This window comes from Mesorhizobium sp. LMG17149 (assembly GCF_024518695.1).
GTDB lineage: Bacteria > Pseudomonadota > Alphaproteobacteria > Rhizobiales > Rhizobiaceae > Mesorhizobium.
Map to the genome: position 1 here is coordinate 1 of NZ_JANIFL010000001.1, position 57,477 is coordinate 57,477.

Annotated in this window: 49 protein-coding genes, 1 tRNA gene and 2 pseudogenes; 29 read left to right on the forward strand and 23 right to left on the reverse strand. The window is 63.5% G+C overall.

Going from position 1 to position 57,477, the window contains the following annotated elements; all coding sequences use genetic code 11:
* From NP945_RS00005 to NP945_RS00015, 3 genes and pseudogenes are all read right to left on the reverse strand, one after another.
* Positions 1-158 (reverse strand): annotated as a pseudogene (locus tag NP945_RS00005) (IS5/IS1182 family transposase); the annotation flags it as partial.
* 124 nt (positions 159-282) lie between these two features.
* Positions 283-3,366, reverse strand: a complete 3,084-nt coding sequence (locus NP945_RS00010; RefSeq protein ID WP_127272041.1) for an efflux RND transporter permease subunit — start codon at positions 3,364-3,366, stop codon at positions 283-285.
* On the reverse strand, positions 3,363-4,691 hold the full coding sequence (locus tag NP945_RS00015; RefSeq protein WP_127382765.1) for an efflux RND transporter periplasmic adaptor subunit: 1,329 nt from the start codon (positions 4,689-4,691) through the stop codon (positions 3,363-3,365). The genes NP945_RS00010 and NP945_RS00015 overlap by 4 nt, the downstream gene beginning before the upstream one ends.
* A gap of 145 nt (positions 4,692-4,836) precedes the next feature.
* Between NP945_RS00015 and NP945_RS00020 the strand changes: the two genes are divergently transcribed.
* On the forward strand, positions 4,837-5,370 hold the full coding sequence (locus NP945_RS00020) for a TetR/AcrR family transcriptional regulator (protein ID WP_023811021.1): 534 nt from the start codon (positions 4,837-4,839) through the stop codon (positions 5,368-5,370).
* Between the two features lie 7 nt (positions 5,371-5,377).
* Positions 5,378-5,604, forward strand: a pseudogene (locus NP945_RS00025) (SDR family oxidoreductase); the annotation flags it as partial.
* Between the two features lie 15 nt (positions 5,605-5,619).
* Here the strand turns inward: NP945_RS00025 and NP945_RS00030 are convergent.
* From NP945_RS00030 to NP945_RS00055, 6 genes are all read right to left on the reverse strand, one after another.
* Positions 5,620-7,299, reverse strand: coding sequence for an ABC transporter ATP-binding protein (locus NP945_RS00030; RefSeq protein WP_256745239.1), 1,680 nt, complete (start codon positions 7,297-7,299; stop codon positions 5,620-5,622).
* Position 7,300: 1 nt separating this feature from the next.
* Positions 7,301-8,152 carry an ABC transporter permease gene (locus NP945_RS00035; protein WP_256745240.1) on the reverse strand — a complete coding sequence of 284 codons (852 nt, stop codon included), beginning with the start codon at positions 8,150-8,152 and terminating at the stop codon, positions 7,301-7,303.
* A complete protein-coding gene (locus NP945_RS00040) occupies positions 8,149-9,087 on the reverse strand; it encodes an ABC transporter permease (protein ID WP_256745241.1) in 939 nt (312 codons plus the stop codon). Before NP945_RS00040 ends, NP945_RS00035 begins: the two co-directional genes overlap by 4 nt.
* A 73-nt stretch (positions 9,088-9,160) precedes the next feature.
* The gene (locus NP945_RS00045) at positions 9,161-10,693 is read right to left on the reverse strand and encodes an ABC transporter substrate-binding protein (protein ID WP_256745242.1); all 1,533 of its coding nucleotides are present in this window, start codon (positions 10,691-10,693) and stop codon (positions 9,161-9,163) included.
* Positions 10,694-10,767: 74 nt separating this feature from the next.
* Entirely contained in the window at positions 10,768-12,210 is a 1,443-nt protein-coding gene (locus NP945_RS00050; RefSeq protein WP_256745243.1) for an amidase, read from the reverse strand.
* A 46-nt stretch (positions 12,211-12,256) separates the two neighbouring features.
* On the reverse strand, positions 12,257-13,159 hold the full coding sequence (locus NP945_RS00055; RefSeq protein WP_256745244.1) for a MurR/RpiR family transcriptional regulator: 903 nt from the start codon (positions 13,157-13,159) through the stop codon (positions 12,257-12,259).
* A 428-nt stretch (positions 13,160-13,587) separates the two neighbouring features.
* Here NP945_RS00055 and NP945_RS00060 point away from each other — a divergent pair, with 428 nt between their 5' ends.
* From NP945_RS00060 to NP945_RS00080, 5 genes are all read left to right on the forward strand, one after another.
* The gene (locus NP945_RS00060) at positions 13,588-14,916 is read left to right on the forward strand and encodes an NAD(P)H-dependent oxidoreductase (RefSeq protein ID WP_127267166.1); all 1,329 of its coding nucleotides are present in this window, start codon (positions 13,588-13,590) and stop codon (positions 14,914-14,916) included.
* Positions 14,917-14,918: 2 nt separating this feature from the next.
* Positions 14,919-15,947 carry a thiamine pyrophosphate-dependent dehydrogenase E1 component subunit alpha gene (locus tag NP945_RS00065; protein ID WP_127267165.1) on the forward strand — a complete coding sequence of 343 codons (1,029 nt, stop codon included), beginning with the start codon at positions 14,919-14,921 and terminating at the stop codon, positions 15,945-15,947.
* Entirely contained in the window at positions 15,947-16,945 is a 999-nt protein-coding gene (locus tag NP945_RS00070; RefSeq protein WP_256745245.1) for an alpha-ketoacid dehydrogenase subunit beta, read from the forward strand. The genes NP945_RS00065 and NP945_RS00070 overlap by 1 nt, the downstream gene beginning before the upstream one ends.
* 3 nt (positions 16,946-16,948) lie before the next feature.
* Positions 16,949-18,358 (forward strand): pyruvate dehydrogenase complex dihydrolipoamide acetyltransferase, encoded by a 1,410-nt coding sequence (locus NP945_RS00075; protein WP_127321724.1) that lies wholly within the window; start codon positions 16,949-16,951, stop codon positions 18,356-18,358.
* Positions 18,359-18,473: 115 nt separating this feature from the next.
* Positions 18,474-18,842 (forward strand): hypothetical protein, encoded by a 369-nt coding sequence (locus NP945_RS00080; RefSeq protein WP_127271283.1) that lies wholly within the window; start codon positions 18,474-18,476, stop codon positions 18,840-18,842.
* Between the two features lie 29 nt (positions 18,843-18,871).
* Here NP945_RS00080 and NP945_RS00085 read toward each other — a convergent pair whose 3' ends face one another.
* Positions 18,872-19,843, reverse strand: coding sequence for a sugar-binding transcriptional regulator (locus NP945_RS00085; RefSeq protein WP_256745246.1), 972 nt, complete (start codon positions 19,841-19,843; stop codon positions 18,872-18,874).
* A gap of 256 nt (positions 19,844-20,099) precedes the next feature.
* Between NP945_RS00085 and NP945_RS00090 the strand changes: the two genes are divergently transcribed.
* The 6 genes from NP945_RS00090 to NP945_RS00115 all read left to right on the forward strand — a co-directional run bounded on the left by NP945_RS00090 (position 20,100) and on the right by NP945_RS00115 (position 27,154).
* Entirely contained in the window at positions 20,100-21,086 is a 987-nt protein-coding gene (locus tag NP945_RS00090) for an ABC transporter substrate-binding protein (protein WP_256745247.1), read from the forward strand.
* A 92-nt stretch (positions 21,087-21,178) separates the two neighbouring features.
* Entirely contained in the window at positions 21,179-22,882 is a 1,704-nt protein-coding gene (locus tag NP945_RS00095) for an iron ABC transporter permease (RefSeq protein WP_256745248.1), read from the forward strand.
* On the forward strand, positions 22,870-23,949 hold the full coding sequence (locus NP945_RS00100; RefSeq protein WP_256745249.1) for an ABC transporter ATP-binding protein: 1,080 nt from the start codon (positions 22,870-22,872) through the stop codon (positions 23,947-23,949). The genes NP945_RS00095 and NP945_RS00100 overlap by 13 nt, the downstream gene beginning before the upstream one ends.
* Positions 23,949-25,115 carry an MBL fold metallo-hydrolase gene (locus NP945_RS00105; RefSeq protein ID WP_256745560.1) on the forward strand — a complete coding sequence of 389 codons (1,167 nt, stop codon included), beginning with the start codon at positions 23,949-23,951 and terminating at the stop codon, positions 25,113-25,115. Before NP945_RS00100 ends, NP945_RS00105 begins: the two co-directional genes overlap by 1 nt.
* The gene (locus tag NP945_RS00110) at positions 25,112-25,870 is read left to right on the forward strand and encodes a 5'/3'-nucleotidase SurE (RefSeq protein WP_256745250.1); all 759 of its coding nucleotides are present in this window, start codon (positions 25,112-25,114) and stop codon (positions 25,868-25,870) included. Before NP945_RS00105 ends, NP945_RS00110 begins: the two co-directional genes overlap by 4 nt.
* Before the next feature lie 108 nt (positions 25,871-25,978).
* A complete protein-coding gene (locus NP945_RS00115; protein WP_256745251.1) occupies positions 25,979-27,154 on the forward strand; it encodes a DUF930 domain-containing protein in 1,176 nt (391 codons plus the stop codon).
* Here the strand turns inward: NP945_RS00115 and NP945_RS00120 are convergent.
* Positions 27,151-27,825 carry an HAD family phosphatase gene (locus tag NP945_RS00120; protein ID WP_256745252.1) on the reverse strand — a complete coding sequence of 225 codons (675 nt, stop codon included), beginning with the start codon at positions 27,823-27,825 and terminating at the stop codon, positions 27,151-27,153. The two genes, NP945_RS00115 and NP945_RS00120, sit on opposite strands and share 4 nt — an antisense overlap.
* 94 nt (positions 27,826-27,919) lie before the next feature.
* Positions 27,920-28,561: a hypothetical protein gene (locus tag NP945_RS00125; protein WP_128309425.1), complete on the reverse strand. Its 642-nt coding sequence runs from the start codon at positions 28,559-28,561 to the stop codon at positions 27,920-27,922.
* Between the two features lie 194 nt (positions 28,562-28,755).
* Between NP945_RS00125 and NP945_RS00130 the strand changes: the two genes are divergently transcribed.
* From NP945_RS00130 to ptsP, 5 genes are all read left to right on the forward strand, one after another.
* Positions 28,756-29,193, forward strand: a complete 438-nt coding sequence (locus NP945_RS00130) for a transcriptional regulator GutM (RefSeq protein ID WP_127269447.1) — start codon at positions 28,756-28,758, stop codon at positions 29,191-29,193.
* 88 nt (positions 29,194-29,281) lie between these two features.
* Positions 29,282-30,043, forward strand: a complete 762-nt coding sequence (locus NP945_RS00135) for a PTS glucitol/sorbitol transporter subunit IIC (protein ID WP_013529328.1) — start codon at positions 29,282-29,284, stop codon at positions 30,041-30,043.
* A gap of 16 nt (positions 30,044-30,059) precedes the next feature.
* Positions 30,060-31,061: a PTS glucitol/sorbitol transporter subunit IIB gene (locus NP945_RS00140; RefSeq protein WP_127295941.1), complete on the forward strand. Its 1,002-nt coding sequence runs from the start codon at positions 30,060-30,062 to the stop codon at positions 31,059-31,061.
* A gap of 109 nt (positions 31,062-31,170) precedes the next feature.
* Positions 31,171-31,551, forward strand: a complete 381-nt coding sequence (locus tag NP945_RS00145; RefSeq protein WP_013529330.1) for a PTS glucitol/sorbitol transporter subunit IIA — start codon at positions 31,171-31,173, stop codon at positions 31,549-31,551.
* A 55-nt stretch (positions 31,552-31,606) separates the two neighbouring features.
* Positions 31,607-33,586, forward strand: coding sequence for a phosphoenolpyruvate--protein phosphotransferase (gene ptsP, locus NP945_RS00150; RefSeq protein WP_256745253.1), 1,980 nt, complete (start codon positions 31,607-31,609; stop codon positions 33,584-33,586).
* Positions 33,587-33,600: 14 nt separating this feature from the next.
* On the opposite strand, the gene NP945_RS00155 is transcribed toward ptsP, so the two are convergent.
* A complete protein-coding gene (locus NP945_RS00155; protein ID WP_256745254.1) occupies positions 33,601-34,404 on the reverse strand; it encodes a hypothetical protein in 804 nt (267 codons plus the stop codon).
* Between the two features lie 155 nt (positions 34,405-34,559).
* Between NP945_RS00155 and NP945_RS00160 the strand changes: the two genes are divergently transcribed.
* On the forward strand, positions 34,560-35,570 hold the full coding sequence (locus NP945_RS00160; RefSeq protein WP_023811047.1) for a sugar-binding transcriptional regulator: 1,011 nt from the start codon (positions 34,560-34,562) through the stop codon (positions 35,568-35,570).
* Here the strand turns inward: NP945_RS00160 and NP945_RS00165 are convergent.
* Genes NP945_RS00165 through NP945_RS00175 form a run of 3 tightly spaced genes read right to left on the reverse strand, consistent with a single transcriptional unit; the run spans position 35,557 to position 38,730 of the window.
* Positions 35,557-36,408, reverse strand: a complete 852-nt coding sequence (locus tag NP945_RS00165; RefSeq protein WP_256745255.1) for a TIGR01459 family HAD-type hydrolase — start codon at positions 36,406-36,408, stop codon at positions 35,557-35,559. The genes NP945_RS00160 and NP945_RS00165 overlap by 14 nt on opposite strands.
* Entirely contained in the window at positions 36,405-37,679 is a 1,275-nt protein-coding gene (locus NP945_RS00170) for an FGGY-family carbohydrate kinase (RefSeq protein WP_256745561.1), read from the reverse strand. Before NP945_RS00170 ends, NP945_RS00165 begins: the two co-directional genes overlap by 4 nt.
* 7 nt (positions 37,680-37,686) lie before the next feature.
* Positions 37,687-38,730 carry a class II aldolase/adducin family protein gene (locus NP945_RS00175; RefSeq protein WP_256745256.1) on the reverse strand — a complete coding sequence of 348 codons (1,044 nt, stop codon included), beginning with the start codon at positions 38,728-38,730 and terminating at the stop codon, positions 37,687-37,689.
* A 193-nt stretch (positions 38,731-38,923) separates the two neighbouring features.
* Between NP945_RS00175 and NP945_RS00180 the strand changes: the two genes are divergently transcribed.
* From NP945_RS00180 to NP945_RS00215, 8 genes are all read left to right on the forward strand, one after another.
* Complete coding sequence (locus NP945_RS00180; protein ID WP_127397171.1) at positions 38,924-39,700, forward strand: DeoR/GlpR family DNA-binding transcription regulator; 777 nt, start codon at positions 38,924-38,926, stop codon at positions 39,698-39,700.
* Positions 39,697-41,076, forward strand: coding sequence for a carbohydrate kinase (locus tag NP945_RS00185; protein ID WP_256745257.1), 1,380 nt, complete (start codon positions 39,697-39,699; stop codon positions 41,074-41,076). Before NP945_RS00180 ends, NP945_RS00185 begins: the two co-directional genes overlap by 4 nt.
* A complete protein-coding gene (locus NP945_RS00190) occupies positions 41,073-42,617 on the forward strand; it encodes a sugar ABC transporter ATP-binding protein (RefSeq protein WP_256745258.1) in 1,545 nt (514 codons plus the stop codon). Before NP945_RS00185 ends, NP945_RS00190 begins: the two co-directional genes overlap by 4 nt.
* Positions 42,614-43,612, forward strand: coding sequence for a ribose ABC transporter permease (locus NP945_RS00195; protein WP_127266680.1), 999 nt, complete (start codon positions 42,614-42,616; stop codon positions 43,610-43,612). The genes NP945_RS00190 and NP945_RS00195 overlap by 4 nt, the downstream gene beginning before the upstream one ends.
* Positions 43,613-43,688: 76 nt before the next feature.
* Positions 43,689-44,627, forward strand: a complete 939-nt coding sequence (locus tag NP945_RS00200; protein WP_027038073.1) for an ABC transporter substrate-binding protein — start codon at positions 43,689-43,691, stop codon at positions 44,625-44,627.
* Between the two features lie 98 nt (positions 44,628-44,725).
* On the forward strand, positions 44,726-45,619 hold the full coding sequence (locus NP945_RS00205) for a sugar phosphate isomerase/epimerase (protein WP_256745259.1): 894 nt from the start codon (positions 44,726-44,728) through the stop codon (positions 45,617-45,619).
* A 338-nt stretch (positions 45,620-45,957) separates the two neighbouring features.
* Complete coding sequence (locus tag NP945_RS00210) at positions 45,958-46,311, forward strand: cupin domain-containing protein (RefSeq protein WP_127266678.1); 354 nt, start codon at positions 45,958-45,960, stop codon at positions 46,309-46,311.
* A 332-nt stretch (positions 46,312-46,643) separates the two neighbouring features.
* Positions 46,644-47,297 (forward strand): hypothetical protein, encoded by a 654-nt coding sequence (locus tag NP945_RS00215; RefSeq protein ID WP_164762689.1) that lies wholly within the window; start codon positions 46,644-46,646, stop codon positions 47,295-47,297.
* A gap of 149 nt (positions 47,298-47,446) precedes the next feature.
* Here the strand turns inward: NP945_RS00215 and NP945_RS00220 are convergent, their stop codons facing one another.
* From NP945_RS00220 to NP945_RS00230, 3 genes are all read right to left on the reverse strand, one after another.
* Positions 47,447-49,369, reverse strand: coding sequence for a hypothetical protein (locus NP945_RS00220; protein WP_256745260.1), 1,923 nt, complete (start codon positions 49,367-49,369; stop codon positions 47,447-47,449).
* A gap of 527 nt (positions 49,370-49,896) precedes the next feature.
* Positions 49,897-49,973: transfer RNA gene (locus NP945_RS00225), tRNA-Arg, on the reverse strand.
* An 83-nt stretch (positions 49,974-50,056) separates the two neighbouring features.
* A complete protein-coding gene (locus tag NP945_RS00230) occupies positions 50,057-51,220 on the reverse strand; it encodes a M20 aminoacylase family protein (RefSeq protein WP_256745261.1) in 1,164 nt (387 codons plus the stop codon).
* 216 nt (positions 51,221-51,436) lie between these two features.
* On the opposite strand from NP945_RS00230, the gene NP945_RS00235 reads away from it, so the two are divergent.
* Positions 51,437-52,600 (forward strand): D-alanyl-D-alanine carboxypeptidase family protein, encoded by a 1,164-nt coding sequence (locus NP945_RS00235; protein WP_256745262.1) that lies wholly within the window; start codon positions 51,437-51,439, stop codon positions 52,598-52,600.
* Between the two features lie 3 nt (positions 52,601-52,603).
* On the forward strand, positions 52,604-53,728 hold the full coding sequence (locus NP945_RS00240) for a GTP-binding protein (RefSeq protein WP_127266675.1): 1,125 nt from the start codon (positions 52,604-52,606) through the stop codon (positions 53,726-53,728).
* Positions 53,729-53,737: 9 nt separating this feature from the next.
* Here NP945_RS00240 and NP945_RS00245 read toward each other — a convergent pair whose 3' ends face one another.
* From NP945_RS00245 to NP945_RS00260, 4 genes are all read right to left on the reverse strand, one after another.
* Positions 53,738-53,974 carry a sulfurtransferase TusA family protein gene (locus NP945_RS00245; protein WP_164761850.1) on the reverse strand — a complete coding sequence of 79 codons (237 nt, stop codon included), beginning with the start codon at positions 53,972-53,974 and terminating at the stop codon, positions 53,738-53,740.
* An 8-nt stretch (positions 53,975-53,982) separates the two neighbouring features.
* Positions 53,983-55,281 (reverse strand): murein L,D-transpeptidase family protein, encoded by a 1,299-nt coding sequence (locus NP945_RS00250; RefSeq protein ID WP_127380034.1) that lies wholly within the window; start codon positions 55,279-55,281, stop codon positions 53,983-53,985.
* A gap of 217 nt (positions 55,282-55,498) precedes the next feature.
* Positions 55,499-56,449, reverse strand: a complete 951-nt coding sequence (locus NP945_RS00255) for an acetyl-CoA carboxylase carboxyltransferase subunit alpha (protein WP_256745263.1) — start codon at positions 56,447-56,449, stop codon at positions 55,499-55,501.
* A gap of 99 nt (positions 56,450-56,548) precedes the next feature.
* Complete coding sequence (locus tag NP945_RS00260) at positions 56,549-57,466, reverse strand: site-specific tyrosine recombinase XerD (RefSeq protein ID WP_256745264.1); 918 nt, start codon at positions 57,464-57,466, stop codon at positions 56,549-56,551.
* Between the last annotated feature and the right edge of the window lie 11 nt (positions 57,467-57,477).

The window sequence follows — 57,477 nt, forward strand, 5'->3', positions numbered from 1 at the left end:
CGGCCATTGTCGGGGCAATACAGCGGCGCGGTCAGATCGTGGATGAAGGTGAAATCGATCACACGGTCGATCTTGCGCAAAAGGTGATCGGCAGGAACCAACTGATCCAGCATCACCATCTCGAGCGCGGTCTGTTCAGGGGCGGGTCGCTTCAACATGACCCAGTGAATCAAAAACCCCCAGCAAATGCCAGGGGTTTGTCAGCAGTCTGAGAGGCCGGAAAGTTTCCGGCCTCTTTTCTTTTGCATTTGTCCTGCGCATTTCCGGGCAGGAAGCCCCACCCTAGCTCGGCAGTGCCGGCATCAGCTTGGGATCCGGCTTCTCCGCCAAATGAGGCAGGTCCTTGCTGGCGATGAAGGTGTAGAACATGGGCACGACGAAGAGCGTGAACAGGGTTCCGACCAGGATGCCGGTGAAGATGACCAGGCCCATCGAATAGCGGGCCGCGGCACCAGCGCCGCTGGACGTGATCAGCGGCACCACGCCGAGCGCCATCGCCGCTGTCGTCATCAGGATCGGCCGCAGGCGCACCTTGGCCGAGGCGATGATCGCGTCGCGCCGCCGCATGCCATGCTTTTCACGCTGCTGGTTGGCGAACTCGACCAGCAGGATGCCGTGCTTGGTGATCAGACCGATCAGTGTGATCAGGCCGACCTGCGTGTAGATGTTGAGCGTGCCGAGGCCCAGATTGAGCGGCACGATCGCGCCGAAGATCGACAGCGGCACCGCCATCATGATGATCAGGGGGTCGCGAAAGCTTTCAAACTGCGCCGCCAGCACCAGATAGATGACGACAACGGCCGCCGCGAAAGCGATCAGGATGGTGTTGCCCTGTTCCTTTTCCTGCCGCGATTGACCGGAATAGTCGAGGAAGAAGGTGTCGGGCAGGCTCTCCTTGGCGATGTCCTCCAGCGCCTTCAGCCCGTCGCCGGTGGTGACGCCGGGCAGCGGGAGCGCCGAAATCGTCGACGAATTCAGTTGGTTGAACTGCTCGATTGCCGCCGGCGCCGCATTGTTCGAAATCTTGACCACCGCCGAGAGCGGCACCATCTCGCCCGTCACGCTGCGCACGAAGTATTCGCCGAGCTTATCGGGGTTGTCGCGAAACTCCTGCGGCACCTGCGGGATGATGTCGTAGCTGTTGGAGTCACGGTCGAACTGCGCCACTTCGGCGCCGCCGACCAGCAAGGTCAGCGTGCGGCCGATATCGGCGATCGGCAGGTTCAACGCCGCGGCGCGATCACGGTCGATGGTCACCGTCACCTCTGGTGCGTCATAGGCCATCGAATTCTGCACGACGATGAAGCGGCCGGAGGCTTGCGCCTTGTTCTTGATCTGCTCGGCCACCTCGTACACTTCCGAGGAAGCGCCGGTCGATCGCACCACCATGGAAATGGGCAGGCCGCCACCAGAGCCGGGCAGCGTCGGCGGCGCGAAGACGAAGGCCTCGACGCCGGCCACTTTGGCGATACGGGCCGTGATGTCGGCCTGCAGTTCCTTCGAATTGCGCTTGCGTTCCGCCCAATCCTTGAAGGCATAGCCGACGAAGGCGCTGTTTGTCGTGCCGCCGAAGGCGACGGCCGAGAACTGCGCCCGTGTTTCGGGAATATCCTTCACCAGGCCGAGGATCTGGTTGACGTATGTCTCGGTGTAATCGGAGGTCGCATAACGCGGCCCTGTCACAATCGAGAGCAGAAAGCCCTGGTCCTCTTCCGGCGCCAGTTCGCTCGAGGTCTTGGTGAACATGAAGCCGGTGACGCCGACAAGCGCAAGCACGATGATCAGCGTCAATGGGCGATAATTGAGCGACCCGGTGACGGCGCGTTCATAGACATGCTCGACGCGCGCGAAGGCGCCGTCGACAATGCGCTGGAAACGGCCCGGCGTGCCGGACTTCAGGAGGCGTGCCGACATCATCGGGGTGATGGTGATGGCGATGACGCCCGACAGCACCACTGAGCCGGCGAGCGTGACTGCGAATTCACGGAACAATGCGCCGGTCAGGCCGCCGGTGAAGGCCAGCGGCGCGAACACGGCGGCCAGTGTCATGGTCATGGCAATGATGGCCGACGATATTTCGCGCATACCGCTGAACGCGGCCTGCATCGGCGACATGTGGTCTTCTTCCATATGGCGATGGATGTTCTCCACCACCACGATGGCGTCGTCGACGACCAGGCCGATCGCCAGCACCATGGCCAGCAGCGACAGCAGGTTGATCGAATAGCCCACCGCAAACAAAAGGAAACAGACGCCGATCAGCGACAACGGGATGGTGATGATCGGCATCATCACCGACCGGAAGGAGCCAAGGAACAGAAGGATGACGACGATGACGATGGCAACCGCCTCGGCGATGGTCTTGAACACCTCTTCGATCGAAGCGCTGATCTGCCCGGTCGCGTCGTAGACGACCTCGATCGTCATGCCTTTCGGCAGCGTCTCCTGAATCTGCGGCACCAGCTTGGTGAGCGCCGCCGCCGTGGTCAGCGGATTGGCCGCCGGCGTCGGGAAGATGGCGAGGAAGGTGCCGGGTTTGCCGTTGAACGAGACCCGGGTGTCGGTGTTCTCGGCCGCGAGTTCGACGCGAGCCACGTCGCGCAACCGCACCACATTGCCGTCAGTCGAGCGCAGCGGCAGCTCGGCGAATGCCTCCGGCGTCTGCAATGTCGAGCGCACGGTGATCGAGGAAACGACATACTCGTTCTGGGTGTTGCCGGGCGCCGACAGGAAGTTGGAATTGTTGATCGCCGTCAGCAGTTCGGAGGCCGTCACGCCGCGCGCGGCAAGCTTGACCGGATCGATCCAGACGCGCATCGAGTATTCCTGGGCGCCGAAGATCTGCACGTCGGCGACGCCTTCGACCGTCGACATGCGCGGCCTGATGACGCGCTCGATATACTCGGTCAGCTGCTCCTTCGTCATGTTCGGGTTCTGCATCGAGATGTACATCATCGCGAACTGCTGGCCGGTGCCCTTGACGATGACAGGGTCCTTCGATGCGTCCGGCAAGGTGCCGCGCACGCCCTGGACCTTGGACAGGACTTCGGTCAGCGCGACGTCGGGGTTCGAGCCGAGCTTCATCTGCACGGTCACGGTGCTGGAGGACGGGCGGCTGGACGAGGTGACGTAGTCGATGTTTTCGGTCGAGGCGACGGCGCGGGCGATCGGGGCGGAAATGAAGCCCTGGATCAGATCGGCGCTGGCGCCTGGATAGGCCGTCGTGATGGTGATCGCGGTTTCGTCGACCTTCGGATACTGCCGGATCGACAGGTTGAAGATGCCCTGGAAACCCAGGAGCAGGATCATGCAGGCAAGGACCGTCGAAAGAACAGGCCGGCGAATGAAGAGATCTGAAAAGCTCATTGCTGTTCGGCCTGCTTGTTCGCCGATTTGGTCGGGTCGATGGTGTTGTCCACAACGACGGACATGCCGTTGAAGAGGCGGTTCTGGCCGGCGGTGACGACCTCGTCGCCGGCCTTCAGCCCCTCGACGATCTCGACCATGCCTTGATTGCGGCGGCCGGGCTTGACGAACACCTGCGACAGCACGAGCGCGGGCTTGTCACCTTCCGCCGCCGGCTTGGCCGGATCGGCAGCCTTGTCGGTTGGTTTTGCCGCATCGGCGGCAGGCTTGGCTGCATCAGCCGCCGGCTTCATGGCATCGGCCGGCTTGGTGTCCGCAGGCTTGGCTTCCGCCGATTTGTCGGCTGACGGCGCGGCGGGTTTTTCCTCCGGCTTGGCTGGGGCCGCCTCGGCAGGCTTGGCCGGCTGCACCACGAAGATGTAGTCGCCATAGAGGCTTGTCGTCAGCGCCGTCTGCGGCAGGGTCAGCACGTTCTGCTCTTCGGGCAGCTCGACACGCACCTGCACGAACTGGCCGGGGGTCAGCTTGCCATCGGGATTGGCGACTTCCGCCCGGATGTTCACCAGCCGGCTGGACGAGTCGATCTTCGGGTCGATGCCGCGAATGGCGCCTGCGAATGGCCTGTCCTCACCGCCAAGGCCCAATCGAATCGTCTGGCCGATCTTGAGCAAGGCGAGTTGCTGTTCGGGAACCGAGAAATCGACCCGCATCGTGTCGAGGTCCTGCAATGTCACCACGGCGGTGCCGGGCGCCAGATACTGGCCGATATCGATTTTCGGAATGCCCACCGTGCCGCCGAAAGGCGCCGTCAGCTGCTTCTGTTCGAGTACGGCCTGCAGCTTGGTGACCTGAGATGCCGAGGCCGAGGCCGCCGCACGCGCCGTGTCCAGCGTCGAGTCGGAGCCGACGCCACGCCTGGTCAGTTCAATGGCGCGGGCCAGCGAGGTCTGGTCGAGCGCGGCCTGCGCTTTCTGTGCGTCGAGATCGGCGCGCTCGACGGCGTCATCGAGCTGCAGCAGAACCGCATTGTCGGCCACCTTCTGGTTGGCATGGAAAAGGATGTCCTTGACGATCCCGGTGGTCTCGACCGTCAGGTCAACACCACGCACAGCCCTGACCGTACCGATCGCCTCGACGCCTGGCGTCCAGGCCGAAGGCTTGGCGATGGTCGTCGAAACGGTTGCCGCCGGCGGCTTCATCGATGCGAAGTACTGCTTGATGCCGTTGTCGCGCAGGAAGTTGAAGCCGACGATGCCGCCGACCACAACGACGAGCAGAGCCAGAACCAGAACAATGATAAAAATACGGAGTATGCGCTTGAACAAGGAAGTCCCCTCAGTCGAAATCCGGCGCGAAGCGCGGATATCGGGACACATATCGACTGCGGGTCCCGATTTCAAATAATGGCGGTCTTCCTGTACCGTCTGGACGGTCTTGTCAATTGGGCCTAAGCTTGCGATGGGAGGCCCCATGAGAGCCCAAAGACCGAATTCGCGCGAGAAGATTCTCGCCGCGGCGGCTGATGTTGCCCGGGAATCCGGACCAGGCAGCCTGTCGCTGGATGCCGTAGCCAGCCGTGCCGGCGTGTCGAAGGGAGGGCTCCTCTACAATTTCCCGACCAAGGCCAAATTGATGCAAGGTTTGGTCGAAGGCTATCTGCGTGAGTTCGAGCACGCACTGGAAGCCGCCCGCACAAATGACAAGGACGAAAATCCCCTGGCTGTCTACATCAGGCTGTCAGCCAATGATTGCGAGGAAAAGCAGCCGTCGGCGTCCTGGATTTTCTCGGCCATCGCCGAGGATCCCGATTTCATGATGCCGATAAAGACCTTCAAGAGGCAGCTTTTCGAGCGGCTGAAAGGTGAGACGCCGGATCTCAAATCGCTGTTGATCTGCTATCTCGCCATCGAGGGATTGCGCAGCATGAACCTCTTCGATTCGGATGTTCTGTCGAAAGATGAGCGAGAGCTTCTGGTATCGTCCCTGCTCGAGATCGCCAAATAGGCGTCGCCCACCCTATGTCTGGACCCCACTGGTCGAAAAGGCAGATTCCCGACACCATGAAGGCGCGCGGCATGACCGAGGAACAGGTCAAGCACGATGTGCTGCTCGCAGCCGACCAAGGAATTCGTCACCGTCGATGAGCTTGCTGCGTTGACGCTGTTCCTGTGTTCGGACGCGGCCAGGCAGATCACCGGCACGACCTTACCGATGGAGGGCGGCTGGACGGCACAGTAGCCCGGCCCCGAAGGCTCAGCATTTGCTTCCGGCGGCCAGTAGCGGGGTGTCTCCTGGTTGGATTCCGCTGCTCGTTCGACGCGAGAGTTTCGGGATAGCGGCGATCAACTCTTGGGTATAGGCCTGCTGCGGACGATCCAGAACATCTTCCGTATTGCCATACTCAACCAGCTTGCCGTGCTGCATGACCGCAACGTGCTCGCAGAGATAACGCACCACGCCCAGATCATGGGAAATCAGGATCAGCGTCAGCGACAATTCGCGGCGCAGCCGCGCAAACAGGCCGAGCACCTGGGCCTGGATGGTGACGTCAAGAGCGGAGGTGACCTCATCGGCGATCAAAATCTCCGGCTCCAGCGCCAGGGCTCTGGCGATGCCGACGCGCTGCCGCTGGCCGCCGGAAAGCTGCGTGGTGCGTCGGTCCAGCAACTGGCGCGGCAATTCCACTTTTTCCATCAGCTCGCGGATCCGCTCCGGGATGTCTCTTTCCGGGCAGATGTTCTGTTGCCGCAGCGGTTCGGCCAGAGTTCGCGCAACCGTAAACGCCGGGTTGAGGGACATGAACGGGTCCTGGAACACCATCTGCAGTTTGCGAACCTGCTCCGGTCGGCGCTGCCTTAGCGCGCGATCGAGCGATTGGCCGTCCACCTCGATCTCTCCTTGTTCCGGCTGCACCAGGCCTGCAATGGCCCGGGCTATGGTGCTCTTGCCGGAACCGGACTCGCCGACGATCCCCAGTGCCCCACCGCGCCGCAATGCCAGCGAAACATTGTCGACCGCGCGCACGATCTGCGGCGGCTTGCGTGTCGCCCAGGCTGCAAGGCTCTGCCCTGGGTAGAAGTTCACGCACAGGTTCTTCACCAGGAGATGCGGTTCCGTCGCCACGGGGCATGCATGCGTGGTCGGCTTCATTAGCGAGGGTTGGGAAGCGATCAGGCGCTTCGTGTATTCATGGGCGGGGTCACGCAGGATCTGATCGACCGAGCCGATTTCCAGCACCGCGCCGTCCTTCATGACGACGACGCGGTCGCACATTTCCGCGATCACGCCAAGGTCGTGAGAGACCAGAATGACCGACAGCTTGCGTTCACGCCGGATGCCGCGGAGCAGGTCGAGTATCTGAGCTTGCACCGTCACATCAAGTGCCGTCGTGGGTTCGTCGGCAATCAGCAGTTTCGGTTCGCAGGCAAGGGCCGCCGCAATCATCACCCGCTGACGCATGCCACCGGATAGCTCGTGAGGATAGGCGCCCGCGCGCCTTGGCGCGTCCTTGATGTGCATGTCTTCGAGCAGTCCGACCGCCCGCGCATTGGCCTGCCGCCAGGATATGCCCTGATGGACCACCATCGCTTCGCCCACCTGACGCCCGACCGTCATGATCGGATCAAGATGCGTCGACGGGTTCTGGAAGATCATCGCCGCTTGCCCGCCACGCAGCTGGCCCAGTTCGGCATCCTTCATGGCGAGGACATCGCTGCCCTCGAACATGATCCGGCCCGACTTTACCAGTGCGTTGCCGGCAATCAGCTTGAGGATGGCTCTGCAGGCCACCGTCTTGCCCGATCCGGATTCACCGACGATCCCAAGGACCTCTCCTGCTTTTAGTGAAAAGCTGACGCCGCGCAGGGCGTGGACGTCGCCAAAATTGGTGGCGAAGTCGATGGTGAGGTTCTCGACGCTGACGAGGTCGCTCATCTCAGGATTCCGTGTTCAGGAGGCGGGCGAGACCATCAGCGGTCAACGAGAGGCCCAGCGCCAGAAGGCAGATGGCGATGCCTGGGAAGATCGCAATCCACCATGCGGTCGTCAGATACGTCTGCCCGTCCGCGATCATGGCGCCCCATTCGGGCGTTGGCGGTTGTACGCCGAGGCCGAGAAAACCCAATGATGATCCGAGCACGATGGCCAGCACGGCATCGGTCATGACGAAGACGATCGATGGGACGATGGCATTCGGCAGGATGTGGAACAGCATGATGCGCAAATGCCCAAAACCCATGCCACGTGCCGCCAGCACGAAATCGACGCCGCGCAGCACCAGCGCCTGGCTCCGCACAAGTCGCGCATAGCTGACCCAGTTCACCAAGGTGAGCGAGATGAAGTAGCTCTTGAGGCCGGGCCCCAGCACGGCCACGATGGCGATCACGAGGACGAAATAGGGAAATGATACGGTGACCTCGAGGATGCGCATCAGCGCCGCATCGATCCGGCCACCCAGATAGCCGGCGATAAGGCCGATGATCGTCCCCAGGATGATCGGACCAACGACGCCAAAGAAGGCCATGGCGAGATCGTAGCGTGCGGCAAACAGTGTTCGCGCCATGACATCGCGGCCGATGGCGTCGGTGCCAAACCAATGCTCGGCGCCAGGTGGTTTCAGCGCCTGCATCACATCGACCTTGATCGGGTCGAAACTGGTCAGCACTGGCGCCAAAATGGCCACGACGATCCAGGCCAAGGTGATGGCGCCGCCAATGATCAAGGTTGCCGGCATCGTCCGGATACGCGCCATGGCCAAGGAGCCGCTGCCCTGCATCACATCGCTCATAATTCCACCCTTGGGTCGAGAATGGCGGTCAAGACATCGACGGCAAAATTCGAAATGACGACACCTACGGCAAGCAGCAGGGCCACTGCCTGGACGACGAACTGGTCGTGAGTGAGAACGCCGCGGATGAGCAGGTTGCCGAGCCCTGGAATGTTGAAGACATTTTCGACAACGACCGTTCCGCCGATCAGGAAGGCGACCACGACGCCCAGCAGATTGACTGTCGGCAACAGGGAATTCCAGAACACATGCCGGGAAAAGATGTAGCTTTCCGGCAGGCCCCTGGAGCGGCAGGCGATCGCGTAATCCTTGTCCAACTGCTGAATGAAGGTCGCGCGCAGATTGCGCGCGAGGATCGGCGTCACCCCGATGCCGATCGTCAGGGCCGGCAGGAACAGATGCCACAGATTGTTGAAAAAGGTCGGCCCGTAACCGGATACGGGGAAGATCTTCAGCCGCAGGCAGAAGCCCATGATCAGCAGCAGGCCGACAAAGTAGGACGGCACGCCGACGCCCGCGACGCAGACGAGACGGATGAGGTGATCGATCCACCGTCCGCGCTGCCGGGCAGCGGTGACCGCGAGCGCGAATGTCAACAGCAGCGAGATCACGAGGCCATAGAGGATCAAGAAAACCGTCGGCGCGATCCGTGCCGCGATGACGCCGCTGACGGGACCCCGGAAGGCGATCGACTGACCGAAATCGCCGCGCAGGCAATTCAGCACGTAGTAGAAATACTGCACGGGAATGGGCTGATCGAGACCGTATCGCGCCCGCACGAATTCGATCGCCTCCTGACTGGCCTTGGGGCCAAGCATGAGGCGAACCGGATCGCCGGGTGTCATTTGCAGCAGCAGGAAGGTGATCACACTGATACCCAGCAGCACGGGGATCAACTGTATCGGCCGCCTGAGCACGAAGGAGAATCGATTCATGGTCGGGATCCTGGTGTCAAATCGATGCGAGACGGGGAAGAAGTGTCTCGTCCCGCCTCGCATCCTGTGCCGATCAATCCAGGCTGGTCCCGCCGATGGACGAGAATTGCAGGCCGACGTTCAGGACCAACCCTTTCACGCTCGGAGCGTAGGCGTTGAGCCACGTCGGGTGATAGAGCGCCACCTGCGCCACCTCGTCCACCACGGTCTTCTGGATCTGGGCATAGAGCTCGGCCCGTTTGGCATTGTCCGCCTCACCCGAGGCTTCATCGATCAGCTTGTTGATCGTTTCGTTGTTGTAGCGGGTGTAGTAGGACTTGTTGTCGCCCGCGCCCCAGACGCACCAGCGCAATGCGTTGTCGGGATCTCGCGTCTCGTTGTACCACCAGTTCATTTCCGCCTGGTACTCGCCATCGGCGAGGCGGGTCCATGCCTGGGTTGAATCGATCTTGGCAATGTTGACGGTGATGCCGACTTCCGCCAGCTGCGCCTGGATCAGCACCGCCGCCTTTTCCTCGTCGGCACTTCCGGCATTCTGGATGAGTTCGAAACTGGCTCCGGTCTTGCCGGACTCGGCCAGCAGGGCCTTGGCCTTTTCGACGTCTCGGGCAATGACCGGCAGCGATTTGTCGAAGAAATCGAGCGTCGGGCTCATGATGGAACTCGCCGGCGTGCCGAGACCCAGCGTCACCGCGGCATTGATGGCCGTGCGGTCGATGCCGTAGCTGACGGCCTGGCGGAATTTGAGGTCGTTGAAGGGTTCTGCCGAATGGTTGATCAGCATGTCATAGGTGGTGCTCGAAGGTTCAGGGTCGGCGCGGAAGCCGGCGGCCTTCAACTCGGCCATGCGCGGCGCTGGAACGGCGAGGCAGACGTCGAGTTCGCCCGCCTGCAACATCGAGACCCTGGTGTTGTCATCCGGGACATAGCGGAATTCGACGCCGTCGATCTTGGGCTCGCCTTTGCGGTAATAGTGCTCGTTGCGGCCAAGGACCACGCGGTCTCCCGGCTTCAATTCGACGAATTTGAACGGCCCTGATGTGACCGGCGCCTTGGCGAAAGCGTCGTCTCCCATTTTCTCGACCGCTGCCTTCGGCACAATGCCGGTATTCCAGATTTCGGTCAGCGTCAGGAAGGGCGTGAATTTGCGATCGAGCGTCATCACCACTGTCCTGGCGTCCTTTGCCTCGATCTTGGTCAGTGGCTGGAACGGCGCCGCATAGGCGGAATCCTTCTGGAAGCGCATGCGGTTCCAGCTGAACGCCACGTCCTCGGCCGTGATCGGCGACCCATCGGAAAATTTGGCCTCGCGCAGGTGGAAGGTATAGGTCTTGCCGTCATCCGCGATGCCCCAGCTCTCGGCAAGGCCCGGGCCGACTTCGGTGCGATCGGCATTGGCATGCAGCAGGCGTGCATACATCATGCCCTGGATAAGGATATCGGCTCCATAAGTGGTTTTGATCGGGTCCAGGGTGAGAACCTCGGCCCCATAGGCCATACGCAGTATCTTGCTGCCGCCAGCGTTGGCTCGAAGCAATGTGGCCGGCAATGTCGCGATGCTGAAGCCGGCAAACGCCGCACTTTTGAGGAATACTCTGCGGTCCATGACAATCTCCCATTTTCGTTGATGATGTTCCCGGGGCGGTTCCATGCTTGTTGGTTCAAGCAGTCCTTGTTGGTTCAAGCAGTCTTGGTGATGTGGGTAGGTGGTTTGCGCTGGTGCCAGGCGTAGTCGGCTTCAAGCACCGCACCCAACCGCAGCAGCAGATCGTCGCGTCCGAACGCGGCGACAAACTGCACTCCGATCGGCAGGCCGTTTTGCGTCCAGCCGAGCGGCAGGGATATCGCCGGCGATCCGGTGCCGTTGAAGAGCGCGCTGAACGTCTCCTTCGGCGCCAGATCCTCGAACACCGTGTCGATGTCGCGGCCAGGACGATCCGGGTCGTGCGTGCCGAGCAACTCCGGCGAGATCGCGCAAGTCGGCGTCACCAGCACGTCATGGACGGCCAGGAATTCGCCAACCGTCCGCGTGATCCGGTCATACACCGCGAGAGCCGCGATCAGGCTTGCCGCATCGAGCGTTCGGCCATGGCGGTAGACGGCAAGTGTCGTCTGCTGCAGGCTGGCTTCATCGATCGGCCGCCGCAGCAGGCCCGCCAACTCGTCGAGCGACTGCGCCGTAGAAGCTGCCCAGATCACTTTCTGTGCCGCCAGATAGCGCTCATAATCGAACACGGGCCCGGCTTCGACGACCTTGTGGCCAAGTTGCTCCAGCCTCTTGCCCACTTCGAGGACTGCCGCCTTCACCTCGGGGTCGAACGGATAGCCGGACCAGGACGTTGTGCACAGGGCAATGCGCAAAGCCTTGGGTGGCGTCTTGATCGCCTGGGCATAGCTGGTGGTCGGAGGGACGATCTCATAGCTGTCGCCGGGAAGCGCACCAGAACCCAGATCAAGCAAAGCCGCCGTGTCGCGGATCGAGCGTGTCAGCATGAATGAAATGGCGAGACCCAGCATTGGCGCATTCGATTCCGGCGCGCCGCTGATCCGGCCACGGGACGGCTTCAGGCCGACGACCCCGCAAAAGGCGGCGGGGGTGCGAATGGAGCCGCCACCGTCGGCGCCTTGCGCGAAGGGAACGATGCCGGCGGCAACGGCCGCGGCTGCGCCGCCGCTCGATCCCGAAACACCCCTGCTGGTATCCCAGGGATTGCGTGTCGCACCATAGAGAGAGGATTCGGTTGCCGCCGCTATGCCGAATTCCGACGTGGTGGTACGCCCGATATTGGCAAGGCCGCCGGATCGCATTTTCACCCAGAAGGCGTGATCGTCGCCGCAAATGAAACCCTTGGCGAGAACGCTGCCGAACTCTCCCGGCCGGCCGGCTTCGATAGGGAAATCCTTGGTCAATGTCGGCATGCCGTGGAAAGGTGCGGGTCCGGGAACATCGCCCAGCCCCTCGATCGCATCGGCATAGGTTTCGATCACGGCATTGAGCTGCGGATTGACCGCGGCGATCCCTGAAAGGATGCAGTTACCCAGTTCGCGTGGCGTAACTTCCCGATTGCGCAGGAGCTCGGCCAGACCGACGCCGTCATAGGCGGCGTATTCCGTCAACTTCATGCGCCTGCCCTGACTGTCCACGGTTTCAGCAACGGGTGATGCCTCGTCATTCTTCGCCCTCTTCCTCTTTGATGTGCCGTGCGACGCGCCGTGGCGGTTTGTGGAAGGTTCGCAGGATCCCGGCGATATCCTCCAGCTCATTCATCCGCGTCTCAGCCGATTTGCCGAGTTTCTCGGCAACGGAATGCGTGAGGAGGTTCAGAACCGAACTTATCGCGGCCGTCGAATCCCAGTACAGGTCGACGCGCGTCGATACTTCGAGCGCCAGTTTTGTGTATTCAGATGCCCAATGGCTGTATTTGTCGGTAACGATGATCAGAGGAATCTTTCGGCGCTTGATCTGGGCGCACAGCCGAAAGCTCATCGCTGCGTATTCCGCCGTGTCGATCAGCAGCACGCAAGAATTTTCGCCGCTATCGGTGAGTATTTCCGAGAACGTGCCGCCCAAACCTTCGGCAAAGCGGACACCGCTCCGCACCCAGCGCAGACGTGTCGCGAAATCGAGCCCCAGTCCCTTCACCGCCTGGAAGCTGACGCAGTTCACGCGGTCGCAGGTGCTCAGCAGATGAACGATTTCGGACCACATCTCGCCCTGGGCAAGGCCATAGGCCGCGGCCAAGGCCTGCTGCTCCATCTCCAGGCTGCGAGCCAACCGCTCCTGCTTCTCGCCGCCGATGCGAAAACGCAACTCAGCACTGTCCAGGCCTGGGCTTGTGACTTTCGGCGCGGAGCGCAGGCCACGCTTCATTTCCTTGAGGTCGGTGTAGCCGAGACGCCGCACGAAACGGGTAACGCTTGCCTCGCTTACGCCGGCGCCGGCGGCAATGGTGGCGCCAGTTTCAAAGGGAATGTCATGGATGTTGGCGAGCAGGTATCGCGCGATTGCCTGCTCGGTCCGGGCGAAATCCAGCCAACCCTCACGCAACCTGGCTTCCAGCGCGCTGGCCACCTCGGTCTCACCGGAAACAGTCTTCTCGCCAGGCGTTTTCATCTTCATCGGCCGCAACGTCCCTTGGCAGACCTATTTGGAACAGACCGGAAAAGGCCACCCCAGGAAGCGCAGTTCATTTCCAGTTCATGACGCGACGCTAGCACGCGAGAACACGCTGTGAAAGATAAATTTTACAATCTAATATTTCGGTACTTTTATTTCACGACCGGCCGTAATCGCAAAAAAGCGTTCCGCGCTGGCTCCGCCTGCGAGCGAACCTGTCTTCGCGCGCCGTGCGGTTCGCGGCTTCGTTTTCGTCCATGGTTCGGGCTGCCGGGAAAGTGGTTTTAAGCACGACAATCTGGACATTAGTCTTGACAGAAATACAGATGTTCAATACCCGTCAGGCAATCGAACAAGCCTGCATTATGGGAGGAACGAGCGGTATGGCTTCCAATGTTTCGTTGACGGGCCTTGCCCGCGATCTCGAGGAACGCGCCAAGTCGGGCAAGCCTATCCGCATCGGCCTGATCGGCTCGGGCGAGATGGGAACTGACATCGTCACTCGTGTCGCCCATATGTCGGGCATCGAGATCGGCGCCATTTCCGAACTGAACCTGCCTGCCGCCAGCAAGGCCGTCGATATCGCCTTCCAGGAAACCGGGCATGCGCGCGAGGTGTCGAACGCGTCGGCGATGACGGCGGCGATGGAAGCCGGCAAGGTGGCGGTCACCAACGATGCCAGCCTTGTCATCAACAATGATCTGATCGACGTCGTCATCGACGCCACCGGGGTTCCCGCCGTCGGCGCCGAGATCGGGCTGCGCGCCATGGAACATGGCAAGCATCTGGTGATGATGAATGTCGAGGCCGACGTCACCATCGGCGCCTATCTGAAGAGCGAGGCCGACCGGCTCGGCGTCACCTATTCGCTGGGCGCCGGCGATGAGCCGTCCTCCTGCATGGAGCTGATCGAGTTCGTTTCGGCCATGGGGCATCCGATCGTTGCCGCCGGCAAGGGCAAGAACAACCCGCTCAACATCGACGCCATTCCCCCAGACTATGAGGAGGAAGCCAAGCGCCGGCACATGAATGTGCGGATGCTGGTCGAATTCGTCGACGGCTCCAAGACCATGGTCGAGATGGCGGCGATCGCCAATGCCACCGGCCTGGTTCCAGACAAGGCCGGCATGCATGGCCCGGCGGCCACGCTTGGCGAACTGTCCAAGGTGCTGGTGCCGCAGAAGGATGGCGGCGTGCTGTCGAGGGTCGGCGTCGTCGACTATTCGATCGGCAAGGGTGTCGCGCCCGGCGTCTTCGTCGTTGCCGACATGTCGCATCCGCGCATCTCCGAGCGCATGGAAGATTTGAAGATGGGCAAAGGCCCGTACTTCACTTTCCATCGTCCCTATCACCTGACCTCGCTCGAAGTGCCGCTGACCTGCGCGCGCGTCGTGCTCTACGGCAAGGCCGACATGGTGCCGCTGGCCAAACCGGTGGCCGAAGTCGCCGCCGTGGCCAAGAAGGACATGAAGCCCGGCGAGAAGCTCGATGCGATCGGTGAATATTGCTACCGCGCCTGGATCATGACGACGCCGGAGGCGCGCGCCGCCAAGGCCATTCCCTGCGGCCTGCTGCAGGGCGGCTCGGTCACCGCGCCGATCAAGAAGGGCGAGCTCATAACCTACGCGAATGCAGCGCCCGCGGCGGGCTCCAAGATCGCCGAACTGCGCGCCCGCCAGGACAAGCTCGTCTATGGGTCCGTGGGAGCGTGATCATGGCCACAGCCAGCAAAGCCGTCACTGACAGTCGCGCCAATCTGCCCTTCGTCTACCGCCAGTACAGCGCCGAGCAGCTCAGGGAGGTGCTCCACAAGATGTACCTGATCCGCCGCTTCGAAGAGGGCGCGGAGGAGTGCTACACGCGCGGTCTCATCCACGGCACCATGCATTTGTCGATCGGCCAGGAAGCCAGCGCCATGGGCATCTGCATGCCGCTTGCCGAGGATGACCAGATCACCTCGACGCATCGCGGTCATGGCCACTGCATTGCCAAGGGTGCCGAGGTCAAGCGCATGTTCGCCGAGTTCTTCGGCAAGACCACAGGCTATTGCAAGGGCCGTGGCGGCTCGATGCACATCGCCGATGTCGGCAAGGGCAATCTCGGCGCCAATGGCATCGTCGGTGGCGGTATCCCGATCGCCGTCGGGGCGGCATTGTCCTCCAAGATGATGAAGACCGGCAAGGTCGTGGTCTCGTTCTTCGGCGACGGCGCCAACAATGAAGGCGCTTTCCACGAGGCGCTCAACATGGCGGCGGTCTGGAAGCTGCCCGTCATTTTCGTCTGCGAGAACAATGGCTACGGCATGTCGACATCGACAGCCCGCTCGACCGCGGTCAAGAACATCGCCGAGCGCGCCGCCGCCTATTCGATGCCGGGCGTCATCGTCAACGGCAACATCTTCTCCGAGGTCGCCGAGGCGTCTCATCAGGCTATCGCCCGAGCCCGCGCCGGCGAAGGGCCGACGCTGATCGAGTCCAAGACCTACCGCCATCGCGGCCATTCCAAGAGCGACCGCAACCGCTATCGCACCAAGGAAGAGATCGAGGACTGGATGTCGAACCGCGATCCGATCACCCTGTTCGAAAGCGAGCTCAGGGAATTCGGCTTCATCGACGACAAGGGCATCGAGGCCATTCGCGATGCCGTGGCGCAAGAGATCGCCGAGGGCATCGAGTTCGCCAAGGCGAGCCCATCGCCCGATATCAGCGAGACCGGAAATTACGTGTATACGGAGCAGGCGTGATGGACGCGATGGTGCGTGAACTGAGCTACGCCCAGGCGATCCAGGAAGCCATGGCGATCGCCATGGACATGGACGAACGTGTCTTCCTGATGGGCGAGGATATCGGTGTCTATGGCGGCGCCTTCCAGGTCACCGGCGACCTGGTCGAACGTTACGGCGCTGACCGCGTCATCGACACGCCGATTTCGGAACTGGGCGGCGCGGGCGTCGCGGTGGGGGCTGCCCTCACCGGCATGCGGCCGATCTTCGAGTTCCAGTTTTCCGATTTCGCCACGCTTGCCATGGAGCAGATCGTCAACCAGGCGGCCAAGATGCGCTTCATGCTGGGCGGCGAGGTTTCGGTTCCCGTGGTGATGCGCTTTCCCGCCGGTTCCGGCACCGGTGCGGCGGCTCAGCACAGCCAGAGCCTCGAGGCCTGGCTCGGCCATGTGCCGGGTCTGAAAGTCATCCAGCCGGCGACCCCCCATGATGCCAAAGGCATGCTTTTGGCGGCGGTCGCCGATCCCGATCCGGTCATGATCTTCGAGCACAAGCTGCTCTACAAGATGAAGGGGCCGGTGCCCGAAGGCTATTACACCGTGCCGATCGGCAAGGCCGATATCCGCCGCGAGGGCCAGGATCTCACCATCGTCGCCACCTCGATCATGGTGCAGAAGGCGCTCGACGCGGCTGCCGCGCTGGAGAGCGAAGGCATCGACGTCGAAGTCGTCGATCTCCGCACCATCCGGCCGATGGACAAGCAGACCGTCATCGACAGTGTCAAGAAGACGTCGCGGCTGATGTGTGTCTACGAAGCGGTCAAGACGCTGGGCATCGGCGCCGAGGTCAGCGCCATGATCGCCGAGAGCGAAGCGTTCGATTATCTCGATGCGCCGATCGTGCGGCTGGGCGGCGCTGAAACGCCGATCCCCTATAATCCGGAGCTCGAGAAGGCGACGGTGCCGCAAATTCCCGACATCATCACCGCTGCGCGTGACCTCGTGAAAGGGGTTCGCTGAGAAATGCCGACCGAAGTCATTCTTCCCAAGGTCGACATGGACATGGCGACCGGACAGATCTCGCGTTGGTTCGCCGAGGAAGGCGCGCACGTCAAGAAGGGCGATGTGCTGTTCGAGATCGAGACCGACAAGGCGGCGATGGAAATCGACGCGCCGGCCAGCGGCGTGCTGCGCGACGTCACCGGCAAGGAAGGTGTCGATATTGCGGTCGGTGCAGCTGTTGCATGGATCTATGCCGACGGTGAAAGCTATGCGCCAAATTCCCCCCTCAAGGGGGAGATGTCGACGAAGTCGAGAGAGGGGGTTGCCTCAGGAGGCACCCCTGTACCGTCGAGCCCAGTCGAACCGACCCCACCCGACCGGCCTGCGGCCGGCCACCCTCCCCTCGAGGGGGAGGGGAAAGCCCGCGCGACACCTTTGGCCAGGCGCCTAGCCCGCGAGGCTGGCCTGAACCTCTCAACCGTATCCGGCACAGGCCCATACGGCCGTGTTGTAAAAGCCGATATCGACGCCGCACTTTCCTCCCTCCTCGAGGGGGAGGTGTCCGCGAAGCGGACGGAGGGGGTCGCCTCAGGAGGCGCCGCCCAATTCAGCACCGCCCTGGCGCCGACACCGGTCGAAGCGACCCCACCCGACCGGCCTGTGGCCGGCCACCCTCCCCTCAAGGGGGAGGGTGACGTGCTGCGTCTGTTCGAACAGGGCTCCTACGAACTCGTCCCGCATGACAATATGCGCAAGACCATTGCGCGGCGCCTGGTCGAGGCCAAGACCACCATCCCGCATTTCTACCTGACGCTCGATTGCGAACTCGATGCGCTGCTGGCGCTGCGCACGCAGATCAATGCGGCTGCCCCGGTGAAGAAGACCGACAAGGGCGAGGCGCCGGCCTACAAGCTGTCGGTCAACGACATGGTGATCAAGGCGATGGCGATGGCACTGAAGGCGGTGCCGGATGCCAATGCCTCATGGACCGAAAGCGCCATGGTCAAGCACAAGCACGCCGATGTCGGCGTTGCCGTGTCGATCCCGGGCGGGCTGATCACGCCGATTATCCGCAAGGCCGACGAAAAGACGCTGTCCACCATTTCCAACGAGATGAAGGACCTGGCCAGCCGCGCGCGCAGCCGCAAGCTGAAGCCGGAAGAGTATCAGGGCGGCACCACGGCGGTGTCCAACCTCGGCATGTTCGGCATCAAGGATTTTGCTGCCGTCATCAACCCGCCGCATGCGACCATCCTGGCGGTCGGCGCCGGCGAGGAGCGGGCGGTGGTCAAGAACGGCGAGATCAAGATCGCCACGGTGATGTCGGTGACGCTGTCGACCGATCACCGCGCCGTCGACGGCGCGCTTGGGGCTGAACTGCTGGTCGCCTTCAAGAACCTCCTTGAAAATCCGATGGGCCTGCTGGTCTGATCCATCAAGCAGAAGCCGGCGCCGAATGATGCGCCGGCTTACGACAGAAACGACTTGTCACGCGCCGACCCTTGACCCATGTTCTATCTGGATTGCGATCCAGGGAGGCCAAAATATGCCTGCATTCGACCCGTCTGACGTCAAAACCCTGTTCGGCAAGGTCATGGGCGCGTCGCCATCCGACATCAAGCTGGTGGCGCAGCGACTGCACGACCACGCCTTCGAGCCGCGCATGTCGGCGGACGAGACCAGGCAGCTCGTCGCCAGCCTCGGCTATGACAGCCTGGACGCGTTCTGCGCCGACATCGGCTTGCCCACGCACATCGCCGAGCGGTGGAGCCGTTTCGGCGTTTCCGGCGAGATGAAGCAGGTGTTCACGCTGTTGGCGGCGCAGCGCAAGCGGGTGGCCGAGGCGGTCGCCGAATTCGAATCCATGACCCATGTCGGTGTCGAGGATTTTTTGCGCGAGCGCGGGCTCATTTAGCGGGAAACACGGGAGCCAGTCGGATCGGCTCAGCCGCCCTTGGCAAGCAGCGCCGTGGCGGTATCGCTGTCGGTGATCAGCACGTTGGTGTCTACGGCTTTCAGCGCGGCGAGGATCGCCGCGACCTTGCGCTTGCCGCCCGCGGCGAGGACGACATTAGGCACGTTGCTGACCACATCGAGATCGATGGCCATGACGCGGCTGTTGACCTCGTGGTCGACCAGCCCGCCGGCGGCATCGACGAAATAGCACAGCATGTTGGCGACCGCGCCCTTCGCTTTCAGCGGAGCGATCAGCGATGACGGCACGATGCCGTGCCGGAAGATGGTGGCGTCCGGCGACATGTCGCCGACGGTGAGCAGCGCGATGTCGGCGGCGGCCGCGCGTTGGCGCACATCCTGCAGGGTCGGCTGTGCCCAGAGGAGATCGCGCAGCGAGGAATTGTCGACCGTCACCGGCGCGGTGATCTGGTAGCTGTCGACCTCGAAGACGTCTGCGACCTTGGCTGCGACAATCGATGGATTGATCCATTGCGAGTGCGGCAGGCTGCCGACGAGCGCCACCACGCAGGCACGCTTCAGCTGCCGGCGGGCAAGGAAGCCGAGGCTGGCATGCAGGGTCGCGCCGCCACCGATCGCCAGCGTCATGCCGTCCTGCATCTGCTCGCCGAGATAGGCCGCGACGGCATGGCCGATGGCCTTCTCCAGATGGTCATGCCCCGACGGCGTCGGGATGACGACGGCGGCGTTCAGACCCCAGCGCTTTTCCAGTTCCCGCTCGAGCGCCACCTGTCCGGCGGCCGGCGCGTTGATCATGGTGACGACAATGCCCTCGGCGGTGCAGGAGGCCAGCGTACGCATGACCTTCACCCTGGAGACATCGAGCTTTTCGGCGATCTGTTCCTGGGTGAAACCTTCGACATAGTAGAGCCATGCCGTCTTGACGTTAAGGTCCGACGAGACCATCGGCAGGCGAGCCTGTCTGGGTTTTTCTGTGGTCATCGGTTCCTGTCCCTCATGAGCCGTGGCCTGCCCGGTGCTCATCAGGAAACACCGGCGGGATGTCAATTGATGCCGATCGCCGGCGCGTCGATTGTCGCATAGTTCTGTTCATTTGTAATTGACATCGTACATATGAACATATTTTGTGGGTTTCACGCGCTGTGTCATCCACCAGTCATATGCGCCGTGCAGGGAGGAAGAGACGGGGAGCCGGCCAGAGCCGGACCGGTCATGCACAGAAAGACAGGAGGTCTCATTGAAGACGCACTTCATCAAGCTGCTGGCCAGCCAGCTGGCGCTCGCGGCAACTTTGTTTGCCGGCGTGGCAAACGCCGAAACACTGACGCTCTACACGTCTCAGCCGGAAGCCGACGCGGCCAAAACCGTGGATGCCTTCAAGAAGGCGCAGCCCGGCATCGACGTGACCATCTATCGCTCGGGAACGAGCGACATCCTGACCAAGATGGCGGCCGAGTTTGCCGCCGGCAGCCCGCAGCCCGACGTGCTTCTGATCGCCGATGCGGTCTCGATGGAGCTGTTGAAGAAGGACGACCGGCTGCTGCCCTATCCCGAGGCAAAGCTCGACGGCATCGAGGCGGATGCCTATGATGCCGACAAGACCTATTTCGGCAGCAAGCTGATCACCACCGGCATCGTCTACAACACTGCGGCGGCCGAGAAGCCGCAGCATTGGGCCGATCTTGCGAAGCCCGCCTATGCCGATGGCCTGGTCATGCCGAGCCCGCTCTATTCGGGTGCGGCCGCCTACCTGCTTTCAGGCTTCGTCGGCGACGCCGATTATGGCTGGGATTTCTTCCAGAAGCTGAAGACCAACAACACCGTCAGCGTGCGCGGCAATGGTGCGGTGCTGAAGTCGGTGGCATCAGGCGAAAAGCCCTATGGCATCCTCGTCGACTTCATGGCGATGAACGCCAAGAAGAAGGGTTCCCCGGTCGAGTTCGTGTTCCCCTCGGAAGGTGTGCCGGCGGTGACCGAACCGGTCGCCATCATGAAGACCGCCAGGAATGTCGATGGCGCCAAGAAGTTCGTCGACTTCATTCTTTCCGATGACGGCCAGAAGCTGGCGCTTTCGATGGGCTATCTGCCGGCGCGCGCCTCGGTCGGCCGCCCCGAATGGCTGCCGGAAGGCGTCAAGGTCAAGGTGATGTCGTTCGACACCAAGGCAATCGTCGCCAAAACCGACGCCGACAAGGCGAAGTTCTCGGAACTGTTCGGCGGCTGAGCCGGCAATCCCGTCAGGGATGCCGTCCCAGCGGCACCCCTGACGGGAAAAACCCCGATCGCATCGGCTGATCGACCCCAGGAAACGCAATCATGTCCACACGGATCAGGGAAAGCCGGGGCCAGGAAATGGTCCTGACGGCGGCGGTAGCCATCGTCATCGTCCTGCTTTCGCTGCTGCCGATGCTGCGCCTGATCAAGGAGATTGTGGCACCCGGTGGCACGCTGTCGACCGTCGCGATAAAGGCGGGGCTCGCCAGTCCGGCGACCTGGATCGCCACCTGGCACACACTGGTCGTCGGTATCGGCGGCACCCTGCTTGCGGTGCTGTCGGGAACGCTGGTGGCCGTCCTCGTCACTCTGACCGATATCCGCGCTCGCGGCGCCATGGTGCTCTGTTACGTCATGCCCTTGATGATCGCACCGCAGGTGACGGCGCTGGCCTGGCTGCAATTGTTCGGCCCGGCAAGCCCGTTCCTCAAGCTGTTCGGGGCGGCACCGCCGCTCGGGACCAGGAATCCGCTCTATTCGACATCGGGCATCATCCTGCTGCTCGGCGTGCAGTATGGGCCGCTGGTTTTCCTGCTGGTGCGCGCCGGCCTGCGCAAGCTGCCGCGCGAGCTGGTCGAAGCGGCGCGAGCGGGCGGTGCCGGCTGGTTCACCGTGCTGGTCACCATCGTGCTGCCGTTGATGACGCCGTCGATCATGGCCGCCGCCGCACTTGCCTTCGTCTCCTGCGTCGGCAATTTCGGCATTCCGGCCTTTCTGGGCATTCCCGCCAACTATCTCGTGCTGCCGACCCTGATCTATCAGAAGCTGGCCGGCGGCGGTCCTGCCGTGCTCGGCGAAACCGCGTTCCTGTCGGTGCTGATCGGCATCATCGCCATGGCCGGTATCCTTGCCCAGGAGATCATGAGCCGCCGCCGCGACTATCGCATCAGCTCCACATCGCTTTCGGCCGAGCCCTATGAACTCGGCCGCTGGCGGCCCGCCGTGCAGGCCGGCATGTGGCTGCTGATCATCGTGGTGCTGTTCCTGCCGCTGTTCGGGCTGGTTCTGACATCGCTGGTGCCGGGCTACGGCATCGCGCTCACCGCCAAGACGGTGACGCTCGACAATTATCGCTTCGTGCTGTTCGAGCATGACGCGGCCGGCCGCGCCTTCTTCAACAGCTTCTGGCTGTCGATCGCGGCGGCCTTCTTCGCGGTCCTGGTTGCCGTGCCGATCGGCTATCTGATCGCCTGGGGCAAGCAGCGCTGGGTGCGGCTGCTCAATCTGTCGGTCGAGCTCCCCTACGCTTTGCCCGGCGTGGTGCTGGCGATCGCCTCGCTGCTCATGTTCCTGCGGCCGATCCCGCTCACCGGCATCCAACTCTACAACACCGTCTGGATCATCCTCTACGCCTATCTTGCCCGCTTCCTGGTGCTGGCGCTGCGGCCAACCATCAGCGGCTATCACCAGATCGACCGGGCGCTGGAGGAGGCTGCGCAAGTGGCCGGCGCCGGGCTGTTCACGCGCATGCGCACGATCATCTTTCCCTTGGTGGCACCGGCGGCGATCGCCGGCGGCCTGCTGATCTTCATGACGGCGCTGAGCGAACTCACCGTTTCGGCGCTGCTGTGGTCGTCGGGCTCGGAAACCATCGGCGTGGTGATGTTCTCCTTCGAGCAGGGCGGCGATTCCAACTATGCGGCGGCGATGTCCGTCATCACCGTGGCGGTCACCTTCGTGCTGATGCTGGTGACCAATCTGCTTGCCCCCTACCTTCCTACCGGAGTGCTGCCATGGCGCGATTGAGCCTGGACAATGTGACCAAGAGCTTCGCCAATTTCGATGCCGTCAAGGACGTGTCGATCGACGTCGCCGACGGCGAGTTCCTGGCGGTGCTCGGCCCTTCCGGCTGCGGCAAGACGACGTTGCTGAGGCTGGTGGCCGGATTCGAGAAAGTGACTTCGGGCGAAATCCGCATCGGCAGCGAGGTCGTGTCGGGCAAGGGCGGCAGCGTCGCGCCGGAAAAGCGGCGCGTCGGCATCGTCTTCCAGAACTATGCGCTGTGGCCGCATATGACGGTGGCCGAGAACATCGGTTATTCGCTGAAGGTGGCGAAGCTCGACAAGGCTGTCGCCCGCCGGAAGGTTGAAGACGCACTCGCCCTTGTCAATCTGCAAGGGCTGGGCGATCGCCGGCCGGCCAATCTTTCCGGCGGCCAGCGCCAGCGCGTGGCGCTGGCGCGCTGCCTTGTCGCCGCGCCCTCGCTAGTGCTGTTCGATGAGCCGCTGGCCAATCTCGACGTGCATCTGAGGGCATCGATGGAGGACGAGTTCGCATCCTTCCACAAGCGCACCGGCACCACCATCGTCTACATCACCCATGATCAGGCCGAGGCGATGGCATTGGCCGACCGCATCGCGGTGATGGATGGCGGGCGCCTTGCCCAGCTGGCGACGCCGCACGAGCTCTATCATGAGCCGGCAAATGAAATGGTCGCATCCTTCATTTCGCAAGGCATTTTGCTGCCCGCGGATGTGTTGAGCGCGGAAGAAAGAGGCCACTGCAAGGTCCGGGTTCTCGGGACTGAACTGATTGTCCGCTGCCGGCCAGGCGAGCGGCCGCGCGCTGGCGCTAAGGTCTGCTGCCGGTCGGCCGATCTCGACGTGTCGCCGGACGGTCCCGGCTTCGATGGCCTGGTCAAGCGGGTGATCTATCAGGGTGGCTCGGCGCGCATCGAATTCACGCCTTCGACCAGTCCCGATCTCACCTTGCATTTCGAACAGCCCGACCCGGTTGTGCTGGAGAGCGGAGCCCAGGCGCGTCTGCGGATACGGTCCGGCTGGCTGATCCCGGCGGCGGGGGCGGCATCGTGATGATGCTCGACCTGCTCGGCGGCTTTGGCGAAAAGGGCCGCACCAGTCTTGCTGTCAGCAGCGGCAAGGATCGCATCCTGCTCGACGTCGGCATCAAGGTCGGCGCCTCGGGCGCGGACTACTATCCGGTGCTGAACGGGTCGGTCGCCGACATCGACGCGCTGTTCGTCTCGCATGCGCATGAGGATCATGTCGGCGCGCTGAGCTGGCTGCTGTCGCGCGGCTATGCCGGCCGGATCTTCATGACGGCCGAGACCCGCAATGAGGCGCCTGCCACGCTCGCGGGCTATGCTGAGCCCGAGGATTTCAGGCGGTTCCCTTTTCCCGAAGACCGCATTGAATTGTTCGAACCCGGCGATACGCTGAAGAGCGGAAATCTCGCGATCCAGACGGGACGCTCGGGGCATGTCGTGGGCGGCGTCTGGTTTGCCGTGGACGATGGCGAGAGCCTCGTCGCCTATTCGGCCGATGTGGTGCCGGACAGCAATGTGTTCGTCATGGACACGATCCCGCACTGCGATCTTCTTGTCCTCGACGCCTCCTATGGTGCCGATCCCGTGCCGGGGGCGGCGCGTGCGCGTGAAATCTCGCAGTGGGTTGCGAGGCATTCGGGCGGGTGTCTTTTGCCGACGCCGCTCTCGGGTCGGTCGCTGGAGCTGATCGCGGCCTTGCCTGGGCCGTTCGCGATCCATGCCGGTATGCGTTCGTCGCTGGAAGCGCAGATCGGCGCCACGGCATCCCTGTTGCCAGGTGTCTCAGAACTCTTGCTTCGCCGCCTGCAAGACGCAGCCGACTGGACCGATGCTGATCCCCTGCCGTCCACGCCGTTGCTGGCGGATGACGGCATGGGTGAAGCCGGCCCGTCATCGCGCCTCTTGCCGCGTGCCGACCATTCCGGTTTTCCGGTGCTGCTTACCGGCCATCTGCCGTCAGGCTCGCCGGGCGATCTGTTGCACAAGGCCGGCCGAGCGGACTGGGTGCGCATGCCGACCCATCCGACGCTGCCGGGCAATGTCGACATCTGGGAGAAGGCCGGTCGTCCCGCCGCACTCGGTCATTCCTGCACGCCGGACCTTCTCGGCGATCTGCAAACCCACATCCCGTCGCTGCGCACGCAATGCCGCACCGGCCAGCGCATAGTGGTGTCGAAGGCAAGAAAACGATGAGAATTCTGATCTGCAACGACGACGGCATCGAAGCGCCGGGGCTTGCCCGTCTGGTCAATGCGGCCGGCGCGTTGAGCGACGATGTCTGGGTGATCGCGCCCGACGGCAAGCGCACCGCTGCCGGCTCGTCATTGACGATTGCCAGGCCGTTGACCATGCGGCGCGTCAAACCGAACTGGTACTCCTGTTCCGGCACCCCGGCCGATTGCGTGGTAAGCGCCATGACCTGGCTGTTCGCCGATTCCGAGAAACCGGGCCTTTTACTGTCGGGCGTCAACGATGGCCGCAACGTTGCCGAGGATATTGCCTATTCCGGTACGCTCGGCATTGCGCGGGAGGCGACCTTCTGGGGCGTTCCAGCCATCGGCTTCTCACGCGTGAAAAATCCTGATTTCACCGATGGCGACGACCAATGGCTTGGCGCGCTGATCACTTCATTGTGGCACTCGCGCGCCGACTGGGCCGCTGAGGGTCATTGGCTGAGCATCAACCTGCCGACCTCGCTGCCGGCCGAAATCCGGCAGCCGCGCATCGGTCGCGACAAGATCGCTCGCAAGGCAGAGATCGTGGAAAGCGATGGCGATCGCACTATCATCACGGTGCCGCGCGGTCGGGCCCATGACAGCCAGCCGGGTGACGAAAACGAGGCGATCGATGCCGGCTTCATCAGCATCAACCGGCTGAACTGGTTTGGCGAGACACGGCTGGACGAACGGTTTCTGGACGGGATCCCGCGCCAGCGGCAAACTGGCTGACCTGGGGTCTGCGCGTCGTCATCCGATCACCAACCTGTCAGCGGTTAAATCAAGCCAATCCACCACCTATGCTTGAAGCCGCCGCTATTTCATTCCACATCGGTGAGGATGAAGGGCGAGACAGGAGAACGGCGGCGGCATCTGCTGTGGGCTTTGCCCGCATCGCTGATCCTGCATGCGCTCATCGCGGCGTTTCTGGTCTATGGCCTGCCGAGACCCGAGCAGCAGCCGGTTCAGCAGGAACAGCCCGTCAATGTCGCGATCGTGCCGCCACCCGAGAAGCCCAAGCCGAAACCTGCTCCAAAGCCACCTGAGCCGACACCTGAAAAGAAGGCTGAAAAGCCGCCTGAACAAAAGCCGCCTCCGGAACCGCCGAAGCCGCCAGACGACCAGGTTCTGAAGCGCGTTTTCCAGTACGGCCAGAAAGATACCGGGCCGGAGAAATCGCTCGACGGAAGCAGCGCTAAGCCCAGCACGCCGTCGCCGGCCAAGGATGAGGCGGCGAAGCCGCCTGTAGCACCGACACCCACGCCAACCCAGCCCGCCCCGCCTGCAACGCCACAGCAGAAGGCAGAGCCCAGCAAGTCTGACGAGAAGCCAGCCACCGCTGCGCCGGACGAAAAGCCCGCGCAAAGCGAGGAGAAGCAGGCGACCGAGGAAACCGACAAACAGCAGCCGGACAAACAGGAACCCGCACCGCAACCCGCCGAAAAGCAAGCCGTCGTGACGCCAAAGCCATCGGCGGCTGAGATCGGCGACAAGCCGGCGCCTCCAGCCTCGACTGGAAAGGCAAAGCCCAAAGCCAAACCTGCCAAGACAATGACGTTCAAGCCCGCAAGAGCTTTCAAAGCGCCGATCGGGAATGCTGGAAGGTCAAATCCCACCAACGACGACGTTGCAGGATCACCGATCTATTCCGGCCTTCCGGGCGTCAGAAAGCTTTACTCGCAAGGGGCAACCGGCAATGCGTTCGCTACAAGCTCCATGGAGAATGTTCCGCGCGGTCAACGCGTGGCCACCCTTTGCGGCAATGTCCTCAGCCGGGAACTGCAAAGTGCCGACTATACGGTCAAATGGGTGCCAACCATTACGCTGGACAAAGGCAATGTTCTCAATCCTCCGCAGGCCGCCTTCAGCACCAGAAACGCCTGGTACAACCTAAATTTCCGATGCGAAGTCGACGCCGATGCGACGAGGGTCCTGTCCTTCAACTTCCGTGTGGGCTCATTGGTGCCGCCTGGCGAATGGGCCAGCCGTGGATTCACAAAGTATCGTCTAAACTAGGCCGGCACACCAAACCTAGCCAATTGCCGGCTAACTTCTTGCCAGTCGGCGCAGACGAAATCGGCACCGGCAGCTGTCAGCCGCGCGGCGTGCTCGGCATAGGTATGGCCGCCACCGGTGTAGCCGATCGCCGTCATGCCGGCGGCGACCGCGCCCTGGATGCCGAAGGGCGAGTCCTCGATGACGATGCAGTCAACGGGATTGGCGCCGATCTTGTCCGCCGCGAAGAGGAAGATGTCCGGCGCGGGCTTGCCGTTCTTGACCATCGAGGAGCTGTAGATCGCATCGCCGAAGAAACGCGCCAGCCCGGTCACGGCAAGGCTGTGGTTGATACGCTCGACGGAGGAGGACGAGGCAACGCAGCGACCGCCCGCAAGCGTCTCGAGGAACGCAGCGATTCCCGGTGTCGGCTTCAATTCCTGCGAGAACAGCACCTTGGTCTCGGCCCAGATGTCGCCGTCCGCCGCCGCCGGAAATTGGTGGCCGGTCAAATCCTTGATCCTGGCGATGATATCGGACTGCTTCATGCCGATGCATTGGGCGATGATGCTGGTGTTGACACCGGGCATGCCGTGCTTTTCGTAGACGCGCTCATAGGCGCGGGCGGCCAGCGGCTCGCTGTCGACAAGAACGCCGTCGCAATCGAAAATAATAGGCCTTGGTCGCGCCACGCGTTTCCCTCTCGAGTCAATTTTCGCACATCGCTATCGACAAAAAGTCAAATGTTCAATAGCGCGTGCGTTTTTGAGGGCGCGAAGAGCGGGCTCAAAGCTGGCGCAACGCATCGCTCGCACGGGAAGAGCCGAGCGCCCGTTGCATGGCTTGCCGGGACTGCGCGCGATCCGGGGTGATCCAGTTCGGTTCGGCGCCGAGAAAGCGGTCGAGGAAAGCCACCGCATAGGCCGGCATCTCGGTCACGTTCTCGCGATAGGACCACCATGTGCGCAAATCGTCGGCGCATTTGTCGATGCCGGGTGCCGTGCCGAATTCCTGCTCGTGGATCGCCGAAATCACCGAGACGCAGTAGTTGGTGTAGAGGAAACCCTCCGGCCAGAAGCGGACGATTTCCAGCGTGCCGGCGTTCGTATCCGTCTCGACCAGCTGGGTGAGGCCGGAGATTTCTTTTGCCGGCGCCTGTTTTATCAACTCGCGCAGCACGAGGCCGGCGGCAAAGACGATGAAGTCGGCGCGGTCGATCGCGGCGAAGCGCTTCTGCGCCTCCATGATCTCGACCCAGTCGAGAAAGGCCCTGGTGAGCTTGGCCTCGTCGATCTCGAAGCGCACGCCGAACGTATCCGAGACCACCTTGGCGCTGCCGCGAAAAGTGGCGCGGAACCAGCGCAGCTGCCGCAGCCGATGGCGAAGATCGGGCATCAAGGCCAGTTCGTCCCTGAAGGGCAGATCCATATTCCTCGTATCCTGTTTCCGGTCAGCCTAGCACAACGGTGACACGGCCGAAATCGGTCAGCGCCCTTGTGGATGGCCGCAGCCGAGGCCAATATCATACATATTGACATTCTCGGAAACAAATGTTCTCACTTTGCTGTTGTCACGCGCCGGTCCAAGGTGCGGTTCAACTGAGGCTTCGGGAGGAGAACCGAATGGCGATTTGGCAGTGGGGACTGCTTCTGCTGGTTATTGTGTGGGCGCTGCAGTCGCTCGGCGTCTGGCTGCAGATGCGGCACTATTCGGATGTCTTCAGGGGCGTCACCGACCAGTACAAGGACGGCTTCGTCGGAGCCGGCAATTTTCGCGGCCGTTTGGCCAAGGGCACCATCGCGCTCGTCGTGGTGACACCCGATCTGGTCGTGCGCCGCCTGATGGTGATGAGCGGCCGTTCCGTCTTCACCAAGTTCAAAAGACATGAAGAGTTCGAGGGTGTTCCCCTCGATAAACTCCGGTCCAACCCTGCAATCATGGGGGAGGGGGAACCCGGTGTGGCCGAGGCCGTGAAACGAGCGATCGAGCAGATCGACAAGACACGGTCGGAGCCGGGGAAGAAGCCGGGCCTGTCCGGTTTGAATGTAGCAAGGGCTTAGAGCCGGAGGATTTCGGGCTCTAAATCAAAGGGATAGAGGACGCCGCGCACCGACTGGGATCAACTGGCGGGCGGCATAAGGAGGAGAAATGTCTGTATTTTCGTTGTTGGCGCAGCATGCCGACATGGCCGTGCACAATCTGCATGTCGCAGGTGCCATGGTCTCGGATGCCGCATTGCATGGCAAGCTCGCTGTCGAGCATGCCTCCGACCATCTCGTTGTCCTCGCACAAGCGGACAGCGGACCGATCACTGTCGATCAGTTCAAGGAAAAGCTGAAGGACGTCCAGCAGGAAGAGCAGCTCGGCTGGCTGACCGCCATCGGCAAGTACTTCATCGGCATCTTCCAGAAGGGCGGCGAGGTCTTCGCCGGCTTCGTCACCGGCATCATTCCGACGCTGGTGGTGCTGATGACGGCCTTCTACGCCGTCACCGAACTGGTCGGTGAAGAGCGCGTGCATGGTCTGGCGCGCGGCGCCGGCCGGATCGCGCTGACGCGCTACACGCTGTTGCCGCTGCTGGCGGTGTTCTTCCTCACCAATCCGATGGCCTATACGTTCGGATCGTTCCTGGAAGAAAAGCACAAGCCGGCCTTCTATGACGCGGCCGTATCCTATGTGCACCCGCCGCTCGGCCTGTTCCCGCACATCAATCCCGGCGAGTATTTCGTCTGGGGCGGCATTCTCGTCGCGCTGCTGGAGCTGGAAAAGAAGGGCGTCGTCGTCGCCGGCTACCACGTCAAGGTGGCGATCTGGTACGCCATCGTCGGCCTCGTCGTCATCCTGCTCAAGGGCATGCTGACCGAACGCATCACCGCGATCATGGCACGCCGCCAGGGCGTCGAGCTGTAAGGGCGGGGAGGACATCATGGCCAAGACATACAAAGCCGTAAGGATCACCCAGGGCAAAACCGGCTGGGGCGGCCCGCTCGTCATCGAGCCGACCGAACAGCGCAGCAAGGTTGTTTCCGTCACCGGTGGTGGCATCCACCCGGTGGCGCAGCTTATCGCCGACATGACCGGTGGCGAGGCCGTCGACGGCTTCAGGGCGCCACCGATCGAAAGCGAGATGGCGGTTGTCGTCGTCGACTGCGGCGGCACCGCACGATGCGGCGTCTATCCGCGCAAGCGCATCCCGACCGTCAATCTGACGCCGGTCGGTCAATCCGGGCCGCTGGCCCAGTTCATCACCGAGGACATCTACGTTTCGGGCGTGAAGCCGGCCAACATCACAATGGCGGACGGATCCGAAACGATCACGACTGCAGGGGGAGCAGCAGCGATGAGTTCAAGCAACAATGCGGCCGCGGCACCACAGCCGCTGCCGAGCGAAGGTGGACTGATCGGGCTCATCAGCACGATCGGCCGCGTCATGGGACGTATCGTCGGCATCTTCTTCAATGCCGGCCGCCGCACCATCGATCAGGTCATTCGCAACGTGCTGCCGTTCATGGCCTTCGTGACCATGCTCATCGGTCTGATCCTGTATACCGGCATCGGCGATGTGCTGGCGCAGCCGATGGGTCCGCTGGCCAACAACATCGTCGGCCTGCTGATCATCTCGGCGATCTGCGGCCTGCCGTTCCTGTCGCCCATCCTCGGGCCAGGCGCTGTCATCGCGCAGGTCATCGGCGTTGCCATTATCGGCCCGCAGATCGCCAACGGCACGATTTCGCCGGCGATGGCACTGCCGGCGCTGTTTGCCTACAATACCCAGGTGGGCTGCGACTTCGTCCCAGTCGGCCTGGCGCTCGGTGAGGCCAAGCCGAAGACGATCGAAATCGGCGTTCCGGCGGTGCTCATCAGCCGCCAGATCATGGGGCCGGTCTCGGTGCTGATCGCCTGGGTCGTCAGTCTGATCGTGTTCTAAGGCAACTCCGGGAAAAGCGCGCAATGCTTTCCCTTGGAAATTGCGTCAAAACAAAGAGATAGAGCGGTTCACCGCTCTAGGGAAAGTTGAGAAAAATGAGGTTCGCCATATGACGGTTCTGCTGAGAACACGGGTCACTGCCATCGGCCCCGAAGTGGCGGACCTTGCCGAAGGGGGCGTGGTCATCCTGTTTGCGGATGGCTCGCCGCCGGAGCTTGCCGAGGTTTCGGTGCTCCACAAGGCGGAGCAGGGACCAAGTGACGGAGCGCCCGCCAAGGGCGCTTCGATCACCCTCGGCCCGGTTGCCGCTGTTATCACAGCGGTCGGCTCCAGCGCGTGGAGCAAGGTGCTGGAAATGGGCCATGTCGTCATTTCGTTCAACGGCGCTACCGAGGCCGAGAGACCGGGCGAGATCTGTGCGTCGCAAGTCGATCCGCAAGCGCTCGTGGCCGCCCTGAAGACCGGCGCGATCATCACCATCGCCGCCTGACAGCATTCGCGCCGCGGCCTGTGTTGGGAGCGGCGCCCAAACCAGAGTATTTGCCATGGAACGCTCGACCATCGTCCGAGTGCATGAAGGTCTGCACGCCCGTCCCGCGACGCGATTCGTGAAGCTCGCCAAGGGCTTCGAATCCGACGTCGAACTGGTCAAGGACGGTAAAGCGGTCAGCGCCAAGAGTTCGGTCAAGCTGATGCTGCTGGCGGTCAAGGAGAACCAGGAAGTCACGGTGCGGGCGAATGGCGCCGATGCCATCGAGGCGCTCGAGGCGCTGATCGGCTATCTCGAGAATCCGCGGGCCGGCCTGGATGATGAAGCGGAAGCACAGAGCCCGGCGAACGATGCCGGGCAGGAAGTGGCACCCGCGCCGGGATCCGTGCCGGCGGCACCTGATGGGGCAAATCGCCTGCGCGGCGTGGCCGCCAGCGAAGGTTTCGCCATCGGCCCGGCCTTTGCGCATTTCCCACCCGATATCGCCGGACAGGGCCGCATGTTGCGGGCCGAGGAGGTCGAAGGCGAGATCGACAGGTTCCGCACGGCTGTCGGCGCGGTCCAGGCCCGCATGGATCATGCGTTGGCGCAGGACAGCCTGTCGGCTGGAGACCGCGGCATCGTCGCGGCGCTGCGCGATATCGCCGCCGACGACAGCCTGACCGGCGAGGCCGAGGGCCTGATCAAGGGCGGCAATGACGCGGTCTCCGCCGTCATCACCGCCGCCTCCACCATTGCCGCCGAATTCAGCGCGGTCGACGATCACTATCTCAACGCCCGGGCGGATGACGTTCATGCGGTCGGGCGGCAGATCTGCCTCGTGTTGCTAGGGCAGGACGATATCAGCCTCGAAAGCATCCCCGAAGGCGCTATCCTGATCGCCGACGACATCGGTGCCTGGGATCTGGCACGCGCGCCGCTGAAGCGTATCGGCGGCGTGGTGTGCGGCCATGGCGGCGCCACTTCGCACATCGCCATCATCGCGCGCTCGCACGGCATTCCGGCAGTGCTCGGCCTCGGCGGCCAGGTCAATGCCTTGCGCACCGCGCGAGAAGTCGCACTCGATGGCAATGCCGGCCATGTGATCATCGACCCCGACGCGGCGACCCGCGCCGATTTCGCCGGCCGCGTCGAAGCGGCGGCAAAGGAGCGCGCCGGACTGACCATCTTCAAGACGGTGACGCCGACGCTCGCCGACGGCAGGATCATCGAAGTCGCGGCCAATATCGGCTCACTTGAGGAAATCGAAGCGGCGCAAGAGGCTGGTGCCATGGGCATCGGCCTGTTCCGCACCGAGCTTTTGTTCATGCGCCATATGCATCTGCCCTCGGAAGACATGCAGGCCGAGACCTATGCGGCGCTGGCCAAGGCTTTTGCGCCTTATCCGGTCATTGTGCGCACGCTCGACATCGGCGGTGACAAGCCGATTGCCGGCATCGAATTTCCCGACGAGGAAAACCCGTTCCTCGGCTGGCGCGGCATCCGCATGTGTCTCGACCGGCCCGACATCTTCAAGCGCCAACTGCGGGCGCTGCTGCGCGCCGCCGTGCACGGCAACATCAAGGTGATGCTGCCGATGGTGTCCGACCTCTCGGAGGTCAGGCAGACGCGCGTGCTGGTTGACGAATGCACGGCCGAGCTGAAAGCCGAAGGCGTGCCGCACGCATCATTCGATCTCGGCGTCATGATCGAAACCCCGGCCGCCGTGCTGATCGCCCCGGCGCTGGCCAAGGAGGTCGCTTTCTTCTCGATCGGAACCAACGATCTGACCCAGTACATCATGGCCGCCGACCGGCTCAATCCGACCGTCGCCAAGCTCAACGACGTCACCAATCCAGCCGTCATGTCGGCGATCGAAATGACGGCAAAAGCCGGCGTCGCCGCCGGTATCATGGTCGGCATGTGCGGTGAGGCGGCCGGCCGTCCCGATCTCATTGCGACCTTCGTGAAGATGGGACTGACCGAACTCTCGATGAGCCCGGCTTCCATCCAGCGCGCCAAGAAAGCGATCATGGCCATGGCCGCTGAAGGCTAGCCCAGACCGGCTAATTACGGCAGATGGGCAAGCAAGGTGGCGAACACCGGTGTCAGTTCAGCGATCGGGTTTGCCTTGGCGCAGGCCTGAACGATGCGGTCGTGGCGAATATCCGCCGCCAATATCGCGATCTCCAGCATATCCGGCTCCGGCGCACCGTCGCTGCCGGTGGTCGCCAGGCCGCAGGCCAAAGCGAGCGGCGCCAGGCAGCTTATGTCGAGCGCCCGGCCGGCAATCGCGGCCGGCGTTTCCGGCACGGTCTCGGCAAAGCGGACCGGACGCTGGCTGAGGCACTCGACCAGCAGCGCCGAACAGATACCCGCGATTGCCTGCAGTCCGGCGCCTGGCGTGGCCAAGGCGGCCAGGAGGTCGCCATGCCGCTTGCGCATCGTGGCATGGACGGCCGCGAAATCGGCTTCGTGGATGCGGGCATTGTCGATGTTCAGGCCGGCAAGCACCGCCTTGGTCAGATAATACATATCGCGCCGGAACAGGCGCTCGGCGCTCAGCTGGCGGTCCTCGTTGCCGATCGGGAAATAGGTGCCGAGGCCCTTTACCGTCGTGCCGTCCACTTTGATCGGGCGCTCATGGGGGACGAAAGCTTCAGCGATCGACAGCGCCTCGTCGACGGCACTCGCGGCATGGCTGAGCAGGCCTTCGATGCCCTTGCCTGGAAACGGCGGCAGATGGCTGGTTGCTTCGCGCAGGATGCTGGTATCGCCGCTGCCGTCATGGCGGCTCTGGCGGATGATTTCGCGGACTTCCCGCAGCCGGTCCTTCAGATTGACGCGGACATCTTCGGAGATTTGTCGGAGCATCGCGGGTCGCCTTGAAATTTGCTGCGGATAGCCAACCGGGGCAGCCGCCACTCTCTACATTGTTCCTATCGATTGGTAGATCAATAGGCGATACTAGACCAGCATGCAGAATCGGCGGCAGCGCGCTCGTCCGTCGCCGCAGGGGAGAGACAGACTTGGGCAGACGACGACAGGGCGAAAGCGAAGACGGTCGAGGCGAGGCAACCGAGCAGGTCGCCAGCGAAAGCCGAACGGATCGCCTCAGGATTCGCGCCGCCTGGATGTATTTCGTCGAACAGATGACGCAGAACGAGATCGCCGACGTGCTCGGCGTCGGTCGCGTCACCATCGTGCGCATGCTGGCGGATGCCCGGGCGCGCAACGAAGTGAAGATCACCATCGAGAGCGAATTGTCGGAAATCGTGCGGCTTGAGCGCGCGCTGGAGAAGACGTTCGGGCTGCAGCAGGCGCTGGTGGCGCCGCTTTCGGCACCCGATGCCGATCCGATACCGGCGATCAGCGCCAAGACCGGCAGTTTCCTGTCGGACACGATGAAGTCCGGGATGCGGGTCGGCGTCGGCTGGGGGCAGACGCTGTTCTCGAGCCTGCCCTTCATCAGCGCCAAGTCGCTCACCGATTTCAAGGTGATTTCGCTGCTTGGCGGTGTCGGCGTCGTGCGCCGGGTAAACCCAGCCGAGTTCGCCTGGCGCTTCGCTCAGATATTCCAGGGCGACGGCTATCTGATGCCGACACCAGCCGTCGTCGACAGCGTCGAGACCAAGATCGCACTGATCGAGCGCTGCGGCCTGCAGGAGATTTTCGAAATGGCCGACGTGCTTGATGCCGTTCTGCTGAGCGTCGGCGGGATTGCCTCGGCCACCACCTTCTCTCGGGGCGGCTTTCTCAAGGAGGCGGATCGGGAGGCCCTGCTTGCGCGAGGCGCCGTGGGTGACCTCCTGTTCCATTTCTTCGACCGCAACGGCGATCTGGTCGACCATCCGGTCAACAGCCACGTGATGTCGGTGGATGTCGACCGTCTGCGCAAGGCGCCGATCCGTATCCTCACCTCCGGTGGCGAGGAGAAAACCGAAGCGCTGCTCGGCGCCATGACCCTCATCGCCCCAACCATCCTGATCACCGACGAGGAGAGCGCGCGGCGTATGCTGGAGGCGGTCAGCGGAAGCTGAAACTGTCCGTGATGTAGTCCGGCCAGGCCTGCTGTTCGTCGAAAACAGCGGCGAGATCCGGTGTGTCCGCCAGTATTCCGCTCAGCACCAGCGCGGTGGCGATGCCGGCGCTGTTTCCCCCCGATATATCGTGTTCGACGCTGTCGCCGACACAGACCACGGTGCCAGGGTCCGGCTCGCCGGCCAGCGCCAGCGCGGCTTCGAAAATCGCCTTGTCGGGCTTGCCGATACGGGTAACGCTGCCGCCCAGGCTTTCATAGAGATCGGCCAGACGGCCGGCGCCGAAGCGAGGGCCAACGGCCGTCAGCATGACGATGTCGGGATTGGTGCAGAAACACGGCACCCGCCGCTCTGCAGCCGGCGCGAACAGCCTGCGATAATGGTCGAGGTCAAAGCGGTCACCCTCGCTGGCCGCGATCAGCACCAGTTCGGCCTCATCGCCGGACCCGGTCAGCACAAAAGGCAGGCCCTCGATCGCGGAGCGGTCAGCTTCACGGCTGATCAGCAGACATTTTGTCCCTGGGCGCAGCTTCCCCGAAATCGCCATCTGCCTGAAGGATCGCCACGCCACCTCGCCGGAAGAGACGAAATGATCCCAGCTTCCCTGTTCGAAGCCGAGTTTTATGAGCCGGCTTTCGTTGGGTTGCGCCCGCCTGCCGGAGTTCGAAACCAGCACCACGGTCTTGCCGGCACGCTTCAGCGCCGACAGCGCTGCCACCGCGCCCGGATAGGGCCGTGTGCCGTCATGCAGCACGCCGAACTGGTCGAGCAGGAACACGTCGTAGCGCTCCGCCAGCGGCCCGATGCCGTCGAGACGTTCGATCGTTTTGGTGCTCATAGGAGTCCTGCCCGGCTTGCACCCATCAGCGCCAGTCGCGCCGTGCCGGCGGCGGCCTCGTCGGAAAGCGCGGGCAGGAAATCGACGCCGAGCCTGCGTCGCCGGATTGCCGTCCAGGCCGGGTTCGCCGCCCCGCCTCCGACGCTCCTGACCGATATCAGCGCGGGCGCGCCGAGTTCGGCAAGCCTGCCATAGCCGAGCGCCTCGATCGCGGCGATGCCTTCGAACATCGCTTTCAGATAATCGGCGTCGTCCGCCGGCCGGGGCGCAAGGCGAGGCGGCAGCGCCGGATCGGCGATCGGAAATCGTTCGCCCGTGGCGGGAAGCGGATAGTAATCGAGGCCGGTGTCTGTCTCCGGGTCGATTTTTGCGCTGAGTTCGATGATACGAGCGAGCGGAAAATGCTGAGCCAGCACCTTGCCGCCGGAATTCGACGCACCGCCCGCCAGCCAGGCGTTGCCGAGCCGGTGGCTGTAGATGCCGAAGCGCGGCGCCGCAATCGGCCGGTCGGACAGGATCTTGATGGTCAGCGAGGATCCCAGCGCAGTGACGCCGTCGCCGATCGCGGCAGCACCGGTCGCCAGGAACGAGGCGCAGCCATCCGTGGTGCCGGCGACAACGGCCACATCGCGCGGCAAGCCGAACAGTTCTCCGGCTTCCGCGGTGAGGGCGCCGGTGACTTCGCCCGGCTCGACCACGCGCGGCAGCAGCTCCACGCGCATTCCGGTCGCCGCGATCCATTCCGGCCAGCGGCGGGCCTCGACATCATAGCCTGTCTTCAGGGCATTGTTCTCGTCGCTGATGTCGAAGCGGCCGGAGAAGTTTCCGGCAATCCAGTCGGCCTGATGCAGCACCGCCGCAATGCCCGGCAGATGCTGGAAGCGCAGGGCCTTGGCGAGGCCGGATGTCGCTCCGTGCGCTGCACTTGCAGCCGGCGCGGTGCGGGCGATCACGGCCAGGACGTCGTCGTCATCGACCTTGTCGTTGTACATCAGCGGTTCGGCCAGCGGCCGCCCGGCGGCGTCGACCGGCAGCAGCGTGCCGGAGGTGCCGTCAACGGCGATGGCGCGGACCGCCGTGCGGTCGATGCCGGAAAGCAGCTCCGTCAGCACCGTCTTGACCGCTTGCCACCACGCCGTGGGAGCTCGCCCCTCGCTGCCAAACCTGTCGAGTGGGACGGCCGCGTGCCCGGCTATGGAAAAATCCGGGCGCATGGCGACGGCGCGCGCACCCGATGTGCCGATGTCGATGCCGATGGCAAGTGGCATCATGCCCATGCTAGCCGCCAGCCGCGTTTAGCTTCTGGCGATATTGCTCGGCGTCCCAGTTGGCCAGTTCGTCATTCTCGGAAGCGGTGAGATAGTTCAGCCGCGCGGCGACATCGATGCGCGCCGTCACGTCGGCGAGGCAGCGTTGCATGGCATCGGCGCCGGCACTGGCGTCGCCGCGCATCAGCACGCCTGCGCCGGGAAACAGGATCGCCGCAGGCGACGTGCCCAGTCGTGCAATGACATCGGCCACGGCCTCGCCTGGTTTCGCCACGACGGAGCCCTGGCCGAGGAAGATGACGTGGTCCGGATAGAGGCTGCCGGCCTGCGCCATGCGGCGGCTCTCAGGGTCGAGCGCAACCGCATGCGCTTCGACATCGGCCGGTAATCTGTAGCCGCTGCCGCCGGCAAGCGCCGCCAAGGCGTCGAGGTCGGGTGCGGCGGTCGCGCGCGCCGGCCGGGCCAGCAATGACCTGATACGGCGCAGCAGAAGCTCCGCCCCGGCGACGGTTTCGGCGGCGACGACCAGGCCGTGATTGCCAAGGATCAGCACGTCGACACCAGGCCGCAGTTTCTCGGCAATGCCGCGTGCAAGCGGCAGGCCGGGCCGGAAATAGGGCACATAGGCCCATTCGATGCCATCGAGCCGCCTGACGACCTCGGCCTCGCCATCGGCCTGCACGGCGAGCGAGATGGTGTCGACGCAATGGACATGCAGAACAACGCGCTGCGGCATCAGGGCGTGCACCGTGGTCTCGATCGACGGCCGCAGGCCGCGCGGGTTGAGCGCTGCAATGGTAAAACCCTGCGGCAGGTCGGCGGCGCGATCGCGCTGCTCGACGGCTTTCAGCAGCGGCGCCATCGCCACCGGCACCATGATGTCATCGACGAGCGCGTCCTTCAGCCAGGTGCCGGACGCCTTGATCCACAGTGTGTCGCCGGCTTTCAGCGAGGTGTTGCCGCCTGCCGCCTGGGTCAGGTGCGGGCTCTGCCCGATGCTGGCCGAAAGCGCCCGCAAGGCCGCCAGTTCCTGCGCATCAGCTTGGGTCGCCATGGCGCTTTTCCTCCAACGGCTCGGCCGTGTCCTGCGCGAAATCCCGTTGCCGGGGTCGAATTGGCGCTGATATCGCAGATACGAGTGATCTACGTCAATAGTGATATACTATCATCAAAACGCGCTTGCAATCTGGCTAATGTTGAGTAAGTTGCACCAACTGCCATGGAAAATGGCATCCGGGAGGAAAAAATTGAGCGACTCCGGCCGCCAGCGTCAGATCGTCGAACTGCTGCGGGATCGTCCGTTCGCTTCGGTGCGCGAGCTGCAGGAACGGCTTGGCGTTTCGGCCGCGACGGTCAGGCGCGATATCGACAGGATCGACGAAGCCGGCGAAGCGCGGAAGGTCTATGGCGGCATCTCGGCACTCGACGGCGCTTCCCAGGCCGGTGTCGCCTACGCCCGGCCCTATGACGAGAACCGCGACCTTGCGGTCGAGGCCAAGCGGCAGATCGCCGCTCTGGCGGCGACCATGGTGCGTGACGGCGACGCCGTCATCGTGCATGGCGGCTCGACCTGCTTCCATCTCGGGGTCAAGCTCGCCGAGCGCAACATCCGCCTCTACACCAACTCGATGCCGCTGGCGGCCTATCTCAGCGACCACGGCCATTGCAGCCTGACGGTTGCCGGCGGTGATCTGCATCGCGAACCCGGCATCATCCATTCGCTCACCCAGGCCGTGCCCTTCTACGCCTCCAAATTCTTTCTCGGCACGCAAGGCCTTGGCCAGGAAGGCGTGATGGAATCGCACCCGCTGCTGGTACGCTCGATCGTCGATCTCAGCCTCTGCGCCGACCAGATCGTGGTGCTGGCCGACAGCCGCAAACTGTCGATCCACGCGCGCAATGTCGCGCTGCCGCTTTCCCGCATCGGCACGCTGGTCACCGATGACGGCCTCTCCGACGCCGATGCGCGCATGCTGGAAGACGCCGGCGTCATGGTGCGGATAGCCTCGGGAGCCATCCAGTGAAGGTGGCTGTCCTCGATTTCGGCAAGACCAATTCGAAGCTGTTCGTCTTCAGCCAGGACGGGCGGATCATCGACGAGCGCCGGACCCAGCCGAAATGGGTGCGCCAAGACGGTTTCAGTGTGCTCGACGAGGCGGCGCTCCACCATTGGGCGCTCAGCGCCGTTGCCGATGCGGTCGACGGTCATGGAGTGGAAGGGGTCATGGTGTCGGGCCATGGCTGCACCTTTGCCTTGGTCGACGAGGCGGCGCTGACGCATCCGATCCTCGATTACGAGCAAGAGCCGCCGGCCGAGATTGCCGCGCGGATCGATCGCCGCATTCCGGACTTTTCCGAGACGTTCTCGCCGCGGCTGCCGCTCGGCTTCAACTACGGCCGCCACATGCTGTGGCTGCAGGAGGTCGATCCGGACGCGTTCGCTGCGTCGAAATCGATCCTCGGCTATCCGCAATACTGGAGCTGGCGCCTTGGCGGGCGGGCGGTCTCGGAAGTGTCCTATCTCGGCTGCCATTCGCATCTGTGGGCGCCGCGCAGCCAAGACTTTTCCTCGCTGGTCGACGCGCAGGGCTGGCGTGACCGGATGCCTGCCTTCGAGCGCGCCGGCACTGTTATCGGCGAGCACCGCCTCGGCGCCGCGGCGCGACCGATCGCCATCCACAACGGCGTCCATGACTCGAATGCGGCGCTGCATGCCTATCGCCGGCAGGAGCTTGGCCCGGTCACCGTCGTTTCGACCGGCACCTGGGTCATCGTGCTCAATCCGGACTGCCCGCTCGACGCACTCGACCGGGATCGCGACATGCTGGTCAACGTCGATGTCGGCGGCGGCCCAGTGCCGACCATCCGCTTCATGGGCGGGCGCGAATTCGCAACAATCAGCGCCGGCTGGCAAGGCGAGATCGCCGGCCCAGTGGTGCAGCGGGTGATCGATGCCGGCATCATGGCGCTGCCGAGCTTTGCGCCGGGCGGGCCGATGTCGGGGCATTCCGGCCGACTGGTCGGGCGCGCGCCCAATGCCGAGGAACGCGCGGCCGCGGCGCTGCTCTATGTCGCGCTGATGGTCGATCTCTGCCTCGACCTCATCCATTCGAACAACACCGTGATCGTCGATGGCGGGCTGAACACAGGCGGTGTGCTCGCCGGGCTGCTGGCGCAGTTGCGTCCCGGCCAGGCCTTCCTGCAGGGCGCCACGCTTGAAGGCAGCGCCACGGGTGCCGCGGCGCTCGCCTTCGAGAGCGTCGGGCGCGAATTCGCCGCCGAAGTTCCGGAGCCGGTGCGCGCATCGCGTTTCACCGGGTTGGCAGGCTATCGCAGCAATTGGCGTGACGCCACCATGGACCGCGGCGTCGCTGGTGTGGCAGTGGGAGGCGCGCGATGAGTGCGATTGCCAGGGCCGAGACGGCGCGCCAGCCGGTGCTGGAGATGCGGCACATCTCCAAGACGTTCGGCGCCATCCGTGCCCTGCACGATGTCTCGCTCAGCGTCCACGCCGGCGAGCTGCACGCCCTGATGGGCGAGAACGGCGCCGGCAAGTCGACATTGATGAAAGTGCTTTCAGGCGCCTATCGGCCGGATGCCGGCGGCGAGATCCTGATCGACGGCATGCCGGCCGCGACCGGCGATCCGATCAAGGCGCGCGCCAGCGGCGTCGCGGTGATCTATCAGGAGCTGTCGCTGGCGCCCAATCTGACGGTGGCGCAAAACATCTTCCTCGGCAACGAGCCGCGACGCTTCGGCATCGTCGACCGCGACCAGTGCACCCGGCGCGCCAGGGAGATCATCGCGCGTCTGGGCGTCTCCTTTTCGGCCCGCGACATGGTCTCCAGCCTGTCGCTCGGCGAGCGCCAATTGGTCGAGATCGCCCGCGCGCTGTCGACCAATGCGCGCATCATCGTCATGGACGAGCCGACCACGTCGCTGACCTCGCGCGAGACCGACCGGCTGTTCGAGGTCATCGCGACGCTGAAATCGCAAGGCATCGCCATCATCTACATCAGTCACCGCATGGAAGAGGTCTACCAGCTTGCCGATCGCGTCAGCGTGCTGCGCGACAGCGGTTATGTCGGTACGCTCGAGCGTGCCGACCTCAGCGCCTCGCGCCTGGTGTCGATGATGGTCGGCCGCGATCTGTCGGCTTTCTACAAGAAGGATCATCGGCCGCCGGACGAAAAGCGCGCGGTGGCGCTCTCGGTGCGTGGCATGTCCGACGGCCGTCTCCTGAAAAACTGTTCGTTCGACCTGCACAAGGGCGAGGTGCTGGCGCTGGCGGGTCTGGTCGGCTCCGGCCGTACCGAGCTTGCGCGGCTGATCTTCGGCGCCGACAGGCGCGTGTCAGGCACGCTGGAACTCGACGGCAAAACGATCTCCATCGGCTCGCCGCGCGAGGCGCTCGATGCCGGCATCGCCTATCTGACCGAGGACCGCAAGGAACTTGGCCTGTTCCTCGACATGTCGATTTCCGACAACATCAGCATGGGCGTGCTGGCGCGGGATTCGCGCGCCGGCGGCTTGCGCGACTTCGCGACCGCCGAAAGGCGCGCTTCCAAGGCTGTTGCCGATCTCTCCATCCGCACCAGTTCGGTGCAGGCCAATGCCGGCTCGCTGTCGGGCGGCAACCAGCAGAAGGTGCTGCTCGCCCGCCTGCTCGAAACCGAGCCGAAGGTCGTCATCCTGGACGAGCCGACCCGCGGCGTCGATGTCGGGGCGAAATCGGAAATCTACCGGCTGATCGACAATCTCGCCAAACAGGGCATTGCCATCCTGATGATCTCCAGCGAACTGCCCGAGGTGATCGGCGTCGCCGACCGCGTGCTGGTGATGCGCGACGGCACGATATCGGGCGAGGTGACGGCGTCGCAAGGCGAACCGCTAAGCCAGGAAAAAATCATGGAACTTGCAACGGGAGCGGCTCAGCAATGACCGACAAGGCGACCGAGATCAGCGCAGGCGGCCAGGCCACCGGCACAAGCCGACGGTTGCGCACGGCTTTCGCTGCCCTTGGCATGCTGCCGGTGCTGATCCTGCTGGCGGCCGGCTTCCAGTTCCTGAACCCGCGCTTCCTGACGGAGACCAATCTTCTGATCGTCACCCAGCAGTCGTCGATCAACATCGTGCTGGCGGCCGGCATGACCTTCGTCATCTTGACCGGCGGTATCGACCTGTCCGTCGGCGCCATCCTCGCCGCATCGGCGATGGTGGCGGTGATGGTGTCGCTGGTGCCGGACTGGGGTTTGCTCGGCGTGCCGGCGGCCATTCTGGTTGGCCTCGGCTTCGGCCTCATCAACGGGCTGCTCATCGCCTACATCAAGCTGCCGCCCTTCATCGTCACGCTGGGTTCGCTGACCGCGGTGCGCGGTGTCGCCCGCCTGCTCGGCCAGGACACCACGGTGTTCAACTCGGACCTGCCGTTCGATTTCATCGGCAACGGTTCGCTGTTCGGCATTCCGTGGCTGGTCATCATCGCGCTGTCGGTGGTTGTGCTGTCCTGGCTGGTGCTCAAGCGCACCGTGCTCGGCACCTGGATCTATGCCGTCGGGGGCAATGCCGAAGCGGCGCGGCTGACCGGTATCAAGGTGCCGCTGGTGCTGCTCTTCGTCTATGGCGTTTCCGGCCTGCTGGCCGGTCTTGGCGGTGCCATGTCGGCGGCCCGGCTCTACGCCGCCAACGGCTTGCAACTGGGCCAGTCCTACGAACTCGACGCCATTGCCGCTGTCATCCTCGGCGGCACCAGCTTCGTCGGCGGCGTCGGCTCGATCTGGGGCACGCTGATCGGCGGCCTGATCATCGCGGTGCTCTCCAACGGGCTCATCTTGGCCGGTGTCTCAGACATCTGGCAGTACATCATCAAGGGATTGGTCATCATCGTGGCGGTCGCCCTCGACCGCTACAGGCTCCAGGCAGGAGCAAGAACGTGATTGACCTTAGTCGCCGGCGTCAACGACCGGTTTGTGTAACGCACCGTGAGAGGCGCGGGGCAATCGGAGGAAAGCAATGAAGACCATCGCCAAACTGCTCTGCGGCGTCGCACTCGCGTCGCTCGCCATCGCGCCTGCTTCGGCCAAGGACCTCAACAAGGTCGGTATCTCGGTCGGCCTGCTCGGCAATCCCTTCTTCGTCGCCACCATCAAGGGCATCGAGGACGCGGCCAAGAAGATCAACCCGAAGGTCGAGGTGACCTCGGTATCGGCCGACTATGACCTCAACAAGCAGGTCTCGCAGGTCGATTCGTTCATCGCCGCCGGCGTCGACGTGATCATGCTCAATGCCGTCGACGCCAAGGCGATCGCGCCGGCGGTGAAGAAGGCACAGGCTGCGGGTATCGTCGTTGCCGCCTTCGACGTTTCGGCGCCGGGCGCCGACGTCACCGTGATGACCAACAACGTCAAGGCCGGCGAAGAGGCCTGCCAGTACCTGGTCGACCACACCGGCGGCAAGGGCGACTACGTCATCCTCAACGGACCGGCATCGTCCTCGATCCTGGAGCGGGTGAAGGGCTGCAAGAACGTGCTGGCGCAGCATCCCGACATCAAGATCCTCTCCGACGACCAGAATGCCGAAGGCTCACGCGACGGCGGCCTGAAGGTGTTCCAGTCGCTGCTCACCCGCTTCGACAAGATCGATGCGGTGTTCGCCATCAATGACCCGACGGCGATCGGCGCCCAGCTTGCGGCCAAGCAGCTCAACCGTTCGGAATTCATCTTCACCGCCGTCGACGGCGCGCCCGATATCGAGAAGGAGCTCTCCTCCGGCACCTCGATGATCAAGGCTTCGGCCTCGCAGGACCCTTACGTGATGGCCGGCCAGTCGCTGACGATGGCGGCCGAACTGCTGGCCGGCAAGAAGCCGGCGGAGCCGACCGTGCTGCTCGACCCGAAGCTGATCACGGCCGAGAACCTGAAGGACTACAAGGGCTGGACCGCGGCCCGCTAAACGTCCCTCAGCAGCGTGCGGCCGGGATCACCCGGCCGCACGTCTTGTCCAGGCATCGGTTCCCCAATGGGGCCGATGCGCAGAAGCCGGAGACGATGATGTCGCGTATTGGAATCCATTCTTTCGTCTGGTCGGCGAGCTCGGCTCAGGCCGATCTCGAGCGCACGCTGGCCAACACCAGGGAGGCCGGCTTCGACCTCATCGAATTCTCCTATCTCGACCCCGCCAATGTCGACATCGGCGGGCTTGCCAGGCGCATTGCCGATCTTGGCCTCGGCGTCGCGATCAGCATCGGATTGCCTGTTGATGGCGACATTTCGAGCGCCGACAAGGCGATTGCCGCGCGCGGCGTCGAAATCCTCAACGACACCATCGCGCTGACGCGCGATCTCGGCGGCCGCAAGGTCGCCGGCATTCTCTCGACCAGCCACGGATTGCAGGTCGAGGCGCCGACGCGCGATCAATGGCAGCGCAGTGCCGGCACGCTGGCCAAGGTTGCCGAGACAGCCAAGACGGCCGGCGTCACACTCAACCTCGAGATCGTCAACCGCTTCGAAAGCAATCTGCTCAACACCGCCGCGCAAGGGCTGGCCTTCATCGAAGACACTGGCTCGGACAACATCTTCCTGCATCTCGACACCTTCCACATGAACATCGAGGAGGCCGATGTCGGGCTGGCCATTCGTCATGCCGCCGATAAGATCGGCTATGTCCATATCGGCGAAAGCCACCGCGGCTTCCTCGGCACCGGCAATATCGATTTCGCCGCGATCTTCGATGCGCTGACCGCGATCGGCTACAGCGACGACCTCAGCTTCGAATCCTTCTCCTCGGAAATCGTCGATGAGAACCTGTCGAAGAAGACCGCGATCTGGCGCAATCTGTGGACGGACAACATGGCGCTGGCCAAGCACGCGCGTGCTTTCATCGGTCTGGGAATAGAGACGGCAAGGCGCAAGGCGGAACTCGTCTCGGCGCGGCACAAACCCTGACCCGCCCGTCGAGAGCCGAAGGACGCGGCGTGCGCCACAGGGCAGGGTTCCGAACTCAGATTAACAACAGGCCTCGAGGCAGCCGGTTTTGGCGGCTTTTGTGCCGCCATTTTTCCGAGATAGGAATTTTTTCTTGACCCAGTGACCTCAGCTATGGTACATTTTTGCCCATGGTGCTGATTTGCGCCAGTGACCCGCCGCACCGGCGGTTTTTTTGTTTGATGCACCGTCAGCCAAGGTGCCGCCGTATGGCGCCGGCATTGCTCGCGGCAGGTGCATCGGTTATCTGACCGGCCAGGCAAACAACGCCACGCAATCCACCAAACGGAGCCCAGCACATGACACGCGAGACAATCCTCAAATTCGGCACCGTAGAACACGCGGACGCCGGCGATCTGGCTGGCTGGATCGTCGTCGAGGGCAAGCCGACCATGCAAACCGCCGTCCAGCACACGACCGAGGACGGCAAGGTGTTGTCGGGCACCTGGCGCGCGACGCCCGGCACCTATCACGCCACCTATACCGACTACGAGTTCGTGCACATGATCGCCGGCCGCATCATCATCACGCCGGACGGCGGCACACCGGTCGAGGTCGGTCCCGGCGATGCCTTCGTGGTGGAAGCCGATTTCAAGGGAACCTGGAAGATCATCGAGCCGGTGACGAAGCATTTTGTCGTCAGGGTTGGCTGAGGCGGGGTGATCCGTCTGGCCCGCCATGGTTCGCCATGGCGGAGCTGATCTCTGCATTCGCCCGGGCCTCGGCCAGGCCACTCCCCGGACTCCGGTCATTGGGTCATGAAGGCGTCTGCGGCGTCATCCACGGTCGGCCTCGACTTGAATGATACGGCACTCGCCAGCCAAGTGATCTCTCATCGGCGCTTACCAGCCAAATATCCTTGATACACCGGATCGATCCCCTAGTTCTTTCGGGGGCGCGGCAATCGCTAGGTTGCCTCGGGGGCAGCGGCGGTTCGGGCCGTTCTGACTGCACGCCGCGGAAAGACGGTTGGACCGACGCATCCATGGAGGTCGTCGTGCGTCAATCGCGTGGATTCACCTGTGCGTATTTCGTCTTAGCTTGCTCGATCGCCGTAGTTTGCGCAGGAGCTGCAACCGGTGGCCAGCAAGGCGGAGGGCATGGCAACGGCGGCCATGGTTCTGGTGGCCATGGTGGCGGCGGAGGTCATGACGCCGGCGGCAACCACGGCGGCTCGCAGAAAGGGACTGGCGATGACCCCGGCGGCTCCAGTTCGTCGGCGGACGACGGCGAGACCAGCACAAGCGGCACTGCGGCAGCCCCGGGGACGGTAGGTCCGGCCACCGCTACTGCTGTTGCGTCCGCAAGGGGCGGACAGTCGCTCGACCTGCCGGCCGCTCTCCAGCCTCCCAGCGACAGCAACACTCAATCAACAGTCAGCCGAACCGAGGCGTTGCCGGGCGTCCCGGATAAAGTCGTTCGGGCCTGCCATGATGCCATCGAGTCGGCCGCCGCTCCGTTTGGGGCGACCAGCGTGCGCGTCAGCAGCGCGGGCTTCGTACATCAGTTGAGTCGGGCGACGATCTCGGCCCCTATCGAGGTCAGCATCGACTATGTGCGGCAAGGCAACGTGGAAACGCGGCAGGCGGCGATCCAATGCGAATTGGACGCGACAGGCAGCGTGATCGGCCTGACATAGCGAACCGCGCAGAACACCTCGCTGATGAAGCAGGGTGAATTCGAGGGGCCATTCATCTTTGGCCGAAATGGCAGCAGGCCTCGGGTGTGTTACCAAGGGTGCGGGGCATCAAAGATGGCCTTCCACGGAAGGGACCGCGCAGTCGGAAATCACTGCGGTGTCACGTGTCTTGGCAAGAGCGAATAAGGAAGTGTGATCGAACGCACCCGGGTCATCCGCGAAGGGTTGCGAACCTTGCCAGTCTTCTTGCTGACGGCCTTCACCTGGCTGGCTGCCGCGCGGCCAGAACGCGGCTTCAGGGGCGGTTCGATCTGCGCGCTGCGGCGCTCAGTCCTGAGCCTGTCGTTGTCCCCGCGCGCCGCAGCCAAGTCGCGGGCAAGAGAAACAGTGGCCTCGCGTTGCTCGTCCAGAGCCTCCTGAAGCTTAGCGACACGCACCAAAAGAGCTTGGGCGGCGGCTTCGCGCTCGATGCGGGCTCTGTCGAGATCCTCACGATTCATGACGGCTGTAGTACGTTCCCGTGCCAGAGCCTGTGCCGTCTCGGTTGCGGCCTGCTCGGCACGCTCTTTCGCTGAGACTGCTTTGGCTCGCTCCAGTTCAGCCGCCTGGCGCTCGACGCGAGCTTCTTTCAACTCCTCAACGGCCGCTGCTGCTGCAGCGCGTTCTCGTGCGAGCGTTCGCTCCGTGTCAGCTGCGGTCCGCTCCACTTGTTGTCTCGCTGTGACCGCGTCGGTCCGTTCCTGCTCAGCCGCGGCCGTACGCTTCATGAGTGCGGCATTGGCCAGTTTCGCTTCGGCGAGATCGCCACGCAGCAGCTCCGCCTTCCGGCGTTCGTCGTCGAGCATGCCGCTCGCCTGCGCCAGTGAAGCCTTGGCCGTGGCGCGATCCTCGGCGGCCTCGGTCTGAAGCTGTTCAATTTGGACGCGCGCTTGCGATAAATCGCGCGCCTGCCTTTGGGCCTGCTCCTGCTCGAGATGAGCAGCGGGCATCTCCTCAAGGACATAGCTGGTGGCCTCGCTCAGCATCGTGCGGGCATCTCCCGCAATGCGCCGCAACGCGTCAAGAGTGCGGGCCGCCGCGAGTTCATTGCGCAACCGCTCCTCGCGCGCGTCATCGGCAGCTGCCATGCTTGCCCTCAGCGTGTGGATCTGCTTGCTCGCCTCGAGGAGCGCTCCCTGCAGAGCGGCGCTCCTGGCACGCTCGCCTTCCGCCGCCTGGTGCTCCTGGTCGGCCAATTGTCTCGCAGCGGCGGCCTGAGCACGATCCGTGCCGGCTTGCGCCTGGTTAGCCGTGAGATCCGGGCCAAGCAATTCGGCACTCGCCTGAAGTTTCAACGGGCGCGAAAGGTCTCGATGGGCCCGGTCTTGGGTTTGCGAGATGGCTGAAGCGGTTTCGACCCAGATTTGTCTCGTCATCGCATAGCCAATCGGCGCGGCCAGACAAATGGCGGCGAGACCCAAACGCGATACAAGAACGATCGGCCTGCGAACAACAGGGTTTGAGGCAGGCGCCATGGCCGGGTCGGGATCTCCCATCTGAGCTGTGAAATTCAAACCGCGATCCGCAGCATAGGCCAACGGAGCAATTTTTGGCGGTGAAGCTCTATGGCGCAATTGGTCCCATGCCGACCCGCAAATCCGCTTCCCACGTTCCGCGATCGCGCTGATGGATGCTGCAAGCCGGCCAGACTGCACACTGTTCGGTGCAGGAGCACCGGTCACTAACGAGCTCCCGCTGGGTTCGGATGTCGCGGCGAAATGCTCGATTCGCACTCCGAACCGAGAGTAGTTGGTATTTTGAGCCCGAACATCCAGGCCGACCGCATGCAAGGGGTTGGCAGCCTTGGAAGAAGCAGGTCCGGCGACAAGTCCGGCCGGGCTTTCCCATTCCCAAGAAGCCTCGTCGGCGATACCGGATCTGCCTTCGTCAAACGCTGCAAGGCGGCGTCGTCGCACCGCAGCAAGGATACGCCGGAGCACAAGATAGACGCCTACGGATGCAAGCGTCACCACTGCGCTCAGAATGGCCAGATTTACGTCGTTTGCATACATTTCGGCAAGATAATTTGGCATTGCCGTGCCCGTGCGTTCTGGGGTGTGTCGTCAAGTTCGTAAAGCGATGTCTGGTCATCCGCCTTGGTATTGGCCAAGGCCTTACCGCCCTCGAAACGTCGCTTTCATCGGGATCCTTCTGGTACTTGCGAATTGTTGCGGATGGGGCGCCGGTCGCGTGCTGATAGATCGCCGCGGTTGATATTCCTTGGCGGGCAATGGCCGACCAAGGACACATGCGGGGCCCTGAGACGCCGATTTGCGCCTCTGCATATCAACCTCGCGAGAGTTCGCCGGTGCGGACAATTCGCCACTTCCCGGCTCTTGACTGTCCATCATGAACTTTAAGCTAGGTCACAGCGCACCACGGTCAACCATCACCTCGCAATGATCCTGCCGGCAGCCTTCGGCCAGACAAAAGGGCCATTGTAGTGCCCGCTCTTCGGAGCGAAGCTGGATCGTTCCTTGTTCGGCGATGCATTCCCGCCGAGATTCGTCGTACTGTTTCGCGAAAAGTACGACGTCAGTTGCTAAGCTGGTGAAAAGCGTGGTGATCCCGACAGGAATCGAACCTGTGACCTACAGATTAGGAATCTGCCGCTCTATCCTACTGAGCTACGGGACCACGCGGCCAGACACATAGCCGCTTCGGATCGTTTCGCCAAGAGGCCGGCCGATGGCAATTCGGCCGGTTTTGCGCTGCCGCCGTCAGGCGGCCAGCGCGGTTTCCGCCAGTTTCACCCAGTAGCTCATGCCGTGCGGGATGACCTCGTCGTTGAAATCGTAGGCCGGGTTGTGGAGACCGGCGGTGTCGCCATTGCCGATGAAGATGAAGGCGCCGGGGCGGGCTTCGAGCATGTAGGAGAAATCCTCGCCGCCCATCACCGGCTGGATGCCGCGGTGGACATGGGCGTCGCCGGCGACACTCATCGCGACATCACCGGCAAACACCGTCTCTTCCGCGTGGTTGAAGGTCACGGGGTAATTTGCCTGGTAGTCGACCTCGATCTTTGCCCCGAATGCGGTCGCCAGCCCGTCGCATATGCTGCGGATGCGCTCTTCGGACTTCTTGGCGATCTCCTTGCGCAAGGTGCGCACGGTGCCGGCGATTTCAGCCGTTTCGGGGATGATGTTATAGGCGTCACCGGCGTGGAACTTGGTCACCGACACCACCACGGCCTCGACCGGATCGGTGCTGCGCGAGGCGATCGTCTGCAAGGCGCCGACCAGTTGGCTGGTGATGACGATCGGGTCGATCGTGCCGTGCGGCATCGCCGCGTGGCCGCCCTTGCCGCGCACGGTGATGGTGAACTCGGCGGTCGCCGCCATGATCGGGCCCGGGCGAATGGCGAACTGCCCGACAGGCAGGCCCGGCATATTGTGCATGCCGAACACCCTGGAGATGTCGAAACGCTCCATCATGCCGTCCTTGACCATCTCGTTGCCGCCGCCGCCGCCCTCTTCGGCCGGCTGGAAGATCACCGCCACGGAGCCGGTGAAGTTGCGCGTCTCGGCGAGGTATTTGGCCGCGCCCAGCAGCATTGCCGTGTGGCCGTCATGGCCGCAGGCATGCATCTTGCCGGGGATGGTCGAGGCGTAGGGCTTGCCCGATACCTCGTTGAGCGGCAGCGCGTCCATGTCGGCGCGCAGGCCGATTGTGGGGCCTTCGCCCTGGCGGCCGCGGATGATGCCGACGACACCGGTCTTGCCGAGGCCGGTGACCACGTCGTCGCAGCCGAAGGCCTTCAGCTTTTCGGTGACGAAGGCGGCGGTCTTGAAGACGTCGAAGTTCAGTTCTGGCGTCTGGTGCAGATGCTGGCGCCAGCCGGCAACTTCGTCCTGCATTTCGGCGGCACGGTTCAGGATTGGCATGATGGTTCCATCTCGCTGTTGGGACAGGCGGGTGTCGTCCGCTGCCTTGCAATTGTGATCGCCAGGCACTTTGCCATCTTGGCGTCACATAGGGTAAATAGCACCGCAACGATGCGGTCCGGTTTTTGAGGGTCGGACCAATCATGCTGGCGATCGCGTAACGAAATCTTACGGAGCCAGGGGCGACTACGGCAAGAGGCGATTTCGGATTTGATCATGCGGTACAGGCATTTCCTCAAACTATTCTCGGTTGGCACAATCGCGCTGTCGGTCGTGGCCGGGCCGGCGCTGGCCAATCCGGTGGTCGTGTTCGATCTCGGCAGCGGCAAGATCCTGCAGCATCAGGACGCGTTCAAGCGCTGGTATCCGGCATCGCTGAGCAAGCTGATGACCGCTTATGTCACCTTTCGGGCGATCGCCGCCGGCGAGGTTCAGCTTGATTCGCCGATCAAGGTGACCAAACACTCCGCCGCCGAGCCGCCAAGCAAGATGGGCTTCAAGCCGGGCTCGGTGATGCGGCTCGACAACGCGCTGAAGATGATGCTGGTCAAATCGGCCAACGACATCGCCATGGCGGTGGGCGAAAATGTCGGCGGTTCGCAGGCGGCCTTTGCCGACCGGATGAACGCCGAAGCGACCCGGCTCGGCATGAACGGCACGCATTTCGTCAATCCGAACGGGCTCTATTCGCCGGATCAGTACACGACGGCGCGCGACCTCGCCGTGCTGGTGATGGCGATCCGCCGCGAATTTCCGCAATATGCGCCGTGGTTCTCGATCGAGGGCCTTGCCGTCGGCAAGAAGGCTATTCCCAACTACAATCTCTTGATTGGCCGTTATCCCGGCGCCGATGGCATGAAGACCGGCTTTGTCTGCCCTTCCGGCTTCAACATGATCGGTTCGGCGACCCGCAACGGGCGCACGCTGGTCGCGGTGGTGCTCGGCGAGAAGTCGGCCGTCACCCGCGCCGAGACGGCGGCAAAGCTGCTCGATCAGGGTTTTGACGCGCCTGCCGCCGGCTCGGCCACCGTCACCATGCTGGCGCCCTATGGCGACACGGTCTCGCCCAACGACATGAAGGACGAGGTCTGCAAGAAGAAGACGCCGCAGGAGCAGTCGGAGGCGCCGCCGGCCGTCGCCAAGGACGTGCCGAAATCGCCCTATCAGGAAAAGCTCGACCATGTGCCGACGCTGGTTGCCGTCGGCCTTGGCGGCGCCACCGGTCCGGCGCCGAAGGCCATCCTCGACCGGGGCGGTCAGGAATATGCCGATGTGCCGATCCCGAGCTGGCGGCCCGACAGGCCGGCACCGGCCGGCGCAGGCCCGAAGATTGCCGGCTCCGCCGCGCAGGGCGACCAGCCGGCCAAGGTTGCGAACTAGCCAATGGGCAGCGGCTTCCCGATCCCCGTCTCGGTGCTGACCGGCTTCCTAGGCGCCGGCAAGACGACGCTGCTCAACCGGCTGCTCAAGGATCCGGCGCTGGCCGACACGGCGGTGATCATCAACGAGTTCGGCGAGGTGGCGATCGACCATTTGCTGGTCGAGCAGTCTTCCGACGGCATCATCCAGCTTTCGGACGGCTGCCTTTGCTGCACGGTGCGCGGCGAACTGGTCGACACGCTGGCCGACCTGGTCGACCGGCTGCAGACCGGCCGCATCGCCCGGCTTGCCCGCGTCATCGTCGAGACCACCGGCCTTGCCGACCCGGCGCCGGTGCTGCAGTCGATCATGGCGCATCCGGCGCTGATCCAGGCCTTCCGGCTCGACGGCGTCATCACGCTGGTCGATGCCGTCAACGGCAACGCTACGCTCGACGCCCATGTCGAGGCGGTCAAGCAGGCTGCCGTCGCCGATCGCATCGTGCTCAGCAAAGCCGATCTGGTCGCCGATCCCAATGAGTTGGAAATGCTTCGGGCGCGCCTGCGGCAGATCAATCCGGGCGCCGAACTGCTCGATGCCGGTGACACGGGGACAGGCGTGGCGGCGCTGTTTGATTGCGGCCTCTACAACCCGGCAACCAAATCCGCCGATGTGCGGCGCTGGCTGGGCGAGGAAGCCGCTCATGATCATCACCATCATGATCATGATCACCATGATGGGCATGATCACGAACATGGCCATGACCACGGTCATCGCCACGATTCGCGGGTGCGTTCCTATTCGCTGGTGCATGACGGCCCGGTGCCGTTTTCGGCGATCGAGATGTTCCTCGACCTGCTGCGCTCGACACATGGCGAGCGCCTGCTGCGCATGAAGGGCGTCATCGAGCTCAGGGAAGACCCGTCGCGGCCTTTGGTGATCCATGGCGTGCAGAAGATCCTGCATCCGCCGGTGCAATTGCCGTCCTGGCCAGATGGCCAGCGCGGCACGCGGCTGGTGCTGATCACGCTCGATATGCCCGAAGATTATATCCGCAGGCTGTTCGCCGCCTTCACCAACCGGCCGTCGATCGACACGCCCGATCGCGCCGCGCTGGAAAACAACCCGCTGGCGATTGCCGGGCGGTAGCTCCCACGATTACGGCGCGCCGCGCTCGACCAGGAAGCGATGGCCGCCGGAGACCGCCGCCGTTTCAATCAACTGGTGGCCGCTCTCCGAACAGAATGCCGGAATGTCGATGACGGCGAGCGGGTCGGTGGTCTCCAGCCAGAGCCGGCTGCCCGGTTGCATCCCCGCCAGGCGCTTCTTGGCCTTGAGCACGGGCAAGGGGCAGTTCAGCCCCTTGAGGTCATAAATAGCGGCGCGGTCATCCACGGGCGAAATCAACCGCCGAACATGCCGAGCAGCTTGTTCTTCAGCTTCGTCACGCGGCTCTCGTCGGCACTCGCCGCTTGCGTCTCAGCCATCGGTGCCGCTTCCGAAGGGGCCGCGATGGTCGCGGTGGCGACAGGGGCTTCCTTGGCAGCCTTTTCGGCCTCCTTTTCGGCCAGAGCCTGGGCCTTGGCGGCTTCCTTGGCTTGCTTGGCCGCCTCTATGGCAGCGAGCCTCTGCTCCTCGGCCTTCTGCTTGGCCGCCTTTTCGGCATCGAGGGCCGCCATCTTGCGGCCAGCGGGCGAATCGATGCGGCCCATGCGTGCCGTCTCGGTGACCGAGCCGTCATTGTTGAGCGACGGCGGATCGATCGGCACGCGTTCGCCGCGTGCGCGGCGCTTGGACCAGTCGGAGACGATGCTGGCTTCCTTGATGCCGGCGATGGTCGGCTTGGGCGCCGGCACGCTGGCCTTGACCGCGCCGCTGAACGCAGCGTCGTAGGTGCTCATGTAGGAATTGTAGGCGCTCTTCAGCGAATCAGGTTGCGTGGTCGCCGGGCAGGCGCCGGTCGGGTCGAATGTCTGACCGTCGGCGGCAACCTGGTTGAAGACATAACGCTTCTCGCAGACATCGACCTTCGGCGGCACCTTGGTGATCTCGAAATTGTCGTAGCCGACCTTCAGCATCTTCCAGAAGTCGTAATTCGGGTCGTTGCGGTAGCGCGCCATGTTGGCGGCGGTCATGCGGAATGGAAACGCCTGGATCTGGAACTCGGTCTGGCCGCCCTGGAAGGCGTCGCGGCCGAAGGCATAGATCTGCTCGATCTGCGCATCGGTCATCGAATAGCAGCCCGACGACGAGCAGGCGCCGTGCACCATCAAATTGGAGCCGGTACGGCCATTGGCGCGGTCATAGGCGTTGGGATAGCCGATGTTGAAGGACAAATGGTAGTTCGAGCGCGGATTCATCTGCGCCGGGCGCACCGTGTAGAAGCCTTCCGGCGCCTGGCGGTCGCCTTCGGTGTATTTCGGCCCGAGCTTGCCCGACCATTTGCAGATGTCGTAGCTGGCGACCATGTCGTAGCGGCCGTTGGTCTTGGCCTTCCAGATTTCGAGCTTGCCTTCTTCCTTGAAGATGCGGGCCATCACCGACGAGGTGCGGACCATGCCCTTGGCCTTCATGTCGGCAAGGATCTTGTCGGGCAGCGGCTTGTTGGCCTCCGGGGCAAAATCCTTCATCGACGAATTGTTGCAGCCGGCAACGCCGAGTGCGGCTATCAGGATTCCGGTGCGGGCGAGCTTGACAAACATGGCTACGGATATCGTCTTTTCTCTGGCGCCAGGACGTTTCCTGCCCCGGCTGCTACACTGCGCATCGACGGACCCTAAGCCCGTTAACCCTAATAAATTCCTTACCGCAAGTGCCGACGCATCCCCCTGCGGCAGTCTCATTGAGCCGAATGCAGCGGCATTTTTGTGGCAAAAATGCTCCGCCCCGCCACATTGTTGCGGCCAAGGCTGCCTGTGGTCAGAGACTGCGGCCCATGGCCAGGTATTTTTCGCGGCGCTGCTCGCGGAAATCGGTGTTGGCGCCGGCAAAGTCCTTCATCGTCCTGGCGATGAGGTCTCCGGTCGCAGCGATCACCGTTTCGGCGCCGCGATGCGCGCCGCCGAGCGGCTCGGGGATGATGGCGTCGATGATCTTCAGCTCCAGAAGGTCCTGCGCGGTGATCTTCATGTTGGTTGCCGCATCCTTCGATCGCGTCGTGTCGCGCCACAGGATCGAGGCGGCACCTTCCGGCGAAATCACCGAATAGATGGCGTGTTCGAGCATGTAGACGCGGTTGGCGGTGGCGATGGCAATGGCGCCGCCCGAACCGCCTTCGCCGATGACCACCGAGATCGACGGTACTTTCAGGCCGAGACAGGTCGAGGTTGAACGGGCGATAGCCTCCGCCTGGCCGCGCTCTTCAGCGTTGACACCGGGATAGGCGCCGGCCGTGTCGACCAGCGTCAGCAGCGGGATCTTGAAGCGGTCGGCCAGTTCCATCAGCCGTACCGCCTTGCGGTAGCCCTCCGGGCGAACCGAGCCGAAATTGTGCTTCAGGCGGCTGGCTGTGTCGGAACCTTTTTCCTGGCCGATGATGGCAATAGGTTCGCCGCGGAAACGGGCGAAACCGCCGACGATCGCCTGGTCCTCACCGAAATTGCGGTCGCCGGCCAGCGGCGTGAAATCGGTGAGCAGGCCCTTGATATAGTCGACGCAATGCGGCCTGTCGGGATGGCGAGCCACCTGCACCTTCTGCCACGGCGTCAGCGCCTTGTAGGCGTCGCGCAGCGCGTCGCGGGAGCGCTTCTCGAGACGGCTGATCTCGTCGCCGACATCGACCGCCTCGCCATTCTCGGCAAGCTTCTTCAGCTCGAGGATCTTGCCCTCGAGGTCCTGCACCGGCTTTTCGAAATCGAGGTAATTATACATGCGTGAGCGGACCGATACGTCGGAAGGCAGTGGCTGACGGAACCCTTGAATCCAAGGCTCCGGGCGGTGAAATGTCGTCCTCACATAGCGATATGAGGCCTAGTCGGCAAGCGGATGATGATCGTTGACCAGCCGCACCAGCCGCTCTTCCAGCACATGGGTGTAAATCTGTGTCGTCGATATGTCGGCATGGCCAAGCAATTGCTGCACGGCCCGGAGATCGGCGCCGTTCTGCAGGAGATGGCTGGCGAAAGCATGGCGCAGCACGTGCGGCGAGATCTTCGCCGAGGCGATGCCGGCCCTTGCCGCCAGCCCCTTCAGGTCACGCGCGAAGACCTGGCGCGAGAGATAGCCGCTGTCGGAGGCGGCCGGAAACAGGAACGGACTGTCGGCAAAGGCTGGCACCTTGGCGCGGGCGGCGAGCCAGGTCTTCATCGCCGCGCGTGCCTTGGCCGAGAGCGGCACCATGCGCTCCTTGTCGCCCTTGCCGCGCACCATGAAAAAACGGTCGTCGCGCTGCGCCACCGTCACCGGCAGGCCGACCAGCTCGGAAACGCGCAGGCCGGTGGCGTAAAGCACCTCGACCAGCGCATGCAGGCGCAGTGACGCCAGACTGTCCCCATCGCCCGACGAGACATCGCCGGCCTCCAGCGCCGCTCGGTCGATCAGCCGGCCGGTGTCGACCTCGCTCATCGTCTTGGGCAGCGGACGGCCCTTTTTCGGGCTGTCCAGCGTGCCGGTCGGGTCATCGCCGCGCAGGCCTTCGGCGTAGAGGAATTTGAAGAACTGGCGGATCGCCGACAGTTTGCGCGCCTGCGACGTGGCGGCAAAGCCGCGGGCGGCAATGTCGTCGAGATAGGCGCGGATATCGGCGGCGGCGGCACCAGCCAGCCCGCCATCGATCGCGCCAGAAGCGTCCTCGAGGTCGCGGCGGTAGGAGGAAAGCGTATTTTCAGCCGCGCCCCGCTCGGCGCTCATCATTTCCAGAAAGGCTTCGATGCGGGCGGCGCTGTTCATTCAACTTTTCT

Bases quoted from the DNA above. Each gene is read 5' to 3' on its own strand.
- NP945_RS00235 (WP_256745262.1), top strand. From the start codon at position 51,437: ATGCGGTACAGGCATTTCCTCAAACTATTCTCGGTTGGCACAATCGCG.
- NP945_RS00020 (WP_023811021.1), top strand. From the start codon at position 4,837: ATGAGAGCCCAAAGACCGAATTCGCGCGAGAAGATTCTCGCCGCGGCG.
- NP945_RS00130 (WP_127269447.1), top strand. From the start codon at position 28,756: ATGGCGATTTGGCAGTGGGGACTGCTTCTGCTGGTTATTGTGTGGGCG.
- NP945_RS00115 (WP_256745251.1), top strand. From the start codon at position 25,979: ATGAAGGGCGAGACAGGAGAACGGCGGCGGCATCTGCTGTGGGCTTTG.
- NP945_RS00215 (WP_164762689.1), top strand. From the start codon at position 46,644: ATGGAGGTCGTCGTGCGTCAATCGCGTGGATTCACCTGTGCGTATTTC.
- NP945_RS00050 (WP_256745243.1), bottom strand. From the start codon at position 12,210: ATGAAGTTGACGGAATACGCCGCCTATGACGGCGTCGGTCTGGCCGAG.
- NP945_RS00205 (WP_256745259.1), top strand. From the start codon at position 44,726: ATGTCGCGTATTGGAATCCATTCTTTCGTCTGGTCGGCGAGCTCGGCT.
- NP945_RS00190 (WP_256745258.1), top strand. From the start codon at position 41,073: ATGAGTGCGATTGCCAGGGCCGAGACGGCGCGCCAGCCGGTGCTGGAG.
- NP945_RS00200 (WP_027038073.1), top strand. From the start codon at position 43,689: ATGAAGACCATCGCCAAACTGCTCTGCGGCGTCGCACTCGCGTCGCTC.
- NP945_RS00260 (WP_256745264.1), bottom strand. From the start codon at position 57,466: ATGAACAGCGCCGCCCGCATCGAAGCCTTTCTGGAAATGATGAGCGCC.
- NP945_RS00070 (WP_256745245.1), top strand. From the start codon at position 15,947: ATGGACGCGATGGTGCGTGAACTGAGCTACGCCCAGGCGATCCAGGAA.
- NP945_RS00210 (WP_127266678.1), top strand. From the start codon at position 45,958: ATGACACGCGAGACAATCCTCAAATTCGGCACCGTAGAACACGCGGAC.
- NP945_RS00110 (WP_256745250.1), top strand. From the start codon at position 25,112: ATGAGAATTCTGATCTGCAACGACGACGGCATCGAAGCGCCGGGGCTT.
- NP945_RS00230 (WP_256745261.1), bottom strand. From the start codon at position 51,220: ATGCCAATCCTGAACCGTGCCGCCGAAATGCAGGACGAAGTTGCCGGC.
- NP945_RS00125 (WP_128309425.1), bottom strand. From the start codon at position 28,561: ATGGATCTGCCCTTCAGGGACGAACTGGCCTTGATGCCCGATCTTCGC.
- NP945_RS00175 (WP_256745256.1), bottom strand. From the start codon at position 38,730: ATGGCGACCCAAGCTGATGCGCAGGAACTGGCGGCCTTGCGGGCGCTT.
- NP945_RS00030 (WP_256745239.1), bottom strand. From the start codon at position 7,299: ATGAGCGACCTCGTCAGCGTCGAGAACCTCACCATCGACTTCGCCACC.
- NP945_RS00165 (WP_256745255.1), bottom strand. From the start codon at position 36,408: ATGAGCACCAAAACGATCGAACGTCTCGACGGCATCGGGCCGCTGGCG.
- NP945_RS00135 (WP_013529328.1), top strand. From the start codon at position 29,282: ATGTCTGTATTTTCGTTGTTGGCGCAGCATGCCGACATGGCCGTGCAC.
- NP945_RS00035 (WP_256745240.1), bottom strand. From the start codon at position 8,152: ATGAGCGATGTGATGCAGGGCAGCGGCTCCTTGGCCATGGCGCGTATC.
- NP945_RS00010 (WP_127272041.1), bottom strand. From the start codon at position 3,366: ATGAGCTTTTCAGATCTCTTCATTCGCCGGCCTGTTCTTTCGACGGTC.
- NP945_RS00095 (WP_256745248.1), top strand. From the start codon at position 21,179: ATGTCCACACGGATCAGGGAAAGCCGGGGCCAGGAAATGGTCCTGACG.
- NP945_RS00255 (WP_256745263.1), bottom strand. From the start codon at position 56,449: ATGTATAATTACCTCGATTTCGAAAAGCCGGTGCAGGACCTCGAGGGC.
- NP945_RS00105 (WP_256745560.1), top strand. From the start codon at position 23,949: ATGATGCTCGACCTGCTCGGCGGCTTTGGCGAAAAGGGCCGCACCAGT.
- NP945_RS00140 (WP_127295941.1), top strand. From the start codon at position 30,060: ATGGCCAAGACATACAAAGCCGTAAGGATCACCCAGGGCAAAACCGGC.
- NP945_RS00145 (WP_013529330.1), top strand. From the start codon at position 31,171: ATGACGGTTCTGCTGAGAACACGGGTCACTGCCATCGGCCCCGAAGTG.
- NP945_RS00045 (WP_256745242.1), bottom strand. From the start codon at position 10,693: ATGGACCGCAGAGTATTCCTCAAAAGTGCGGCGTTTGCCGGCTTCAGC.
- NP945_RS00240 (WP_127266675.1), top strand. From the start codon at position 52,604: ATGGGCAGCGGCTTCCCGATCCCCGTCTCGGTGCTGACCGGCTTCCTA.
- NP945_RS00170 (WP_256745561.1), bottom strand. From the start codon at position 37,679: ATGATGCCACTTGCCATCGGCATCGACATCGGCACATCGGGTGCGCGC.
- NP945_RS00100 (WP_256745249.1), top strand. From the start codon at position 22,870: ATGGCGCGATTGAGCCTGGACAATGTGACCAAGAGCTTCGCCAATTTC.
- NP945_RS00220 (WP_256745260.1), bottom strand. From the start codon at position 49,369: ATGCCAAATTATCTTGCCGAAATGTATGCAAACGACGTAAATCTGGCC.
- ptsP (WP_256745253.1), top strand. From the start codon at position 31,607: ATGGAACGCTCGACCATCGTCCGAGTGCATGAAGGTCTGCACGCCCGT.
- NP945_RS00195 (WP_127266680.1), top strand. From the start codon at position 42,614: ATGACCGACAAGGCGACCGAGATCAGCGCAGGCGGCCAGGCCACCGGC.
- NP945_RS00040 (WP_256745241.1), bottom strand. From the start codon at position 9,087: ATGAATCGATTCTCCTTCGTGCTCAGGCGGCCGATACAGTTGATCCCC.
- NP945_RS00155 (WP_256745254.1), bottom strand. From the start codon at position 34,404: ATGCTCCGACAAATCTCCGAAGATGTCCGCGTCAATCTGAAGGACCGG.
- NP945_RS00060 (WP_127267166.1), top strand. From the start codon at position 13,588: ATGGCTTCCAATGTTTCGTTGACGGGCCTTGCCCGCGATCTCGAGGAA.
- NP945_RS00065 (WP_127267165.1), top strand. From the start codon at position 14,919: ATGGCCACAGCCAGCAAAGCCGTCACTGACAGTCGCGCCAATCTGCCC.
- NP945_RS00250 (WP_127380034.1), bottom strand. From the start codon at position 55,281: ATGTTTGTCAAGCTCGCCCGCACCGGAATCCTGATAGCCGCACTCGGC.
- NP945_RS00075 (WP_127321724.1), top strand. From the start codon at position 16,949: ATGCCGACCGAAGTCATTCTTCCCAAGGTCGACATGGACATGGCGACC.
- NP945_RS00085 (WP_256745246.1), bottom strand. From the start codon at position 19,843: ATGACCACAGAAAAACCCAGACAGGCTCGCCTGCCGATGGTCTCGTCG.
- NP945_RS00080 (WP_127271283.1), top strand. From the start codon at position 18,474: ATGCCTGCATTCGACCCGTCTGACGTCAAAACCCTGTTCGGCAAGGTC.